Origin of the sequence: Sinorhizobium alkalisoli (assembly GCF_008932245.1) — a bacterium.
GTDB lineage: Bacteria > Pseudomonadota > Alphaproteobacteria > Rhizobiales > Rhizobiaceae > Sinorhizobium > Sinorhizobium alkalisoli.
This window is the reverse complement of the sequence record NZ_CP034910.1, coordinates 1,821,135-1,878,077: the sequence shown is the minus strand read 5'-3', so window position 1 is coordinate 1,878,077 and position 56,943 is coordinate 1,821,135. Positions and strand designations below refer to the sequence as shown.

The 56,943-nt window shown below is 62.5% G+C and carries 52 protein-coding genes (2 of these 52 running past the window's edge); 19 read left to right on the top strand and 33 right to left on the bottom strand.

The window, feature by feature from the left end:
* The 5 genes from EKH55_RS26520 to EKH55_RS26500 form a co-directional block, all read right to left on the bottom strand.
* Window positions 1-1,602 carry the 5' portion of a glycoside hydrolase family 32 protein gene (locus EKH55_RS26520; RefSeq protein WP_151613792.1) on the bottom strand. 117 nt of this gene lie to the left of the window's left edge, so the window shows 1,602 of its 1,719 coding nt (coding positions 1-1,602); its start codon is at window positions 1,600-1,602; the stop codon falls past the left edge of the window.
* Between the two features lie 3 nt (window positions 1,603-1,605).
* Window positions 1,606-2,499, bottom strand: a complete 894-nt coding sequence (locus EKH55_RS26515; protein WP_151613791.1) for a carbohydrate ABC transporter permease — start codon at window positions 2,497-2,499, stop codon at window positions 1,606-1,608.
* The gene (locus EKH55_RS26510; protein ID WP_151613790.1) at window positions 2,492-3,433 is read right to left on the bottom strand and encodes a carbohydrate ABC transporter permease; all 942 of its coding nucleotides are present in this window, start codon (window positions 3,431-3,433) and stop codon (window positions 2,492-2,494) included. The genes EKH55_RS26515 and EKH55_RS26510 overlap by 8 nt, the downstream gene beginning before the upstream one ends.
* 152 nt (window positions 3,434-3,585) lie before the next feature.
* Window positions 3,586-4,869, bottom strand: coding sequence for an ABC transporter substrate-binding protein (locus tag EKH55_RS26505; protein ID WP_151613973.1), 1,284 nt, complete (start codon window positions 4,867-4,869; stop codon window positions 3,586-3,588).
* Between the two features lie 40 nt (window positions 4,870-4,909).
* Window positions 4,910-5,914 carry a LacI family DNA-binding transcriptional regulator gene (locus tag EKH55_RS26500; protein ID WP_151613789.1) on the bottom strand — a complete coding sequence of 335 codons (1,005 nt, stop codon included), beginning with the start codon at window positions 5,912-5,914 and terminating at the stop codon, window positions 4,910-4,912.
* Between the two features lie 288 nt (window positions 5,915-6,202).
* On the opposite strand from EKH55_RS26500, the gene EKH55_RS26495 reads away from it, so the two are divergent.
* The 3 genes from EKH55_RS26495 to EKH55_RS26485 all read left to right on the top strand — a co-directional run bounded on the left by EKH55_RS26495 (window position 6,203) and on the right by EKH55_RS26485 (window position 9,884).
* Entirely contained in the window at window positions 6,203-7,579 is a 1,377-nt protein-coding gene (locus EKH55_RS26495) for an NfeD family protein (protein ID WP_151613788.1), read from the top strand.
* A 109-nt stretch (window positions 7,580-7,688) separates the two neighbouring features.
* Window positions 7,689-8,459, top strand: a complete 771-nt coding sequence (locus tag EKH55_RS26490; RefSeq protein ID WP_151613787.1) for a slipin family protein — start codon at window positions 7,689-7,691, stop codon at window positions 8,457-8,459.
* A 174-nt stretch (window positions 8,460-8,633) separates the two neighbouring features.
* Complete coding sequence (locus tag EKH55_RS26485) at window positions 8,634-9,884, top strand: MgtC/SapB family protein (RefSeq protein ID WP_151613786.1); 1,251 nt, start codon at window positions 8,634-8,636, stop codon at window positions 9,882-9,884.
* A 110-nt stretch (window positions 9,885-9,994) separates the two neighbouring features.
* On the opposite strand, the gene EKH55_RS26480 is transcribed toward EKH55_RS26485, so the two are convergent.
* Entirely contained in the window at window positions 9,995-10,384 is a 390-nt protein-coding gene (locus EKH55_RS26480; RefSeq protein ID WP_151613785.1) for a hypothetical protein, read from the bottom strand.
* 331 nt (window positions 10,385-10,715) lie between these two features.
* Between EKH55_RS26480 and EKH55_RS26475 the strand changes: the two genes are divergently transcribed.
* Window positions 10,716-11,168 carry a pyridoxamine 5'-phosphate oxidase family protein gene (locus EKH55_RS26475; RefSeq protein WP_151613784.1) on the top strand — a complete coding sequence of 151 codons (453 nt, stop codon included), beginning with the start codon at window positions 10,716-10,718 and terminating at the stop codon, window positions 11,166-11,168.
* 50 nt (window positions 11,169-11,218) lie between these two features.
* On the opposite strand, the gene EKH55_RS26470 is transcribed toward EKH55_RS26475, so the two are convergent.
* Window positions 11,219-12,055, bottom strand: coding sequence for a universal stress protein (locus EKH55_RS26470; RefSeq protein ID WP_151613783.1), 837 nt, complete (start codon window positions 12,053-12,055; stop codon window positions 11,219-11,221).
* 115 nt (window positions 12,056-12,170) lie between these two features.
* Window positions 12,171-13,154 (bottom strand): zinc-dependent alcohol dehydrogenase family protein, encoded by a 984-nt coding sequence (locus EKH55_RS26465; protein ID WP_151613972.1) that lies wholly within the window; start codon window positions 13,152-13,154, stop codon window positions 12,171-12,173.
* Between the two features lie 167 nt (window positions 13,155-13,321).
* Here EKH55_RS26465 and EKH55_RS26460 point away from each other — a divergent pair, with 167 nt between their 5' ends.
* A complete protein-coding gene (locus EKH55_RS26460; protein WP_151613782.1) occupies window positions 13,322-13,795 on the top strand; it encodes an NUDIX hydrolase in 474 nt (157 codons plus the stop codon).
* A gap of 75 nt (window positions 13,796-13,870) precedes the next feature.
* On the opposite strand, the gene EKH55_RS26455 is transcribed toward EKH55_RS26460, so the two are convergent.
* The 14 genes from EKH55_RS26455 to EKH55_RS26390 form a co-directional block, all read right to left on the bottom strand.
* Entirely contained in the window at window positions 13,871-15,025 is a 1,155-nt protein-coding gene (locus tag EKH55_RS26455; RefSeq protein WP_151613781.1) for a siroheme synthase family protein, read from the bottom strand.
* Window positions 14,997-17,669 carry a nitrate reductase gene (locus tag EKH55_RS26450; RefSeq protein WP_151613780.1) on the bottom strand — a complete coding sequence of 891 codons (2,673 nt, stop codon included), beginning with the start codon at window positions 17,667-17,669 and terminating at the stop codon, window positions 14,997-14,999. Before EKH55_RS26450 ends, EKH55_RS26455 begins: the two co-directional genes overlap by 29 nt.
* Before the next feature lie 321 nt (window positions 17,670-17,990).
* Window positions 17,991-19,724: a bifunctional protein-serine/threonine kinase/phosphatase gene (locus EKH55_RS26445; protein ID WP_151613779.1), complete on the bottom strand. Its 1,734-nt coding sequence runs from the start codon at window positions 19,722-19,724 to the stop codon at window positions 17,991-17,993.
* A gap of 63 nt (window positions 19,725-19,787) precedes the next feature.
* Window positions 19,788-20,633: a formate/nitrite transporter family protein gene (locus EKH55_RS26440; protein ID WP_151613778.1), complete on the bottom strand. Its 846-nt coding sequence runs from the start codon at window positions 20,631-20,633 to the stop codon at window positions 19,788-19,790.
* Window positions 20,634-20,662: 29 nt separating this feature from the next.
* Complete coding sequence (gene nirD, locus EKH55_RS26435; protein WP_151613777.1) at window positions 20,663-21,016, bottom strand: nitrite reductase small subunit NirD; 354 nt, start codon at window positions 21,014-21,016, stop codon at window positions 20,663-20,665.
* Window positions 21,013-23,460, bottom strand: a complete 2,448-nt coding sequence (gene nirB / locus EKH55_RS26430) for a nitrite reductase large subunit NirB (protein ID WP_151613776.1) — start codon at window positions 23,458-23,460, stop codon at window positions 21,013-21,015. Before nirB ends, nirD begins: the two co-directional genes overlap by 4 nt.
* Window positions 23,461-23,464: 4 nt before the next feature.
* Window positions 23,465-25,222, bottom strand: coding sequence for an ABC transporter ATP-binding protein (locus EKH55_RS26425; RefSeq protein WP_151613775.1), 1,758 nt, complete (start codon window positions 25,220-25,222; stop codon window positions 23,465-23,467).
* A 9-nt stretch (window positions 25,223-25,231) separates the two neighbouring features.
* Window positions 25,232-26,305 carry an ABC transporter permease gene (locus EKH55_RS26420; RefSeq protein ID WP_069457163.1) on the bottom strand — a complete coding sequence of 358 codons (1,074 nt, stop codon included), beginning with the start codon at window positions 26,303-26,305 and terminating at the stop codon, window positions 25,232-25,234.
* A gap of 80 nt (window positions 26,306-26,385) precedes the next feature.
* Window positions 26,386-27,735, bottom strand: coding sequence for a CmpA/NrtA family ABC transporter substrate-binding protein (locus EKH55_RS26415; RefSeq protein ID WP_069457199.1), 1,350 nt, complete (start codon window positions 27,733-27,735; stop codon window positions 26,386-26,388).
* Window positions 27,736-28,137: 402 nt separating this feature from the next.
* Window positions 28,138-29,358, bottom strand: coding sequence for a CmpA/NrtA family ABC transporter substrate-binding protein (locus tag EKH55_RS26410; protein WP_151613774.1), 1,221 nt, complete (start codon window positions 29,356-29,358; stop codon window positions 28,138-28,140).
* Window positions 29,359-29,952, bottom strand: a complete 594-nt coding sequence (locus EKH55_RS26405) for an ANTAR domain-containing response regulator (protein ID WP_069457165.1) — start codon at window positions 29,950-29,952, stop codon at window positions 29,359-29,361. It lies immediately after the preceding gene.
* A 201-nt stretch (window positions 29,953-30,153) separates the two neighbouring features.
* Window positions 30,154-31,200: a glutathione synthase gene (locus tag EKH55_RS26400; protein WP_151613773.1), complete on the bottom strand. Its 1,047-nt coding sequence runs from the start codon at window positions 31,198-31,200 to the stop codon at window positions 30,154-30,156.
* Between the two features lie 9 nt (window positions 31,201-31,209).
* A complete protein-coding gene (locus tag EKH55_RS26395; RefSeq protein WP_151613772.1) occupies window positions 31,210-33,096 on the bottom strand; it encodes a flavohemoglobin expression-modulating QEGLA motif protein in 1,887 nt (628 codons plus the stop codon).
* Window positions 33,093-33,929 (bottom strand): N-formylglutamate amidohydrolase, encoded by an 837-nt coding sequence (locus EKH55_RS26390; protein WP_151613771.1) that lies wholly within the window; start codon window positions 33,927-33,929, stop codon window positions 33,093-33,095. Before EKH55_RS26390 ends, EKH55_RS26395 begins: the two co-directional genes overlap by 4 nt.
* Before the next feature lie 209 nt (window positions 33,930-34,138).
* On the opposite strand from EKH55_RS26390, the gene EKH55_RS26385 reads away from it, so the two are divergent.
* On the top strand, window positions 34,139-34,765 hold the full coding sequence (locus EKH55_RS26385; RefSeq protein ID WP_069457169.1) for a hypothetical protein: 627 nt from the start codon (window positions 34,139-34,141) through the stop codon (window positions 34,763-34,765).
* A 77-nt stretch (window positions 34,766-34,842) separates the two neighbouring features.
* Here EKH55_RS26385 and EKH55_RS26380 read toward each other — a convergent pair whose 3' ends face one another.
* The 4 genes from EKH55_RS26380 to EKH55_RS26365 form a co-directional block, all read right to left on the bottom strand.
* A complete protein-coding gene (locus EKH55_RS26380) occupies window positions 34,843-35,547 on the bottom strand; it encodes a TfuA-like protein (protein ID WP_151613770.1) in 705 nt (234 codons plus the stop codon).
* Window positions 35,548-35,705: 158 nt separating this feature from the next.
* Entirely contained in the window at window positions 35,706-36,152 is a 447-nt protein-coding gene (locus EKH55_RS26375) for a helix-turn-helix domain-containing protein (protein WP_071019533.1), read from the bottom strand.
* 238 nt (window positions 36,153-36,390) lie between these two features.
* A complete protein-coding gene (locus EKH55_RS26370; RefSeq protein WP_192803830.1) occupies window positions 36,391-37,020 on the bottom strand; it encodes a LysE family translocator in 630 nt (209 codons plus the stop codon).
* A 2-nt stretch (window positions 37,021-37,022) separates the two neighbouring features.
* A complete protein-coding gene (locus EKH55_RS26365) occupies window positions 37,023-37,490 on the bottom strand; it encodes an Lrp/AsnC family transcriptional regulator (protein ID WP_151613970.1) in 468 nt (155 codons plus the stop codon).
* A 309-nt stretch (window positions 37,491-37,799) separates the two neighbouring features.
* Here EKH55_RS26365 and EKH55_RS26360 point away from each other — a divergent pair, with 309 nt between their 5' ends.
* The 8 genes from EKH55_RS26360 (at window position 37,800) to EKH55_RS26325 (ending at window position 45,622) form a co-directional block, all read left to right on the top strand.
* The gene (locus EKH55_RS26360) at window positions 37,800-38,963 is read left to right on the top strand and encodes an isovaleryl-CoA dehydrogenase (protein WP_151613769.1); all 1,164 of its coding nucleotides are present in this window, start codon (window positions 37,800-37,802) and stop codon (window positions 38,961-38,963) included.
* A 34-nt stretch (window positions 38,964-38,997) separates the two neighbouring features.
* A complete protein-coding gene (locus EKH55_RS26355; protein ID WP_069457175.1) occupies window positions 38,998-40,605 on the top strand; it encodes a carboxyl transferase domain-containing protein in 1,608 nt (535 codons plus the stop codon).
* An 18-nt stretch (window positions 40,606-40,623) separates the two neighbouring features.
* Window positions 40,624-41,007, top strand: coding sequence for a RidA family protein (locus EKH55_RS26350; protein WP_069457176.1), 384 nt, complete (start codon window positions 40,624-40,626; stop codon window positions 41,005-41,007).
* 16 nt (window positions 41,008-41,023) lie between these two features.
* Window positions 41,024-43,012: an acetyl/propionyl/methylcrotonyl-CoA carboxylase subunit alpha gene (locus EKH55_RS26345; RefSeq protein ID WP_151613768.1), complete on the top strand. Its 1,989-nt coding sequence runs from the start codon at window positions 41,024-41,026 to the stop codon at window positions 43,010-43,012.
* Window positions 43,012-43,881, top strand: a complete 870-nt coding sequence (locus tag EKH55_RS26340) for a hydroxymethylglutaryl-CoA lyase (RefSeq protein WP_151613767.1) — start codon at window positions 43,012-43,014, stop codon at window positions 43,879-43,881. The genes EKH55_RS26345 and EKH55_RS26340 overlap by 1 nt, the downstream gene beginning before the upstream one ends.
* The gene (locus EKH55_RS26335; RefSeq protein WP_151613766.1) at window positions 43,878-44,663 is read left to right on the top strand and encodes a crotonase/enoyl-CoA hydratase family protein; all 786 of its coding nucleotides are present in this window, start codon (window positions 43,878-43,880) and stop codon (window positions 44,661-44,663) included. The genes EKH55_RS26340 and EKH55_RS26335 overlap by 4 nt, the downstream gene beginning before the upstream one ends.
* 78 nt (window positions 44,664-44,741) lie before the next feature.
* Window positions 44,742-45,113, top strand: coding sequence for an antitoxin Xre/MbcA/ParS toxin-binding domain-containing protein (locus EKH55_RS26330; protein WP_069457180.1), 372 nt, complete (start codon window positions 44,742-44,744; stop codon window positions 45,111-45,113).
* Window positions 45,113-45,622 (top strand): RES family NAD+ phosphorylase, encoded by a 510-nt coding sequence (locus EKH55_RS26325; RefSeq protein ID WP_151613765.1) that lies wholly within the window; start codon window positions 45,113-45,115, stop codon window positions 45,620-45,622. Before EKH55_RS26330 ends, EKH55_RS26325 begins: the two co-directional genes overlap by 1 nt.
* 150 nt (window positions 45,623-45,772) lie before the next feature.
* Here the strand turns inward: EKH55_RS26325 and EKH55_RS26320 are convergent, their stop codons facing one another.
* From EKH55_RS26320 to EKH55_RS26290, 7 genes are all read right to left on the bottom strand, one after another.
* Window positions 45,773-46,816 (bottom strand): sulfate/molybdate ABC transporter ATP-binding protein, encoded by a 1,044-nt coding sequence (locus tag EKH55_RS26320; protein ID WP_151613764.1) that lies wholly within the window; start codon window positions 46,814-46,816, stop codon window positions 45,773-45,775.
* A 61-nt stretch (window positions 46,817-46,877) separates the two neighbouring features.
* Window positions 46,878-47,903 carry a sulfate ABC transporter substrate-binding protein gene (locus EKH55_RS26315; RefSeq protein WP_151613763.1) on the bottom strand — a complete coding sequence of 342 codons (1,026 nt, stop codon included), beginning with the start codon at window positions 47,901-47,903 and terminating at the stop codon, window positions 46,878-46,880.
* 379 nt (window positions 47,904-48,282) lie between these two features.
* Window positions 48,283-49,392, bottom strand: coding sequence for a sulfate/molybdate ABC transporter ATP-binding protein (locus EKH55_RS26310; RefSeq protein ID WP_151613762.1), 1,110 nt, complete (start codon window positions 49,390-49,392; stop codon window positions 48,283-48,285).
* Window positions 49,393-49,406: 14 nt separating this feature from the next.
* Window positions 49,407-50,294 carry a sulfate ABC transporter permease subunit CysW gene (gene cysW, locus EKH55_RS26305; RefSeq protein ID WP_151613761.1) on the bottom strand — a complete coding sequence of 296 codons (888 nt, stop codon included), beginning with the start codon at window positions 50,292-50,294 and terminating at the stop codon, window positions 49,407-49,409.
* A complete protein-coding gene (cysT, locus tag EKH55_RS26300) occupies window positions 50,284-51,141 on the bottom strand; it encodes a sulfate ABC transporter permease subunit CysT (RefSeq protein ID WP_034855454.1) in 858 nt (285 codons plus the stop codon). Before cysT ends, cysW begins: the two co-directional genes overlap by 11 nt.
* Before the next feature lie 6 nt (window positions 51,142-51,147).
* A complete protein-coding gene (locus tag EKH55_RS26295; protein WP_151613760.1) occupies window positions 51,148-52,173 on the bottom strand; it encodes a sulfate ABC transporter substrate-binding protein in 1,026 nt (341 codons plus the stop codon).
* Between the two features lie 218 nt (window positions 52,174-52,391).
* Entirely contained in the window at window positions 52,392-53,450 is a 1,059-nt protein-coding gene (locus EKH55_RS26290) for a D-TA family PLP-dependent enzyme (protein ID WP_151613759.1), read from the bottom strand.
* A 166-nt stretch (window positions 53,451-53,616) separates the two neighbouring features.
* Here EKH55_RS26290 and EKH55_RS26285 point away from each other — a divergent pair, with 166 nt between their 5' ends.
* From EKH55_RS26285 to EKH55_RS26265, 5 genes are all read left to right on the top strand, one after another.
* On the top strand, window positions 53,617-54,459 hold the full coding sequence (locus EKH55_RS26285) for a transporter substrate-binding protein (RefSeq protein WP_069457187.1): 843 nt from the start codon (window positions 53,617-53,619) through the stop codon (window positions 54,457-54,459).
* Window positions 54,460-54,531: 72 nt separating this feature from the next.
* A complete protein-coding gene (locus EKH55_RS26280) occupies window positions 54,532-55,194 on the top strand; it encodes an amino acid ABC transporter permease (protein WP_069457188.1) in 663 nt (220 codons plus the stop codon).
* A 5-nt stretch (window positions 55,195-55,199) separates the two neighbouring features.
* Window positions 55,200-55,859 carry an amino acid ABC transporter permease gene (locus EKH55_RS26275; protein WP_069457189.1) on the top strand — a complete coding sequence of 220 codons (660 nt, stop codon included), beginning with the start codon at window positions 55,200-55,202 and terminating at the stop codon, window positions 55,857-55,859.
* 7 nt (window positions 55,860-55,866) lie between these two features.
* A complete protein-coding gene (locus tag EKH55_RS26270) occupies window positions 55,867-56,634 on the top strand; it encodes an amino acid ABC transporter ATP-binding protein (protein WP_151613758.1) in 768 nt (255 codons plus the stop codon).
* Between the two features lie 34 nt (window positions 56,635-56,668).
* A protein-coding gene (locus tag EKH55_RS26265; RefSeq protein WP_151613757.1) for a RidA family protein crosses the window boundary here: on the top strand, window positions 56,669-56,943 show its 5' portion. It continues 109 nt past the right edge of the window; 275 of the gene's 384 nt are visible here — the first part of the coding sequence; it begins with the start codon at window positions 56,669-56,671; the stop codon falls past the right edge of the window.

The following is a 56,943-nucleotide window of genomic DNA, read 5'->3' as shown; positions in this document are numbered from 1 at the left end:
GTCCGCAAACACTTCGATCGAGCCCATGTCGAGGAAGATGCGAAGCGTCGAGGGCCGAGCCCCGGCAGCGATGTAGCGGGGCGGAAATTTGCCCTCAGGCGCGTCATAGAGGATGCTCAAACCCTGCTCGTCGAGTCGGAGCCCGAGTTCGACCTCGGGATGGTCGAATTCGAGATCGAATGCAGCGCCCGGTGCCGAAAGATCGATGACGATCTCGACGGCGCCGTTGCCGAGATCCACCGCCTCGCCGGAAAGCAGCCGGTGATCGTCGATGAGTTGCCGACGCAGGCTCTCGGCGCCCGCGACCGGCGGCGTCCGCAACGCGCCGTCTTCGAGCAGGAGACGGCGCGGCAGCGTCATCGCCGTCGGGAAATCGGTCTTCTTCGATACATCCGTCCAGTTGGCGAGCCAAGCGATGCCGACTGGGCCGGCACGATCGACGAAGGCCTGGAATGCATAGGCGTCGGTACCGAAATCCAGCTCCTGCTCGAACTCCCTGAAGAAGGATCGGCCGTCGAAACGGCCGACGGTCGCGACCGTGAGGTTGCGCCTGCCGGTCGCCGGATCGCGGCTGGTGAGCAGCCCGAAAATCAGCGCCCAGCGGGTTTGCGGATCGTCCTCCGCCCCGTCGAGCGGTATGATGCAGGGACATTCGGCAGCCGTCATCCCGAAACGGTCCTCGCGGTGGAGAATGCCGATGTAAGTCCAACCGGCGGCTGCATCCGGATCAGCAGTTTCGTAAATGAGGACGACGCCCCCCGCCTGATCGCGGCTGCCGACAAGCATCTTCCAGCGGCCATCAGGGGCCTTGAACACGTAGGGGTCGCGGAAATCGAGTGTCAGATCCAGGCCCATCGGGCGCTCGGCAAGAACGAGTTCGGCTGGGCCGGCGGTCATAAGGTCGTGGCTTACCGCGGTCAACTGGATCTGTTCCTCGGGCTCACGGTCCTTGACCTGTTCGGTGAAGAAGACGCGGATGCCCGGTTCTTCGCCGGAACGCGGAATGGCCGAACCGGAAAAGGCGCCGCCACGGCCGTCGGCTCGTGCCGAAAGCTCCGCGGAGGGAAAGAGAAAGACCGGCAGATGTCGCCAGTGCAAATAGTCTTCGGAGACCGCGTGGCCCCAATGCATGGTGTTCCAGCGAAGGCTGTGCGGGTAGTGCTGATAGAAGAGATGCACGTGGTCGCTGAAGCGGCCGAATCCGTTCGGGTCGTTCATCCAGCCGAAGGGGGGCCGGAAATGGTAGCTGCCCGGAACGGCGGGCGGCGCATTACCCTCGCCGTACAAGAGCACACGGATGCCCTCCTTGAAAACGCTCGCTTCTGAGAAGGCATAGACAACCGAGACAGCGGTGGTGGTCGGGTCGTAGGTGAGCACGGTCTTGCCGCCACCCTCAACGACCAACGTCCCGTGCTCGAATTCCTCGGCATTTCCCGCGGAGAGCCGGCCAATTTCCTTTCCTTCCCGGCTCGCCGTCATCTCGGCCGGTGCTCCGGCCCCAACTGCCTTCAGCCACGCATGGATGATGGCGCCAGCGGGGAGGTCGGCGTTCAGCGATTCAAGGCTGCCGACAAGGGAAGAGGGGTTTGCATGGCTTGTCATTGATCAACCTTTCACGGCGGAACCAACGAAGGAGCTTACGAACCAGCGCTGGAAGGCAAGATAGAGGACGAGGATCGGGATCATCATCAGGACGGAGGCGGCCATGGCGCGATCCCAATAGATGCTGTCCTGACCGAAGAAGGTGGCGATGGCGACGGCGATCGGCCGGGCATAATCGGTCTGCGTCACGAGAATCGGCCAGAGATATTGGTTCCAGGCCTCGATCCCCATCAGGATCGACACGGTTGCCAGCGCCGGCAGGCTGAGCGGCAGGAAGATCGACCGGTAGATGCGGAAAACCGAAGCGCCATCGATCTGAGCGGCTTCGAACAGTTCCTTCGGCAGTTGCGCGAAGAACTGGTAGAACAAGAAAATGTAGAGCGGGCTTGCGACCCACGGCACGATCTGCACGGCGAAGGTGTCGGTCATGCCGGCGCGAGACACCATGATGACGAGCGGCATGATGATGCTCTCCTGCGGGATGACGTAGAGCGCGATTACCAGCGACAGGATCAGCGCACGGCCGCGCAGCGACCCCCAGGCGAGCACGAAGCCAGCCATGGAATTGACGATGAGCCCGAAGCCGACGGTGCTCGCCAGGATGATCAGCGAGTTCACGAGATAGCGGCCGAAGGCAAGCTGGCCGGAGAAATTGCCGACCTCCTGGAAGTTCGAAAGCGTGGGATCGGACACCCAGAAGGCCCGGAAACTACCCATATCCGCCAGGATCTGGAACCGGTCGTCCTTGAGGCTCGCCACGAACAGCATCAGGAGCGGCGAAACGATCACAAGGGCAACAATGAGAATGCAGGCGGTTTGGACGGTGCGCAGCGAGCCGATTGCGGAGCGCGCGGGCTTTACCTCCACCTGTGCTGTGGAAAGGACGAGATCAGACATCGTAACGCCTCAGGAGTTGGCGCTGCAGGAGCGCGATGACGAGCACGATCAAAAAGAGAATGACCGAGACGGCCGAGGCATGCCCGAGCTTCTGCTCTTCGAAGCCGGAGCGCACCATGTAGTGCACCACGGTTTCGGTGCTGCTCTTCGGACCACCCTGGGTCAGGATCGCGACCTGGGTATAGAGCTTGAAGGCCTGGATGGTGGTGATGACCAGGACGAACACATGTGTCGGCCGGAGCCCCGGCATGGTCACGTGCCAGAAGCGCTGGAAGGCGTTGGCGCCGTCGATCCGCGCGGCATCGTAAAGTTCGTCTGGAATGCCCTGCAGACCGGCGAGATAGATGATCATCTGAAAACCGTAGGCCTGCCAGGCCGAGAGAAGCACGATCGAGAACATCGCCCACTCGGGATCGCCAAGCCAGTCGATGGGCTGAATGCTGCCGCCGGAAAGGAAGCCGATTACCTGGTTGAGCGGTCCTGTCGGATACTGGAAGAGCGTGCCCCAGATGACGCAGACGACCACCATTGAGGTGATAGCGGGCAGGAAGAAGAGCCCGCGGAAGAAATTGCGGAACGGCAGCTTCTGGTGCAAGAGCATTGCCGTGGCAAATGCCAGTCCGCATTGGACCGGCAGTATCCAGAAGGTGAAGCGCGAGACATTCCAGAGCGATGTCCAAAAGAGATCGTCCCTGAGGATGCGCAGGAAGTTGTTGAAGCCGATGAAGCGAACGGGCGTCGGACGCGGCACCAGCGGCTGGTTGGTCATGGCCGTCCAGAACGACAGGAGGAACGGCACGATCAGGAAGATCGTCAGGAGGATCACCGCCGGCGCGAGCATGCCGATCTCCTGGTACAGCCGGCTTCTGTCCCGCCGCGAAGCAGGGTGGGTCGCGGTCACAGTCGTCGGCAGCGCCGATTGCTGCAAGGTCATGATCTCCTCCTTTTGAGTCGCGTTCAGCGCCGACTGGCGTATCGCCCGGCAGTCATTTGGCCGCGTGGTTGCCTGCCCTCTCAGATCAATCACGAGCTGTGATGCCTGACGGGCCGCGCGGCGCCGTGGGGCGCCGCGAAGCTGTGATCACGTCATGGCTGCTCGTCGAAGGGCGGGTAGCCGTCGTTCTCGTCGATATCCTCGTCGATCTTCTCTGCTGCGGCCGTGAGTGCGGCCTTGACGTCACCGCCATTGAAGATCTCGTCGACGGCTCCCATGAAAGCGGAGGTAATAATCGGGTAAGCCGGATGCGGCGGTCGTGCAACCGCGGTCTTGGAGGCCTGCTCGAAGGCCACGGCCATTGGGCCGCCGGCGTCGTAGAGCGGTGAATCGGCGGCAAAGCTCTTCAGGCCGGGATAAGCGGAGTCGTCCCGGGCATAGTCACGAAACTGCTTGTCCTTCAGCATGAAGCTGATGAACTTTCCGGCGATGTCCGGATGCTCGGACGCGGTCGTGATCCCCCAGATCCAGGTTCCGTTCGGGCTTGCTCCCTTCGGTCCGAATTTCGGCAGCGGCATCACCACGACATCGTCCTTCATCGAAGCGGCGGCTTCGGCATAGAACCAGTGACCACCCATCGCCAGGGCCGCCGGGTGTCCCTCGGCAAAGAACTGATTGGTGCCCGACGATTGCGGCACGACCCACCCGTTCTTCACCCATGTCTGCATCATAGCCATGGCATCGACGCAAGCATCGCTGTCGAGCGTTCCGACGGACTTCCATGTCGAGCGGTCGATAAGGTCGCAACCCGCCGATTGCAGGACCGGGCCATACGCATAGGTGATCCACTCGGTTTTGATGCCATAGCCGCGGAAGGTGTCGATCGGCCATTTGACGCCGTCGAGCTTGGAGAGTTTCTCGAGGTACCCCTCGAACTCTTCGCGCGTCCAGGCGTCGTCCACTCCCTTGGGGATGCGAGCGCCGATGGCTTCCAGGTATTTCCGGTTGCCATAGAGGACGACGGACGAGTCGGTAAGGCCGACGGCGTAAAGATCCTTGTCTACCGGATAGGTGCCCTGTGCGATGTTGGATTCGGTCATGTCGTCGAGGACGTCCTGGTCGATCAGCGGCTTGATCGGCTGCAGGTAACCGGACCAGACGTAGTTTGCCAGGAACGGTGCATCGAGTTCCATGATATCCGGCAATTGCCTGGACATGACGGCCGCGCTGAACTTCTCATTATAGGCGTCATGCGGCGCGTAAATGAGCTCGATATCCACATCCGGATTGGCCGCTTCGAACCGCTTGGCGACATCGCCATAGGTCGCAACCCAGCCGGGATCGCCTTGATGCATCACATGGATCACGGTCTTCGCCTCTGCGAAGCCACTCAGGGCGGCGGATGCCATCAGCAGTGAAAGTAATCGTTTACCCATCATAGTCTCTCCTCCTCAAATAACTTCACGCTGCACGAAATCAGACGGATGCTCGCTCCACCAATTGGAACGACAGCTTGCGCACTTCGCCCCGCGCAGCATCGCCGGCGAGCAGGATGTCGGCAGCCTGCCGCCCCATGGCGCGATGTGGCAGGGCCATTGTCGTCAGGGGCGGATCCAGACGCGACGCGATGTCGACCTGGTTGTCGAAACTCGCAACGGCGACATCGTCCGGGATCTGTGCGCCCACCCGACGCAGCGCCGCATAAACCTCCATGGCCACGCGGTCGTTGCCGCAAAGGATGGCATCGGGCGGATTGGGGCCGCGCATCAACTCGGTGACATGGGAAAGGACGAGACTAGGCGCCCTGTCGCTGTAGACGGCGCGACGGACGGCAGGCAAGACGCGGGTGCAAGTGCTGTCGAGGCCAGCATCGGTCATTGCCCGCCGGAAGCCCGCTTCGCGCAATTCGCCGGCAAGCAGACCAGGCAGGTTGATGAAGACGATATTGCGTCGCCCGGCATCGATCAAGTAGCTGGTGATCTCCTGCGCGGCGCCCACCTCGTCAGGCACCAGCGAAGTGACACGGTCATTGGCTTCGCGGCAATTGATCATCACGCCGACGGTATCCGCAAATTCCTCCGGCAGGGACACGGTCTTGTGGTACATGGCCGCGTAAGCGATCGCACGCGGACGGAAACGGCGTACCTCCTCCAGTACAGAGGCTACGTCCCGCCGGCCGCTCAGGGTCATTGCGAAGACTGCCATGTCGGATGCACGCGCTGCGCCGTCGAGGCCGCGTATGATTTCGGTGGCGAAGGGCGAGGTGATCAAGTCATCGGCGACGACGCCGATCAGCGGCATCCAGCCCTGGCGCATGCTGCGGGCGGCAAGATTGGTGACATAGCCGAGTTCCTCGGCGATCTCCTTGACGCGTTGCCGCGTCTCAACGGACATGCGCGCCGATCCGCCATGCAATGCGCCGGAGACGGTCTTGACGGAAACGCCCGCGCGCTTGGCTATGTCGGTCAGCGAGGCTGTCACGGATGCGGTCCTGTGGGTTAACGTTTACTCAGCATAAATACCATCGGTGGCGCATCAGTGTCAATCCCGTTGCGTGTCAGTGGCGTTGTCGATCTGGAGAGGCAGCTAGCTGCCCTTGCTGAACGTGCAGCGTCAATGCAACTTCTGCGGCAGGCTCCGAGGCCATCTCTTACACTTTCTGCCGTTCTGGCCTATATTAGGGAAGTCGAATTTCGACGAAGGGTAGTGGCATTGGAAAGCGCGATGCCGCGCGCTTCACGCGCCGAGACCAAGAGGCTTTGACGGCGGATGTCTAGAATCCTCGCCCTGGTGCTGTTGTTCCTGGCGGCGCTTGCGCTGCCGGCGCCCCGTGTGTCCGCACAGGAGCGTGTCGCGCTCGTCCTGCATGTGGACGGTGCCATCGGCCCGGCTACGGCGGAATATGTGACGAAAGGTCTTCAACGTGCCCGTGAACGGGGCGTCGCACTGGTCGTTCTGCAGATGGACACGCCGGGCGGTCTCGACACCTCCATGCGCGAGATCATTCGTGCCATCCTTGATTCCTCAGTGCCCGTGGCGAGTTTCGTCGCGCCCAGCGGGGCGAGGGCGGCAAGTGCCGGGACCTACATCCTCTATGCAAGCCATGTGGCTGCGATGGCGCCGGGGACCAATCTTGGCGCTGCCACGCCGATCGCCATCGGCGGAGGGCTGTTCGGCGGGGACGAGGGGGACAAGGAAACACCCGGTGACGCAGACGAGCAGAGTGCGGACAAGCGTCCGGCCAGTGCCGCCGAAGCGAAGCTCCTCAACGATGCGATAGCCTATATTCGCGGGCTCGCCGAACTGCGCGGCCGCAACGCTGATTGGGCGGAACGCGCCGTCCGGGAGGCGGCAAGCCTGTCTTCGGCTGCGGCGGCACGCGAGAATGTCATCGATTTTGTCGCTCCCACCATGGAGGATCTTTTAAGGCAGGCCGACGGTCGTACGGTCCGCGTCGCCCAGACGGATGTCCGGCTCGACATGGCGAACCTGGTCGTCGAGGATCTGGCGCCCGACTGGCGGACACGCTTGCTCTCCGTCATTACCAATCCGAACGTTGCTCTCCTGCTGATGATCGTCGGCATATATGGGCTGATTTTCGAGTTCCTGTCGCCCGGAACGATGGTGCCGGGCACGATCGGCGGCATCAGCCTATTGGTCGGCCTCTATGCGCTTGCCGTGCTGCCGGTGAGCTATGCCGGCATCGGGCTCATCCTGCTCGGGAGCGGGCTGCTGGTCGGCGAGGCGCATTCGCCGTCCTTCGGCGTGCTCGGAATCGGAGGCGGCATCGCCCTCGTGCTCGGCGCTGCCATCCTGTTCGATACCGACGTGCCGGGGCTGCAGGTGTCCTGGCGAGTTCTCGGCGGCATTGCGATCGCAAGCCTCGCCTTCAGTTTGATCGTCGCGCGCCTCGCCTTCCTCTCGCACCGGCATCGGGTCGTCACCGGTTCGGAACAGATGATCGGCTTATCGGGCAAGGTCGACAGCTGGGCGGGCGCCGCCGGTTACGTAATCGCACATGGCGAACGCTGGAAGGCGGTGAGCACGGAGCCGCTCGATCCGGGTGAGGAGATCAAGGTCGTCGGCCGCGACGGCCTGACGCTCAAGGTCGTGCGCCATGCGCAAGGCAGTTGGAGCGGCGGGTAAGGCAGAGCGTCCATAGTCGCCCTCCCATCCCGCACGATGTCGTGCAGCCGATCACGCGGTCTGTGGATCGGTGTGCCAAGACTCGCCAGGCGGGAAGAGGAGGATCTCGATGCCCTTATTTGGAAGTCTCGCCCCTTTGGTGGCGGCGCTGTTTCTCCTGCTGATCGTTATCGCCTATGCGATCCGGATACTCAGGGAGTATGAACGCGGCGTCATCTTCACGCTCGGCCGATTTACCGGCGTCAAGGGCCCGGGCCTCATCCTCCTCCTTCCTTATGTCCAGCAGATGGTGAGGGTCGACTTGAGAACCCGCGTTCTCGACGTCCCGAGCCAGGACGTCATTTCCCATGACAATGTTTCCGTCCGCGTCAGCGCCGTCATCTACTTTCGGGTGATTGATGCGGAGAAATCGACGATCCAGGTCGAGGATTTCATGGCGGCCACCAGCCAACTCGCCCAGACGACCTTGCGCTCTGTACTCGGCAAGCACGATCTCGACGAGATGCTTGCCGAGCGCGACCGTCTCAATGACGATATCCAGAAGATCCTCGACGTGCAGACCGATGCCTGGGGCGTCAAGGTGGCGACCGTCGAGATCAAGCATGTCGACATCAACGAATCCATGATCCGCGCGATCGCCCGCCAGGCGGAAGCCGAACGGGAGCGGCGCGCCAAGGTCATCAATGCCGAAGGCGAACAGCAGGCGGCAGCGAAACTGCTCGAAGCGGCAGAAATTCTCGCCCGGGAGCCCCAGGCGATGCAATTGCGCTATCTGAGCACGCTGAACGTCATCGCCGGCGAGAAGAATTCGACGGTGATCTTCCCCTTCCCGATGGAGCTTGCCAGCATACTCCCCAAGGCAAGGGGCTCGTCCGAATAATGCAGCCGCTATTGCGCATCAGGTACTGATCTCAACCTTGTTCCCCGTCCGTCGGCGGCTTTGACTTCGGTCACTGCGGGCCGTCCGCAAACAAGAGAGAATGTCGTCGCCTGTAATGGCGACTGTTCTCGTCATTGCAGCCTGCTGAACAAAACCAGGGGTCTGGACATCCTGATGGAATCGCTCATTCCGAGATTCGGCCTTGCTCTTGCGATCGGCCTTCTTGTCGGCCTCGAACGCGGATGGCGCGAGCGGGATGCACCGGAGGGTAGCCGCACGGCGGGCATCAGGACCTACGGGATCTCCGGCCTGCTTGGCGGCGTATTCGGCGCTCTGGCGCGAGAGCAAGGCGGCGGCTTCATTTTCGCCGCCGGGTTCTTAGGCTTCGCCCTCGCTTTTGCATGGTTCAAACTGCGTGAGGCCCGCCATGACGCCGACTTCAGCGTCACCGGCGTCGTCGCCGCGCTTTGTGTGTTTGCGCTCGGCGGATTAGCGGTTGCCGGCGACTTCCGCGCGGCGGCGGCCGGCGGGGCTGCCGTTGCCGCTGTGCTTGCTAGCCGCGAGGTCCTTCACAAGCTTCTGAAACGCCTGTCATGGATCGAGTTGCGCTCCGCACTCGCGCTTTCGGTCATGACGGCGATCGGTTTGCCTTTGATGCCCGACCGCGCCATTGATCCGTGGGGCGGCTTCAACCCCTGGGAGATATGGTTCTTTACCGTCCTCAGCGCCGCGATTTCCTTCCTGGGCTATATCGCCGTGCGTCTGTTCGGTTCGACGCGCGGGCTGCTCGTCAGCGGACTTGCCGGCGCTTTGGTCTCCTCGACCGCCGTCACCGCGAGCTTCGGGCAGAAGGTCCGGAGCGGCGAGAGCGCAAAGGCTTTGGCCGGCGCGGCGAACCTGGCTGCCGTTGTATCGCTTCTGCGGACGCAGGTGATCATCGCCGTCATTTCCCCGGCGGTCCTTCCGCAGGTCGCGCCCGCAGTCTTTGCCGGCGCCGCAGTCTTCGCGCTCGTTGGTGCCGTGTTGATGGGGCGTGGATTAACGCCGAATGGCCGGGCGGTGAGCGCACGAAATCCCTTCGACCTCATGCCGCTGCTCATTTTCGCAACGCTTTTCGCGTTGACCGCGACCCTGGGGGCGGCTCTGGTGGTGCATATCGGGCACGAGAGTCTCATTGCCGTCTCGGCGCTGTCTGCAGCCTTCGACGTGGACGTCGCCGTCCTCAGCGCATTGCGGACAAGCAGCCAATCCCTGCCGTTGACGATCATCGGCGATGCGGTGCTCGCAGCCATCGCCGCCAATGCCGCCGGCCGGGTTTTCGTCGCCGCAGTTTCGTCCGGCACCACGGCCTATTGGCTTCCGCTGGCGATGACCTCGGCATTGGCCGTCGGCGTCGGCTGGGCGGTCCATCTGACGATCGGATGAGAGCAACCGCGAAAACGGCCGTTGCGCAGATTCTATGAGGTAAAGCAAGCGCCGCGCGTCTGAAAAGTCGCGCGGCGCTGTAATATTCCCGTGCCGGAGCGCTCCGGCTGCTACATGACCATCCTCGTCGCGACTTCCTCCGTCAGCTCTTCCTGATCGTCGCGAACCTGCCTGGCCGTCTGCGCTGCCATTTGCGAGCCGAGCCGCGTCAGGCGCTCGGCCTCGTCGGAATAGTCCTGAAGTGCCTCCCGCCAGAAGCTGCAATAGAGATCGAAGCCGTCGCGCGCGTAATCCGACGCGAGCAGTTCCTCCAGGAATTGTCTGTCGTGTTCGCTGCGGTTTTTGATGAAGGTCAGCACTTCGATCTGGTAACGCAGCATTGCCTGCATCGCCGTCGCCTGGAAATGTCCCATCGACAGCAGAAACATGCGGCCGTCAACCGCTGCCGGAACCTGGGGCCAAAATGTGGATGCGAACTTGTCCGTGGTCTTCTTGGGCATGAAGGCAACTCCTCTATTCGCTGCTTCTTGTCGCCCTGTTCGACAATCGGATTTGCGAACGACGCTCAATACGTCTCGCCTAGGGCTCAATTCCGACGCCGTGTCACTCTCATCAAAAACATTATCAGGCAGCGATGCTTACACTCTTTGATCCGCGTCAATCACCGGCCCACTGCATGTCTCCTTTGATCGAGCTCGATTTGGGGACAAAGACGCGCGGCGCTGTAGGTGACCACCGAGGTGGATGAAGCTCAGCCCTTGAGCTATCTCAATGCAGCTCGAGCGGTCTAAGATATAAATCATTCTGGCCGCAGGATGAAGGGATAGAACCATGTTCGTCAGGGAAATGTCCGAGCACGAATGCCTCGCCCTCGTTTCGTCGCATCGCTTGGGGAGGCTGGGCTGCGTCAAGGGCGACAGGCCGTATGTCGTTCCCATCTACTATGCTCATGCCGGCCAGTGTCTCTACAGCTTTTCGATGCCTGGGCAAAAGATCGAGTGGATGCGCAGTAATCCGCATGTCTGCGTGCAGGTCGACGAATTTCTGGACCGGCACCAGTGGAAAAGCGTGGTCGTGCACGGACGATATCAGGAGCTTCCGGAGAGGGGGCAATGGCATCAGGAGCACCTGCATGCCTGGTCGGCGCTCGAGGCATATCCGAATTGGTGGGAGCCGGGAGGGCTGAAACCGGCACCACAGGAGATCCTCGCCACGTCGCCGCATCTCTTCTATTGCCTCGTCATAGATGAAGTGACCGGACGGGCTGCGGTGGTGGAAGGCTAGCGCATCGGGCTTTCCGCAAATCGTACGATTTTCGGGCCGATGCGCTACCTTTAATGGACCATGAACACCGGCGCCGCTGCCGTGTCGATCATTGATTTCGTGACACCCCCGAAAATCCGCTCGCGCATGCGCGAGTGGCCATAGGCGCCCATGACGATAAGGTCGGCGCCGATCGCAAGCGCATGCCGGTTGATGACGTCCTCGACACGATGGCCGGAGCTCGGCAGACGGTCAACCGTGACCTTGACGCCGTGGCGGGCGAGGTAGGCGGCGATGTCGGCGCCCGGCTCGCCACCGCTCTTTACGGGCGAATCCTCCGGATCGACCATGGTTACATGCACGAGATCGGCGGCGCCCATCAACTCCAAGGCCTCGCCTACGGCGCGCGCTGCCTCGATGTGGGAATTCCAGGCGAGCAGCACCGTTTTCGGGGCCATGGTCGCGCGTCGGCCCTTCGGCACCAGCAGCACGGGCCGGGCCGAGTTGAAAAGGGCGCCGTTGACAGTGCGAGCCCGCAATTCGGGATCGGCGGCGAGCCCGGTGCCGATCAGTGTCAGATCGGCATAGCGGGCGCGGTCGCCTATTTCGTTGTCGGCCCAGGCAAATTCAGAATAGATGCTGTCGACTTCAAAGGAGACCCCCGTTCTGGACAGCACGGCCTTGGCCCCCTGCACACCCTTGCGCAGATCGGAGAGATCCCGTTCCCGTTCATCGAGCCACGCGACCGACATCGTGGCGGCATAGTCGCCAAGCGGGGGCGGTGCGGCCAATTTGACCATCAACGCGGTCAGATGGGCTTCGCTCGCCGCGCAGATATCAGCCGCCGCCTGCAGATCATCTTCAAAACCGTTGACGCCGATCACGCTGAGAATGGTCTTGTACGTCATCAGGAATCTCCTTCGCGGGTTGATCCAGGTCATGTGGCATGATCGTAGATTGTCGGCGGTTGCGATCATTGATCCGTGTCAACAAGCTGAGCGGGGGCGGCAGCAAAGGCGGCCATCAAGGCACCAACACGGCGGCGCCGCTCAGTCTGCCGTTGCGAAGGTCATCGAGGGCGGCATTCGCCTCATCCAGGGGATAGACGCTTGTGCGGGTGTGCACTCCGGCGCGCGCGGCGATCTCGAAAAATTCGCGCGCGTCCTGACGCGTCAGATTGGCAATGGACAGAAGCTCGCGCTCCCCCCAAATGAGCGCATAGGGCATGGCAGGAATGTCGCTCATATGGATGCCGCCGCAGACGACGCGGCCTCCCTTGCGCACCGCCTGGAGCGCTCTCGGTACAAGAGGTCCGACCGGTGCGAAAATGATTGCTGCGTCCAGCAACTCGGGCGGGGCTTCGTCCGATGTCCCGGCCCAGACCGCACTGAGCTCGCGCGCAAAGCGCTGCGCCGCCACGTCGCCGGGACGCGTGAAGGCATAGACCTCCCTTTCCTGCCAGGTACAGATCTGGGCGATGATGTGCGCGGCGGCGCCGAAGCCGTACAGACCGATACGCCGGCCTTCTCCTGCCCGCTTCAGCGAGCGCCAGCCGATGAGCCCGGCGCAGAGCAGGGGCGCGAGCGCCACCGGGTCGCCCGCAGGATCGAGATCGAATGCGTAGTCGGCGTCAGCGACGACATTCGTTGCGAAGCCGCCATCCCGGGTATAACCGGTAAATAGCGGCGCATCGCAGAGATTTTCCGCTTCGGAGCGGCAATAGAAGCAGGTGCCGCAGGTGTGGCCGAGCCATGGCACGCCGACGCGGCGGCCGATCCGTGCCTGATCCACGCCGGCGCCGACCGCCTCGACCACACCGACGATCTCGTGGCCGGGGACAAGCGGCAGCCTGGGCTGCGGCAAGTCGCCGTCTACCACATGCAGATCGGTCCGGCACACGGCACAGGCTTCGACCCTTAGGCTTATCTGTCCGGCAAGCGGATCGGAAAGCGGGCGTTCAACCATTACCAACGGTTTGCCGATTTCCTCTAGCACCATCGCTCGCATAGCCGAGCCTTTCGCGGAGAGCAGGTTGGCCACATGCTGAGCTTCCGACTATAGCGTATGGTTTTGACAAGAGTGCGGTTTTTCGAAAGCCGCGCGCAGAGCGTCCCTTCACAGCTGTGTCGATCACTGCGACACTGGCGTTTTTCGGCAGCAACCGAGGATAGCAAATGTCGAAGAAGAGCGCGGGCATTCTGCTTTACAAACATGAAGCCGGCAAGATTCTCGTCCTGCTCGTACATCCTGGCGGACCCTTCTGGAACAACCGTGATCTTGGAGCCTGGTCGATCCCAAAGGGAGAATACGGTCCCGATGAGCAGCCGGAGGCCGCGGCACGGCGCGAGGTCCACGAGGAGACGGGTATCGCGGTGACCGGCCGACTGACGTCTCTTGGCGAGGAGCGCCAGAAAGGCGGCAAGCTGGTCGCAGCCTTTGCGAGCGAGAGCGATTTCGACATCGACCGCCTCCGGAGCAACAGTTTCGACATGGAATGGCCGCCGTGCAGCGGCCGCACGCAATCGTTTCCGGAGGTCGATCGCGCCGGCTGGTTCACGCTTGCAGACGCGCGTGCGAAGATAAACCCGGCGCAGCGGCCGTTTCTCGATCGACTTGAGGCGTTGTGCCCCAAGGACTCCGAGCCCTGAGTCTCGTACTGCACGTCTCCGTAAGTCGACCTAGGTTAAAGGGCAAAGACATTTGCTGCCGCGATCTTTGCGCGTCTAACAAGACGCGCGGCGTGGTAGGGTGGAATGGACTGCCCGAATTGCCATTGCCGCGGCATTGTCGTCGCCGTTCTCCGCATGCACGCCTGCGACAAGCTCTACGGCGATGCCGAGCCGTTCAAGCCTTTCCGCTTCCTCGATGCCCGCGCTCGTCGCCCTCGGATTTCCGGGATGAAGCCGAACGACGCGCTTGCCCGCTTTGGCGAGCGCCGCCACTTGCGCTCCATCCTCAGCCCTCGGTTTGCCGCTTGCCGTAGCGTTCAACCGGCTGACGAGGATGCGCTTGGCCTCACGGCGGGCGAGTTCCAGGACGTCGCCGGAAATCTGCTCGTCATAGACAATGACATCGGCGGCTTGCAGGGCGCGCACCGCCTTGAGCGTCAGCAATTCCGCATCGCCCGGACCGGCCCCGACGATGGTGACGCGGCCGATGGCGGGGCGTGGCGTCGCCAGACGCCCCAACTCTGCCATCAGCCGCGTCTCCACACCCTCCTCCGGTGTGTCCTGGAAGGACCGATCGACGAAACGCTCCCAAAAGATGCGGCGCGCGGCACCCGGCTGCAGCCGCGCATTGACCCGTTCGCGGATCCTCTGGGCGATCGTTGCCCAGTGCTTGATCGCCGGCGGCAGCAGCGTTTCGATGCGCCGACGGATCGCCTGGGCAAGGATCGGTGCCGCTCCGTCGGTCGAGATCGCCACCACGACCGGGGAGCGGTTGACGATTGATCCGAACTGAAACTGGCAGAAGGCGGGCTTGTCGATGACATTCACCGGAACGCCGGCCGTTCGTGCCGCCTTGAAGAAGGCTTCCGCTTCGGTACCGTCCTCGCAATCGCCGATCGCCAGAGCTGCGCCTTCGAAGACGCCGTCGTGCCAGCTGTCGTCGTGATGGACGAGACGGCCACATTCATGGGCAGCCCGACGGGTGATGAGGTCGAGAAGGCCTTCGCTCGCTTCGGAACGCCGCGCGTAGAGATGGACCTCGGCACCGCAAGCCGAAAGCAGTTCCGCTTTCCAGGCGGCCGCATCGCTGCCGCCGGCGACGACCACCCTTTTGCGCGTCAGCGACCAGAAAAGCGGCAGCGTCGCCAATGTTGCGACGCGATGCGGCTTTGGACTCACGTCATTCGGCAGCGGCTGCAAGACAGGCATGGATTATCCCTCTGATCTCGGCGCGGCAGGAGCCGCAATTGGTGCCGGCACTGAGTTTCTCGCCGATCGTCTCGACATTGTGGCAGCCGTCGCGTATCGCGGCGGTGATCTGGTTCACGCCGACACTGAAGCAGGAACAGACGGTTGCGCCCGGATCGGGCTTGTCGGCGCCGGGCCGCCCCGCCGTCACGGCGAAGCGCCTGCTGAGGTTTGCGTGCGACGCGCCAAGCTGCGACACCGCCCAATTGCGCGCGACGGCAACCGGCCGGGGTGAAAGGAAGAGCGCCGCAAGCAGCCGGTCTTCGTCGAAGAAAGCGAGGCGCAATTCGCCGGAGGTCCGGTCGGTGTAACCAATCGGCTCAATATCGGCAGCGATGGAGAATACCTGCCGACACCAGTCGATCCAATCGGGGCCATTGCCCCTGAAGGCGAGTTCCATGCGCCATCCGCCTTCGGCCTTGGCGACCGCCCAATAGGGCGCATCGAACACCTCGGGTTTTTGTGCGGAAACGGCGAAGCCGTAGGTCTTGGCCGCGAAGCGCGTGGCGCGGACCGCCACGTTCTTCGAGGCGGGCTGTCCGGAGAAAGGGTCCGTGACGGGTGGCACAAGTGCGTCGACGCGGCCCTTCGCGGCGAACTGATCGTTCCAGTGCATCGGCACGAAGAGATTGCCTTCCGCCTGCCGCTCGGTGATCAGGGCGCGCACGACCACGACTCCGTAGGGGCTTTCGATCGTCACGAGATCGGCATCCGCTATGCCGAGCTTCTGTGCATCGCGCGGATGGATCTCGACGAAGGGCTCGGCGAGATGGCTGGAGAGCCGGGCGCTCTTGCCGGTGCGCGTCATGGTGTGCCAATGGTCGCGTACCCGGCCGGTGTTGAGCGTGAAGGGGAAGGCGTCATTGGCGGGTCTTGCCTTCGCCGCTTCGACCGCGATGAAATTGGCGCGGCGGTCCGGATGGTAGAACCCGCCCTCGGCGAAAAAACGCCTCTCCTCAGGCGCAGTGCCTTTCGGCTGCGGCCACTGGAAGGGCGGGAGATCGTCGTAGCCCGCCTCGTCGATCGCGGCATGAGCGCTGATGTCGAAATCACGGCGGCCGTCGTTCTCGAAGCCGGAAAGGGCGGCGTGTTCGGCGAAAACCTCGGCCGGAGAGGTGTGGCCGAAGGCTTCCGCAAATCCCATTCGCCGCCCGACTTCGGCCAGTTGCCACCAATCGGCGCGTGCTTCTCCGGGCGCAACGAGGAAGGCGCGCTGGCGCGAGATTCGTCGCTCGGAATTCGTCACCGTGCCGCTCTTCTCGCCCCAGCCGAGCGAGGGCAGAGTCACATGGGCGTGACGGGCCGTATCTGTCTCCCGCAAGACGTCTGAGATCACGACGAAGGGACAGGCCTTGATCGCCGCCTCGACCGCGTCGGCGTCGGGCATCGACACGACCGGGTTCGTCGCCATGATCCACAACGCCTTGATGCGCCCGTCGGCGACGGCGCGAAACATATCGACCGCCTTGAGGCCAGGTTTGGTTGCTAGACCAGGGGCGTTCCAGAAACGCTGCACAAGATTGCGGTGGTGCTCCTTTTCGAGGTCCAGGTGGGCCGCGAGCATGTTGGCGAGCCCGCCGACTTCGCGCCCGCCCATGGCGTTGGGTTGACCCGTCAGCGAGAAGGGGCCCATGCCGGGCCGGCCGATGCGGCCGGTGGCGAGATGGCAATTGAGGATGGCATTGACCTTGTCGGTGCCGGCGGCCGACTGGTTTACGCCCTGGCTGTAGCAGGTCACGACCTTCTCGGTTTCTTCGAACAGCCGGTAGAAATCACCAAGCTCCGTCTGCGTCAGGCCGGTCGCCCTGGTGAGTGCGGGAAGGTCCAGCGCCGAGGCGGCGGCAAAGGCTTCCGGGAAGCCACGCGTATGCGCGGAGATGTAGTTCTGGTCGATCGCACCACTTGTCGCAAGATGGGTGAAGAGGCCGTTAAAGAGTGCCGTGTCACCGTCGGGCGCGATCGCCAGATGCATGTCGGCGATGTCCGAGGTCATCGTCCGCCGCGGGTCGATGACCACAACCTTCATTTCCGGCTGGCTCGCCTTTGCCGATGCGAGGCGCTGATAAAGCACCGGATGGCACCAGGCGAGATTTGAGCCCGTCAGCACGACGAGGTCGGCAAGCTCCAGGTCCTCATAGGTTCCCGGCACCGTGTCGGACCCGAAAGCGCGGCGATGCCCCGCCACCGATGAGGACATGCAGAGCCGCGAGTTCGTGTCGATATTGCCCGAGCCGATGAAACCCTTCATCAGCTTGTTGGCGATGTAATAGTCTTCCGTCAGCAATTGCCCCGACACGTAGAAGGCGACCGAATCCGGACCATGTTCCGCGATGCTTTGCGAAAAGCGCTCGGCGACGAGGGCAAGGGCTTCGTCCCAGCCGGCCCGCCGTCCACCGATTTCCGGATAAAGGAGGCGGCCTTCCAGGTCGAGGGTTTCGGCGAGCGCCGATCCCTTGGAACAGAGCCGTCCGAAATTGGCCGGATGCTCGGGGTCGCCCTTGACGCTGACCGTGCCGTCATCACTGACGCGAGCGATCACGCCGCAGCCGACGCCGCAATAGGGACAAGTGGTCTTCGTGCACTTCTCTTGGACCGGTTCTGGCATTCGATCGTACCAATTCCTCGTTTGACCACCGGATCAGGTGGAATGCGCCGCTTGAGAACGCTCCCCATCGCGAGCCTGCCCAAACGAAAAACGCCATGCAATTCAGCCAGTCTCCCTGAGGGAGTTGGATGAGTTACACAGCGTCGATGCTGGCGCCTGGATGTAAGGCTGGCGGTGGGGCCGCTCCGTTGCGGATGCACCGTTTCTAAGAAGGGCCAAGGCGATGGAGCCGCCTGACTGCCTGCCTATACTGGCAAAAAAAACGCGAGTGCACAAGATTTAATAGTTTGCATTTTATGCCTACAAAATAGGCAATATGCCTTAACCGAAGTCTTTCAGGAGCAGTCCTATGGTCACCAGGCTCAAGAGGACGGTCAGGCACTTCCAGAACAACAGAGGGTTGCGATCCATCAGGGACTGCGGATTAGTCGCGACCATGTTTGGGTTCGGATGCGAGAGGTCGTACACGAACTCCGATAACACCTGATACCGCTTGGCGGGATCGGGATGGACCGCCTTGCGGATCGCCCCCTCCACCCAATCCGGCACATCCGGGCGGATTTGCCGCAAGCTGCTGAAGCGCAGCTTCTGTTGCTGTCGCCGATTGCGAGTCCGCGCGACTGCCGCGCCATAAGGCAGACGACCGGTCAGCATCTGGTAGGCGATCACGCCGACCGAATAGAGGTCGGATTGCTCGCTCCCATGGTCCCCCACGAAATATTCCGGGGCCGCATATTGGACTGTGCCGAGTATGTCGCCGCGGTCGATCCCTGGCGCTGCCTCGTTGAGGCCAGCCACCAAGGCCGAACCGAAGTCGATGATTTTCACGGTCCCGCTCCGATCGATCATGAGGTTCTCGGGGCGCAAGTCCTGATGGATGATTTCCTTGCGGTGGAGCGCGCGAAGACCGTCAGCAATCTGGCCGATGATATCGCGCACAGCGCGGAGATCGGCTTGCGGCCGGTCTGCCATCCATTGAGCCAGGGTCTCGCCTTCGACGAATTCGGTAACCAGGTAGAGGAATCTGCGTGGCTTTAGCGGCTGCCGACTCTTCAAGACGTGCACGCTCGAGAGGCGGCGCGCGATCCATTCCTCCATCGCGAAGCGCCGAAGGTAGTTTTCGTCTTCGCGCATGTCAGCCGATGTAAACTTCAGAGCCACGCGCTCACCCGTTTCCGGTTCGGTGGCCAGAAAGATATGGCTGCGGTGGCTCGCGTGGATCTGCCGGTGAAGCTGGTAGCCCTCGAACTCACAGGGCACGCGAGGCAATGGCGCCGGGGGCAACGAATCTGCCTTGTCAAAGACCGGCTCCAGGTCGTCTTCAGGCAGGCCCTCGATCCGGACGATCTGAATCGTCAGATTGTCGCTGCTTCCCGCTTCATGGGCCGACGTTGCAATAGCGGCCGCTGCGGCGGAAAGGTCCGCGTTCGAAGTGATGCATGCGGCAATAGTCCGGAGAGAAACGCTGTCGTGAACGCCGTCGGTAGTCAGCACGAAGACGTCCCCGGGCTGGAGATCCAGCCGGCGATAGTCGATCTCGACGGAGGGGAGCAATCCAAGCGCTCTGCCCAGATAGCTCTCGCCATGTGAAGGCGCCAGGCGATGATCGGTCGTCAGCGGCTCAAGGCTGCGGCCGGAAAGCCGCCAGATGCGGCTGTCGCCGACATGGAAGAGATGAGCCCTCCGGCCCTTCAGAACGAGCGCCGAAAACGTTGTCACATGGGCGTGATCGCGATCTTCGAGGCCCCGGTTCTGGGCACTGAGCCATGAATTGGTCGCGTCGATCACGCGGCTTGCGGCGGTTTTGACCGTCCAGGCATCGGAGGTGCAGTAATAGTCGGTCAGGAAGCTCTTGACCGCTGTCTCCGCGGCGATATGGCTGACCGGGCTCGAGGAAATGCCATCGGCAATGGCAAGAGCGATGCCCTTCACCGTGAGGGCGGCACCGTCCGGAACGATGGCGCCATGGAAATCCTGATTGATCGTCTTGCGACCCGCCGACGAGTACTGGCCGAGATCAACCGTGAGTTTGCCCGGGGTGAGCGACTTCAGCATCAAACCTTCCCAAAAAGGAAACGGTCCCGCCGCGAGGCGGGACCAGATAACTGCTGTGTCAGTTTATTCGGCGGCAACAAGGCGCGTGGCGGGCTTTTCGGTCGAATTGCGGCTCGGCGAGGTCTTGTAATGGGTCGCGTAGATCATCCCACCGACGAAGGTAATGCCGCCGACGAGATTGCCTGCCACCGTCGGGATTTCATTCCAGAGGAAATAGTCCATCCAGGTGAACTGGCCGCCGAGCATGATGCCCGATGGGAAGAGATACATGTTGACGATCGAGTGCTCGAAACCGAGATAGAAGAAGACCAGGATCGGCATCCACATGGCGATGACCTTGCCGGAAACCGAGTTCGACATCATGGCCGCGACGACGCCGGTCGAAACCATCCAGTTGCACATGACTGCCCGGATGAAGAGCGTCAGCATACCAGCGGCCCCGGCAGCGGCGTAGCCCAGCGTACGCGATTCACCAATCGAACCGATCTTCTGCCCGACCGCATTGGGTTCCTGCGAAAAGCCCATGGTGAAGATAATCGCCATGAACACGGCGGTCGTCAGCGCGCCGGCAAAATTACCGACGAAAACCAGACCCCAGTTCCGTAAAATACCGCCGATCGTCACGCCCGGACGCTTGGCGATGAGCGCCAAGGGCGCCAGCGTGAAGACGCCGGTCAGTAGGTCGAAGCCCATGAGGTAAAGCAGACAGAAGCCGACCGGAAAGAGCAAGGCGCCGATCAGCGGCTCTCCCGTGTTGACGGTGATCGTGACCGCGAATGCTGCGGCAAGCGCGAGGATGGCACCGGCCATGTAGGCGCGGATCAGTGTGTCCTTTGTGGACATGAAGACTTTGGACTCGCCCGCATCTATCATCTTGGTGGCGAATTCCTGGGGAGCTACGTAGGACATCGCGGTTCCTTTTCGCGTTCGGCAGCGACTCAGCGAGCTGCAAAATTGGTTGTCAGGTCGAGGTAGATTTCCCGACCCTCGATCCGGACCGGGAAGGTTGATGTCCTTCCGTCGTCCGCGCCTTGGGCCTCCCCGGTTTCGAGCGAAATCACCCAGTTGTGGAGCGGACATGTGACGCAACCGTCATGTACGATCCCCTCGCTGAGTGGCCCGTTCTTGTGCGGGCACTTGTCTTCCAATGCGAAAATCCGGTCATCGATTGTCCTGAAGACCGCGATCTTTGTTTCGCCATTGCGGACGCGGCGCGAACCCTGGCGTGGGATGTCGTCGACGGTGCCGACCAGAATCCACGCGGCTTCGGTTGCAAGATTATAAGCGTTCATTCCGCTGCTTCCTTCTGGATGACGGCCATCGGCTTGAATTCGTGCTTGTCCTTGCCGGAGACGCGCTCCGACCAGGGGTCGACCTGGGCGAACTTCTGGCTGAAGACGAAGCGGTCGAAATAGGCTTTCCGCTTTTCCGCATCTTCCATGATCTGCCGGCGGATCTCGTCGAGGCCGATGCGCTTGGCCCATTTGTAGATGCGCTCGAGGTAGCGGGCCTGCTCGCGATACATCTGCGTGAGCGCCACGATATGTTCGAGCGCCTCATCCTCGGTCTTGACCAATCCCAGGACCTCGGTGCCTTTGATGTCGAGCCCCGCCGCCCCGGCGAAGTGGATTTCGTAGCCGGAGTCGACGCAGATCACACCGACGTCCTTGCAGGTCGCTTCCGCACAATTGCGCGGGCAGCCGGAGACGGCCATCTTGACCTTGGCCGGTGTCCAGGAGCCCCACATGAACTTCTCGATGCGGATGCCGAGGCCGGTCGAATCCTGGGTGCCGAAGCGGCACCAGTCGGAGCCGACGCAGGTCTTCACCGTTCTCAGACCCTTGGCATAGGCCTGACCGGAGACGAAGCCCGCTTTGCCGAGATCCGCCCAGACGGCCGGCAGGTTTTCCTTCTCGATGCCGAGCAGGTCGATGCGCTGCCCGCCGGTCACCTTGACCATCGGCACATTGAACTTGTCGACGACGTCCGCGATAGCGCGCAGTTCCTTGGAGTTCGTAACCCCGCCCCACATGCGCGGCACCACCGAATAGGTGCCGTCCTTCTGGATATTGGCGTGGACGCGCTCGTTGATGAAGCGCGACTGGTAGTCGTCGGCATATTCGTCCGGCCAATCGCAGACGAGGTAATAGTTGAGCGCCGGGCGACATTTGGCGCAGCCGCAGGAGGTCTTCCACTCGAGCTCCTGCATCACGGCGGGAATGGTCTTCAGCTTCTTCGCCTTGATGAGGCGGCGCACGTCGTCGTGTCCGAGATCGGTGCAGCCGCACATCGGCTGCACCGCGGCCGGGTTGTAAGCAGCGCCGAGCGTGGCGGACATCAGCTGTTCGACCAGCCCCGTACAGGAGCCGCACGACGCAGACGCCTTGGTGTGGGCACGCACCTCGTCGAGCGAGGTTAAACCCTTGCCCGTGATGGTCGAGACGATCTTGCCCTTGCAGACGCCGTTGCAGCCGCAGATTTCCGCATCATCCGGCAAGGCTGCAACGGCCGCCGTAGGGTCCAGCGGGGATCCTCCCTGATAGGCCTGGCCGAAGATCAGGGTATCGCGCATTTCGGAGATATCGGTGCCACGCTTCAACAGGTCGTTGAACCAGGCGCCATCGGCGGTCTCTCCATAGAGCACCGTGCCGATGATGCGGTTGTCCTTCAGCACGAGCCGCTTGTAGATGCCGGCGGTGGCATCGCGCAGCACGATCTCTTCGCGTCCGTCGCCATCGGCGAAGTCGCCGACCGAATAGAGATTGATACCCGTCACCTTCAGCTTGGTCGGTGTATCGGAATGCACGAAGGCGGCACTGCGGTCCCCGGCGAGATGGGATGCGGCTACCCGCGCCATTTCGTAGAGCGGCGCCACCAAGCCATAGACCATGCCGCCGACCTCGGCGCATTCGCCAAGTGCCATGATGCTTCCGTCGGAGGTCTGCATGCCGGCGTCGACGACGATGCCGCGATTGATGGCGAGGCCCGCTTCCTTGGCAAGCCCGACATTCGGCCGAATGCCGACCGCCATCACCACCAGCGTCGCCGGAATGATCCGGCCATCTTCGAGTTCGATGCCCTCGACCCTGGTCTCGCCATGGATGCGCTTGGTGTTCGCCCTCGTGAGGACCTTGATGCCGCGCTCCTCGACGGCCTTCTGCAGCAGATAGCCGGCGGCCGGGTCGAGTTGGCGTTCCATCAGCGTCGGCATCACATGCAGCACGGTCACGTCCATACCACGCGACTTGAGACCGGCCGCCGCCTCGAGGCCAAGCAAACCGCCGCCGATGACGACTGCCTTTTCGCGCGATTGGGCCGCAAGCAGCATCGCCTGAACGTCGTCGAGATCGCGGTAGGTGATCACGCCCTGTAGGTCTTTCCCGGGCACCGGAATGATGAAGGGCACCGAGCCGGTGGCGATCACCAGTTTGTCGTAGCTTTCCGTGACGCCGTGGTCGGACGTCACCGTCTTGGCAGCGCGGTCGATCGCGATGATCTTGTGGCCCTTGTAGAGCGTAATGCCATGCTTGATGTACCACCCGTCGCCATGAATGATGATCTCTTCATATTCCTTTTCGCCGGAGAGCACCGGCGAGAGCATGATGCGGTCGTAATTGACGCGCGGCTCGGCGTTGAAGATCGTCACGTCGTAGCGCCCAGACGCCTTTTCGAAGAGCTCTTCCAGCATGCGCCCCGGCGCCATGCCATTGCCAACGATCACCAGTTTCTCGGTCATTCCATCACTCCGCGGCTTGTGTCTTGAGGGTTTGGGCGGACAGCATCGTTCGGGCGGCGCGCTTTGCCCGGATCGCTTCGAGATGCTCGGGAGCGGGGTTTGCGCCGCCTTCATAGGCCTCGAGGAAGTCCAGGAGTTCCTCGCGATAGGCGTAGTAATCGGGATGTGACAGGAGCTCCTTGCGCGAGCGGGGTCGCGGCAGGTTGACCTCCATGATATTGCCGATCCGGGCGTTCGGCCCATTCGACATCATCACCACTCGGTCGGCGAGCAGGATGGCCTCGTCGACGTCGTGGGTAACGCAGATCGCCGTCACCTGCGTGCGCTTCCACACATCCATCAGCACTTCCTGGAGTTCCCAGCGGGTCAGGCTGTCCAGCATGCCGAAGGGCTCATCGAGCAACAGCAGCTTCGGTGACAGCGCGAAGGCGCGGGCGATGCCGACCCGCTGTTTCATGCCGTTCGACAGATCGGCCGCCAGACGGTGCATCGCATCGCCCAATCCGACGCGCTGCAGGTAATATTCGACGACGTCGCGGCGCTCGGCAGGGGTCGCGTCCGGATAAACACGGTCGACGCCCAGCGCCACGTTCTCCCGGGCGGTCAGCCAGGGAAGCAGCGACGGTGCCTGGAACACCACCGCCCGGTCCGGTCCGGCGCCCGAGATCTCCCGACCGTCGAGAATGATGCCGCCGGAGGAGATCGGGTTGAGGCCGGCCATCATCGACAGTACGGTCGACTTTCCGCAGCCGGAATGGCCGATGATCGAGATGAATTCGCCCCTGTTCATCTTAAGGTCGAAGCCGTCGACGACGGTCAGCGGGCCCTTCGGCGTCGGATAGACCTTGCGAACCTCGAAGAACTCGACATAGCTCTTCTCGATCGCCGAATGCGCCTTGCGGGCATAGGCATCGGGCAGCTTGGGCGTCTTCTGCGTGATCGGGACCACGTTCGGCAGGGAAACGGCGCTGCCGTCCTCGGATTTGCGCTCGGTGCCGAGATCCATCAGATATTCGGTTACGGCAGCGCGCAGTCGGATGAACTCGGCATTGGAGTTCATTTCCGCGCGGTCGCGCGGCCGCGGCAGGTTCACCGCGAAGCTGGGGCCGAGCGTCGCCTTTGGGCCGGGCGTCAGCGGAATGATCCGGTCGGCGAGCAGGATCGCCTCATCGACGTCATTGGTGATGAGGATGATGGTCTTCTTCTCTTTCGACGAGATATCGGCGAACTCGTCTTGCAGCTTGGAACGGGTCAGTGCGTCGAGCGCCGACAGCGGCTCATCGAGCAACAGGACTTCCGGCTGCATCGCGAGGGCCCGGGCCACCGCGACGCGTTGGCGCATGCCGCCGGAAAGTTCCGCCGGTCGGCGTTCCGTCGCGTGAGAGAGACCGACCATGTCGATGTAATTCTGGATGATCACCTTCCGCTCGGCCTTGGATTTTCCGCCATGCACCGCATCGACCGCCAGGGCGACATTGGCGCGAACCGAGAGCCAGGGCATCAGCGAATAGGACTGGAAGACGACCCCGCGCTCCGGACCGGGACCGGTCACCTCCTTGTTGCGGAAGAGCACGGCGCCGCTGTCAGGTGCTGACAGGCCGGCAAGGAGGGAGATCAGCGTCGATTTCCCCGAGCCGGAAAAGCCGACGATCGCAATGAATTCGCCTTCCTCGACTTTGAGGTTCGCGCACGCAAGCACGTCGTTGCGAGACTTGCCCTCGCCAAAGGATTTCGAGACGTCGCTCAGTTCAAGAATGGTCACGCGTGCCTCCTACCGGTTCGACGAGAAGGTGAAGGCGGACTGCAGCGCGTACATCACGCGGTCCAGGATGAAGCCGATGATGCCGATCGTCAGCACCGCGACGATGATCCGAGCGAGCGAGTCGGAGGAGCCGTTCTGGAACTCGTCCCAGACGAACTTTCCGAGACCTGGATTCTGGGCGAGCATCTCGGCGGCGATCAGTACCATCCAGCCCACGCCGAGTGACAGCCTCAGGCCGGTGAAGATCAGGGGCAGGGCGGACGGCAGCACCAGCTTGCGGATGGTGGTCGCGGTCGAGAGCTGCAGCACCTTGCCGACATTGACCAGATCCTTGTCGATCGAGGCGACGCCGAGCGCCGTGTTGATCAGCGTCGGCCACAGCGAACAGAGGGTCACGGTCACCGCCGAGATCACCAGCGACTTCGGCAGGAGGTCCGAGGGATTTACGTAAAGGGCGGAGACGACCATGGTGACGATCGGCAGCCATGCAAGCGGCGAGACAGGTTTGAAAATCTGGATCAGCGGATTGATGGCGCCATTGATCGTTTTCGACAGGCCGGAGGCGATGCCGAGCGGCACGGCTACCAGCGTCGCGATCGCGAATCCGAGGCCGACGGTCAAAAGCGAGGTGGCAATCTGATCGAGATAGGTCGGCTTGCCGGTGAAGATGCGATGTTTCACCTGACCGGACTTGCCTTCGGCCACGAGCTTGGCGTTGCGCTCGTCCTGTCGGGCATAGAAGGCGTCGGCCTTGCGCCGTTCCGCGATATGGTCCTTGAGAAGCACGTTTGCCTGCGCCAACACCGCAGTCGGCCCCGGAATGGCGCCGAGCGATGTTTGCACTTTCGGCGCGAGGACGGCCCAGAGAGCGAGGAAGAACAGGATGCCGGCAAGCGGCACCAGAAGCGCCTTGCGGATCTCCGACATCTGTTCGGCGACGTTGTCGCCGGCCGCGATGCGCAGGATCGGGGTCACCCAGCCGAGGCCGAGCACGTTCAGCCAGCCGGCGGCTCTGTTGATCCGCTGGAACAGACGCTCTCGTCGCGCAAGTCGCGGGTCAGCTACGGTGATCGCTTGAGTCATGAATTCGTCTCATCTGTTGAAATTTGTGGGTCCAAGGGATGGCGGGCGCACCCCAGAAGGTCGCGCTCGCCCGCCGCATGTCAGCCGCCGACGACCTCCGAACCGGAGACGGTCTGGCCGCTCTTCAGCCCGATCTTGAGGGAGTCGATGTAGGCGTTCGGGGCCTTGGCATCGAAAGTGATGCCGTCGATGAAGTCGGAGGTCGGTGCCTTGTAGCCGTCGGTGCCGAAGGGGAAATCGGCCTTATCGGCGTTGCCCTCTTCGACCAGCATCTCCGCCGCCTTCATATAGACGTCCGGCAGGTAGACGGATTTGGCGGTCTCGGCGTACCACGCGTCGTCCTTGTGCTCGGCGATCTGGCCCCAGCGGCGCATCTGCGTCAGGTACCAGATGGCGTCCGAGTAGTAGGGATAGGTCGCGTAGTGGCGGAAGAAGACGTTGAAGTCCGGAACGTCGCGCTTGTCGCCCTTTTCATATTCGAAAGTGCCGGTCATCGAATTCGCGATGACCTCCGCGTCGGCGCCGACATATTCGCTGCGCGACAGGATTTCGACCGCTTCGGCCCTGTTGGCATTGTTGTTCTCGTCCAGCCACTCGGCGGCGCGAATGAGCGCCTTGGTCAGGGCGAGCGTCGTGTTCGGGTACTTCTCGGTGAACTCCTTCGTCAGCCCGAAGACCTTCTCCGGATTGTTCTTCCAGATCTCGTAATCGGTGATGACCGGAACACCGATGCCCTTGAAGACGGCTGCCTGGTTCCACGGTTCGCCCACGCAATAGCCGACAATGGTGCCGGCTTCGAGGGTTGCCGGCATCTGCGGCGGCGGGGTCACCGAGAGCAGCGCATCGGCCTTGATCTGTCCCGAAACGTTTTCCGGCGAATAAAAGCCCGGATGGATATCGCCGGAAGCAAGCCAGTAGCGAAGTTCGTAATTATGAGTGGAGACCGGGAAGACCATGCCGAGATTGAACGGCTTGCCCTCGGCCTTGAACTGATCCACCACAGGCTTCAGCGCATCGGCCTTGATCGGGTGGACCGGCTTGCCGTCGTCGCCGAGCGGAATGTGCTCCTTCATCATCGCCCAGACGTCGTTGGAGACGGTGATGCCGTTGCCATTCAGATCCATCGAGAAGGGCGTGACGATGTGGGCCTTGGTGCCGAAGCCGATCGTCGCGGCGAGCGGTTGGCCGGCCAGCATGTGCGCGCCGTCGAGTTCGCCGGTGATCACCCGGTCGAGCAGCACCTTCCAGTTTGCCTGCGGCTCCAGCGTGACGAAAAGGCCCTCGTCTTCGAAGAAGCCCTTTTCATAGGCGATCGCCAGCGGCGCCATGTCGGTGAGCTTGATAAAGCCGAGCTTCAGTTCGTCCTTTTCAAGTTCCAGCATTTCCGCTGCTGCGACAGAAGCCGTGCCGCTGTAGAGGCCAGCCACCATCGCGGCAACGATCGAACACTTCGCGAATCTGTCGATGGAACGTCTGCTCATGCTATTCTCCTGTCTGGCGGCGATGGGAGGTTCGCCTGTGGTTGCGATGTTTCAGGGAGCAAAAGAAAAGGCTGCCAAACCGAATCCAACGCTCCCCCTCGTTCAGAGCGTGATCCCGGTTTGGCAGCCTTGCCTTTAGCGCCCCTCATTGGACGCAAACTTTTTCGAGCCCCGCGGGGCACTATGCTTTTATCGATGCACGAACCGTGCCAGTTTCGCCAGCCAGCGGATTATCGCGGATTTTCAAGGGATTATAGGGCAGAGCCAAACAGAGCTCGGATGTTCTATAAGTCAGCGCTTGAATAAATTTTGCGCAGTGCACAAAAATGGGGCAGGGAACGTTGGGCGGACTCAGCTTTGGCTCGCAAGATAGGCGTCGAGCCGGTCGGGGTCGAATATCCGCCCGTCGAAAAAGCCATCGGGGCCGAGTACCAGTCCTTTTTCGGAGGCGCCGACGGGTGCCGCCGCGGTCAGCGCCCCTTCGACCTTCATGTTGGCGCCCGGCATTGGCGCGGAAATCGGCTTCAGTGCCTGTCGATAGATATCGGGCCGATAAGTGTCGCGTGCGCGCTCGGCCTTAGTGGGCGAGTGCTTTGCGTGGCCCCAGCGAACCATCTGGCTGTAGAACCACAGTGCATGGCTCTGCCAGGGAAAGGTTGCCCCCTTGGCATGCGGCACGAAGAACTCCGGGATCGCGTCGGTGGTGCCGTCGCCAAGCGCCAGATGACCGGTCAGGATCGGCATCAGCCTTTCGCGTGGAAGGCCCAGGTGCTCGGATCCGCTCATCAGGGCGGCGAGTTCTTCGTGATTGGCGCTGTCGCCGCACCAGATCGAACTGCGGTAAAGCGCCCGCAGCAAGGCGTCCAGCGCCGGGCGGTTTTCCGCGGCGAATCGCGCCGAGACGCCCAGTACCTTTTCGGGACTGAGGCGCCAGATCGACGCCTTGGTTGTGACAATGCGCCCCGCGCCGTCTGCAATGGCAACGCTGTTCCAGGGTTCGCCGGCGCAAAAGCCATCGATGGCTCCGGTTGCTAGCGCGTCGGCCATCAGGGGCGGTGGAACCATAACAATTTCGACATCCGTTTCCGGATCGACGCCGCAGGCCGCAAGCCAGTAACGCAGCTCGTAATTGTGGCCAGAGAAGGGGTGGACGACGGCAAAGCGCAGCGGCGGCTCGCCAGCGGCCCGGCGATTCTCAACGACATGGCCAAGAGCTGTACCGTTGGCGCTCGGATCGGTACCGGGCCCGGCACCCTCGGCAAACATGCGCCCCCAGAGCGCACGCGAAACCGTGACCGCATTGCCCCCGAGACCGAGCGCGAAGGGTGCGACAAGCTCCAGCGACAGCGGCGTCAGGCCCAGGTTGGATGCAATCGGCATGGGTGCCAGCATATGCGCTGCCTGAAAGTGACCGACGGCGATCCGGTCGCGGATGTTCGCCCAGGACGTTTCCCGAACGAGTTGCACTGACAGGCCCTCGTCGCCGGCAAAGCCCTTCTCTACGGCGGCGATCAGGACCGCGCTGTCGAACAGCGGCATGTAACCAAGAGTGATGTCGGCGGTGGCAGCCATTCAAGGGTCCTCCAGCAATCCCGCCGCAAGCACAAGACTCTGTGCGATCTCGGCAATTTTGCGATTCTGGTTCATGGCGGTCGTGCGCAGGAGCTTGTAGGCCTCTTCTTCGCCGATGCCGCGCGATTTCATCAGGATACCCTTGGCGCGGTCGATCACCTTGCGGTCCGCGAGCTCGCTGCGCGCTTCCGCGAGTTCACGCTCCATGCGAGAGAAGGCGTTGAATCGGCCGATCGCCATGTCGAGGATCGGCTTCACCCGCTCCTGCCGCAGCCCGTCGACCACATAGGCGGAGACGCCGGCATCGATCGCCGCCTCGATCATGCTGCTGTCGGAGCGGTCGACGAACATGGCGATGGGGCGCTTGACCGAGCGGGAGAGCTGAAACATGCTCTCCAGCAAATCGCGATTGGGGTTTTCCAGATCGATGACGATCACGTCCGGCTGCAGCCGTTCGATGACGCGCCCGACGCCATGGACGTCGTGAACGACGCTGACCCGGCTGTGGCCGGCATCGCGCAATCCGGCCTCAATGATCGAGGCACGGATGGCATTCTCGTCAATCACCAGAATGGTCAGGTCGCGATGAGTCATGCCGCATCATTATGCGGTGCAGCAATTTTCGCAATATGGCTGCCTAAATTTTTTGCGTTTCTGCATATTGCATCAATTTGAGGCGAAATAGATCGGCGGCGACACGCAGGAGATGCGCGGTTCGCGGCCGATCTGCGGCGGGAAGCGGCCAGCCTTATCGGTTCGTCGGTCTCACGCTGGCGTCCTTGTCCCGGGTTCATATCAAAGGGTCGCCAGAGTACGGTTTGGCACCCGGCCGCCATAGAGTTCCTGGATGTGAAGCTTGTGCTCCAGCGCCGCGATCACGGCGTCGCTGAAATCCACACCGACGATCGCCGCAATCTCGGGGAATCCGCCGGGTGTGAAGACGTTAACCTCCAGCACCTTGTCGCCGACAATGTCGAGACCGACCAGGAACATGCCGTCCTCTACGAGCTTGGGACGCAGCTTTTCGGCGATTGCCAGAACCTCCGGTGTGATGGCGGCGGCTTCAGGCGTTCCACTGGCATGAATGTTCGAGCGAACATCGCCCTTGGCCGGGACACGCCGAAAGCCGGCATACACGCCATCGCGCTCAAGGGGCCGCCCGTTCATGAGGAAGAGACGGATGTCACCGGCGACGGCATCCGGCAGAAAGCTCTGCGCTATCAGATATCCCCCATCGCTGGCGACCTCGAAGATCTGGTTCAGGTTGACCTCGTCCTTGGAGCCGATCTTGAAGACATTCTTGCCGCCGGAGCCTTGCAGGGGCTTCAGAACGACGCCGCGCGAATGGCTGTCGAGAAACGCCCGGATTTCCTCGATACTCCTGGAGATCAGCGTCGTCGGCCGTACGGCCTCAGGAAAGCCCTGGAAATAAAGCTTGTTCTGGGCAAGCGCCAGGCCTTCGGGGTCATTGAGGACGATGACGCCGCGCGCCGCCGCCAACCGTCCAAAGTTCGTGCCGACATAAACCGCCCAGGGGCGGCTGTCCGCATCTTCGGAGGGGTCGTTTCGCAGAAAAAGCACATCGATTTCGCGCAGGTCGATCGTGTCGATTTTCGCTTGTTTGCTCTGCAAGGCGCCAAGCAGTGTCTCCGGCTTCTTCGGTTTCGAGCCTTCCAGGGTCGTCGCGCGGATCAGCATGCTGTCATCCGGGCGCAGCACGAAATCTCCCGGCGTGACGTAGCAGACCTCGTGGCCGCGCGCGAGCGCGGCAAGCGCCAGCCACGTCGTCGTATAGTAAGGCGCCTCACCTTCAATGGAATTGACAAAAAAGGCGATGCGCATTAGCGGCTCCTATTGTTGCAACATGTCGAGCGGAGCCATTCCCGCATGCGCTCTGGCAAGCCGGGACGATGCTTCCGGATAATCGAGGAATATGGGATCGACCGACGGCGCCCCGAGCAGACCGCGTGCGTGCAGTTCCTGCATGACGCCGAAATGTGAAGCCGCGATTTTTCCCATCCAGAAAGGCTCCAGCGTTCCGCCGTCCGCCAGGTGGTCGAGAAGCTGCAGCAGTCCGCGCAGGTAGATCGCGTCCTTGACGAAACCCCCACCCCGATAGACGCGTAGGACGATGTTGAAGGCCTCCGTTTTCCGGAATCCATAATCCGCGACGAGGGCGCGATAGACTTCCGGCAGGGAGGCGCCGTCGAGCATGGCGGCGCTGGCAACCACGCGGGCAGCGATGAGACGAAGCCGTTCACCCGTCATGCCGCCCGACAGATATTCCGCAAAGACTGCAAGCCCCTCTTGCATGCCCTCGTACCCGGCGAGGCCCGAGCGAAACAGACGCAGGCCCTGAGCTGATCCGTTGACATAGGTCAGGAGGTGAACGCCGATCTCATGGCTGAGGAGAGGCTCGACACGGCCTGCAGCCATGACGGTGCTTCGGGCGATCAACAGCCTCTTGCCCGAAACCAGCAGTCCGGAGGGAAGGTCGTCCCGTACCTCGACGCAGGCTTCGAAGCCGTCGTAACGCCGCGCGTATTCGGCGATCATCTCGCGCGCACGCTTTTCGACGACATAGCAGTCCGCGCGCTGTTCGGCCCTTCGTGCGACATCCGAGACGACGCCCTGGCTTCGGGCGAGAATATCTCGCGCGGTCAGCAAAAGGCCAGGCTCCACCGGGCCATAAAGGGCACGGCCGAACTCAACGAACTTCGCGGTGTCCCGCGCCGACAGCATCGATAGTTGCAGATCGAGCTCCTGCTGCTTCTCGCGATAGAGCTGATAGAGCACGGGATCCTCGAGGTGCTCGAACGGGATCGAAAAGAGCTTCATTTTCGCGGCATCGACTTGCAGGACCAAGGGTCGGTAGAGGAAGCGCGGCGCGCGCTCGCAGTCGCTGGCCGCAAATTCGCTCCAGGCCGCTTCCGCGTTGATCGGTGTCACTGCCAGGAGGAAATCGAAAGTGGAAGCGACTTCATCGATACTCCGGTCAGTCCGGATCACTGCATCGACGAAGGCCTTCCTCCCAAGGGCGCGATGTGTCGAAAAAGTGAGGCTGCTCGTCGCTTCGGCGAAGGCCGCAAAGGCATGCAGGATAGCATCGTACACGTTGGCGATCAGGCGCTCGCGCACCTCCGGATAAATATTGCCGGATTCGCGTTGGCGGTAGATCGGTGCAAAGCACACGCGCATCATCGGGAAGGGGACCTCAAGCGTGTCATTTGCGTCGCTCCCGTATTCCGGCCAGTCGCGGAACTCGACCTGCGGCGTGCGGAATTTACCCTGGATGACCTCCACGGCATCGATAAATGCTCTCGCGGCTGTCTGGATGCTCCCTTTACTGCCTGCGACGACTTCGATCTTGAAAGGGGGGAGCAGCGGCGCCTTCTCGGTCAAGAGTTGATCGCGGGCGAACTCACCGACTTCGAGCACCATGAAATCACCAAAGCGGCGCTCGAGCAGCTTTCCAATGGCCATTACGACGGGCGTGGCGGCGGCGACATCGGGCGCGAGCAGATAGGACGCGTTCGCCTGGACTATTTCACGGGCGACGGGCTCTTCGTCTCCCGAGATATGGACGCAGAGAAAGGGCAGTGCCCGGTCGATATGGAGGCGGCCTCCGTCGGCAAGTTCCTTGCGCACGGCTTTGCCCGCTTGGATGGCGCTCAAGGCTTCATCAAGCCATTCCGGAGCGTCCGCACCCCTCGCGGCATTTGCATTCGCCAGCTTCATCGACGCGCCTCCAATTCGTCGAGCAGTATCGGCACGGCCGATCGAACGAGTCGCCTGAGCGCCGTGAGGACATCGCCCCGCGGCTCGCCGGTCCACTCATCCATGAAGACTTTCTTGAATTCGACCGCAATCGCACAGCCCGTGTTTGGAAAGTGCTCGTGGATGAAGCGTGTCTGCTCGCCCCGGCCCTGAAATGCGATGTTCTCGCGGACGTCCAATCGGCCGCCGGGAAAGTCGGAGGCGCGCAGCGCCTCCACCAGGCGATCCACCACAAATGACCATCTTCGCCGGTCCATGGAGAACGTGCCTATATTGATGTCAGGCGCCTCCGCCGGGAGCATAGGTTCCGATCCCGGGCCCGCCCGTCGATGATTGTAACTGTGCACATCGAGAACGACGAACCGTCCGTGGCAGCGCTCGACCCCGGCAAGGAACGAATGCAGCATCGCATAGTACTCGTCGTGCATGGCGAGGCATGCTTCGACGAGATCCCGCGGCGGTTCCGTCTTCCAGACCCTGAGGCCCCAAGCCTGTTCCGGACGCAGATAGACGGCGCCGCTTCGCGCCCGGTTGATGTCGACTTCAAACCGCGAGCGGTGAACGACGATCCGGTTCGGGATGTCGCGGATCAGGAACTCGGTGAACGGATCTTCCTCACGCCGACGTTCTGCTTCGGAAAGCGCAAACAGGCTTCGCACTGCGTCGCGAGCCATGTGCCCATTGTGAATGGCGGTTGCGACGACCGGCCAGTCGCCGCGGTGCTGCGTCCACCATTCGCTGGTGGCGGGCAACGCGAAAGCTGTTTTCGAATCTGCGGATGTCCTCGTCGCCATCGCAACCCCGTATCCGTTGCTGCACGGTTGGTCATGCAGCTACAATTCAAAACGGAGTTCTTCGGTTCCGAACGTCAACGGAGAGCGGTGCCGCTCTTCGCCAATACTGGAAGGCCCGGGCGGCACGCCGTTCTCCTCACGAGATTTCGATTTTACGGCCGCCGACTCCGACAATACACTGAAGGCTCGAATATCGCGGGAGGGTTGTCATGAAACGTCGGCTAGTATTCGTCGCAGCCGCATTAGCCTGTTCGGTCCTCGCAGCCCGCGCCCAGGACACGTCGATGAGCTTCTTCGTCACCAGCGTCAACCCAGGCGAGGGCGGGGACCTCGGAGGCCTTCCGGGCGCAGACGCCCATTGTAGCGCGCTGGCGGCGGCCAGTGGTTCGACAGGCAAGACCTGGAGAGCCTATCTCTCCACCGACCGTGAGAATGCCAAGGATCGCATTGGCACAGGACCCTGGTACAACGCCAAGGGTGAAAGGATTGCCGATGATGTTGCCTCGCTACATGGCGGTGGCAACAACATATCCAAGCAGACGGCACTCAACGAAAAAGGAGAAGTCATCCCCGGCCGCGGTGACAACCCGAACCGCCACGACATTCTGACGGGCTCACTGCCCGATGGAACGGCGGCGCCGGAAACGTGCGGCAACTGGACGATGGGCGGCGCGGAAGGCGCAGCGATCGTGGGCCACAGCGACCGCACCGGCTTGGACGACTCGGCTGCCGCCAAGTCGTGGAACTCGTCCCATTCGACGCGTGGCGGCTGTACGCTGGAAGCGTTCAGGAGCACCGGCGGAGACGGTCTATTCTACTGCTTCGCTGCCAATTAAGATCTTAAACCACCGTGGGAACCACCCGAGCGGTAAAACCGCCGCCGCGACGCTCTAAGTCCAATGCGCAGCGTCAACTACATTTCCTGAAGTCGCGTCCAGAGACTTGTCGCATTGAACCTCCATCCCTGCCTCGAGGCGTCCGCTCCCGACAGAAGAGACAGCTCCTTCAACAGCTCCAGAGCGTCCGCGTGCTTCTGGTCGACATATCCGGCGCGCAGCAACGCTGCCAGAGCTTCGCGATCCGCATGCGGGAGGCTTGCGCCTGCGATGATGGTGGGCCAGGTTCGCTCCTTGTAGAAGAGCTTGGCAGCGGCGTCTTCGATCGCCGATGCGTGCGTTGCCGAAATGGTCTGCCGCTCTGCGAGGCGCCGCAGTGTCGCCCGGACGTTGACGAGGGGAAGGGTGAGCGGCGCGTAGCCGAGCTCTTGCGGAGCATGCAGCAACGCCACGTCGGAATCGTCCACAGTCCCGCCCGCTGCGTATTCGCGGTAAATCGCGCCGATCCCAATCATGCCGAAGGCGGCGCATTCGGCAGCGCGCAGGGCTCCCATGCTCGCTGCGCCAAGGACGGCAATGCCTTGCGACAGAGCGAAAAGGATCTCCTTGTGCCAGACCGGCGCGACACGCTCGAAAATGCCGTCGATAATGCCGATCGCGGTGGTACCGTCGCGCACGGCGCGCAATATGTCGCCCTGCCGGGCAGGCGGACGAATGACGAGCGCCTCACCGGCCATTTCCGAGGCATCGGGAACCGTAGGACCGACGAAGACGACTTTCATGCGGGCAACGGCGTCATGCCGGTTCGGGCATATGCTGCAACGTATCGTTGATGCGGCAGTCGCGTGATGTCGAACGGCAAGGCACGAGGTGGCCCGACTTGTCCGCGCCTTGCGTCGGCGGTACTCGGTCCTTTCCAGGCCGCCACAACCGACGACCGTCAGCTGTGCAGGGATTCGCTGTGGTGCGCCCCGGATGGAAGTTGCTCCGCCTCCGGCGTGTTCGCCATAGCGGCAACGAGCGAGATGATCTTTTTCCGCAGGACCGGATCGGCGATCTTCAGGAAAGCTCTGTTGAGGGCGATGCCCTCGCGCGATGCGACGAAAGAGGAAATCTCCTGCGATTCCTGGATATCGGCAGGGGCTTCGCGCGCCTGGGTCTTGTCGTCCTCCTGGAAAAAGAAGCTCGGATGCACGCCAAGGATGTCGGCAATCGCCTGCAGCCGGCTTGCGCCGACGCGGTTTGTGCCCTTCTCGTATTTCTGCACCTGCTGGAAAGTGATGCCCAGGCCGTCGGCAAGTTTTTCCTGGCTCAGTCCGACCATCAATCGGCGCATTCGCACGCGCGAACCGACGAAGACATCGATCGGATTGGGATCCTTCTTCATCTGCTATTCTCCTTGCAAGCTCGATTACCTACTCGATTACCTATAGGTGTAGTCTTGAATCCAAATGTGCTTGAATCGCGGCGACCATGCAATCTTTGCGCGCCAATTTCTGCAGCTGAAATGCCTTTTTCTTCCGTATTGCCCAGCATTTTTCGCGCGACCACCATCGGTTGCTCGCGCCATAACCGGTTTCGCTGCCGTCGCGCGGTTCGCCGAGACAAAGGGCGGAGGTCGTCTGTCAGCGGCGGATGAGGTCGGCACCTGCCGAAGCAAGCGCGGCGACGCCGAACCCGATCAGGATGAGCCCTGAAAACCGAGACGTCCACGCGGCGAAACGCTCGGGCAGCTTCGCTCGAGCAAACGCAACGCCGCCGCTCAAGGCGAACCACCAGGCAAGCGAGCCGAGAAAGACGCCGGCCACAACGATCGCCGTATTCATTCTGTCGCCGATCGCGGCAAGGCCGAGACCCGCGAAGATCGCAGCGAAGGACAGGATGGTGGTCGGGTTTCCCATCGTCAGCAGAAAGGTTGCCGCCACCATGCGGGCGAGACCGCGGCTGCCCACCTCGACAGCCGTGGCCGTTGGCGTCGGCCTCAGACCGCGCCAGCCGAGCCAGAGCATGAAGAGGCCGCCGATGAGTCCGAGCGGAACCGAAAGCGTCGCAAGCGTCGCTGCGAAGGCGGCAAATCCTGCCGCCGCGAGCATGGCATAGGTGGCGTCGGCGAGTGCGGTACCAAGTCCGCCTGCTACGCCGGCCCAGAAGCCGCGCTCCAGCGTACGATTGATGCAGAGCAAGCCGATCGGGCCAAGCGGCGCGGCGATCGCAACTCCAAGCACCAGCCCTTTTACGAAAAGCATGAGGGTCATGTTCACCCTCGCTTCGGGTCTTCGCCGCCCGGTAAGGTGAGGGTGTTTTCCGCGACGGTTGAGAGGGCGATCACCGTTTCGCTGCGGCCGATGAAACGGCGCGCCTTCAATTCCCCGAGAAAGGGTTCGATGTCGCCAAGCGTCGGCATGCGGACCTTGACGCAATAGGACCATCCGCCGGTGACATGATGGCACTCCGCGACCGCCGGATGGCCAGCTATGAATCTGCGAAATTCAGTCTCGTCGGCGTCGGCGGAAAGAGCGATCCAGACGAAGGCAAGCGCGTCGAACCCCAGCGACCGGTGATCGACTTCGAGCGTGAAACCGCGGATGACGCCGCCAGCCACGAGGCGGCGGATGCGCTCGTTGACCGCCGAGGGGGAAAGGGCGACCGTCGCGCCGATTTCCGTTAACGAGGTCCGCGCATCTGCGCTGAGTATGCCAACGATTTTTCTGTCAGTTGCATCCATTGCCAAAAAATAGTTGGTTTCTCCCCTATTGTACAGAAGATCTGACGGGCGACGATCGGTGGCCCGGGCGCTGGCGGGCACTGAAGCAGGCGACGGCGGAGCAGCGTCTTGCTGTTGGCGCCGGGTTCTTCTTTGCAGATCGTGCTTGGCGGGCCAGCTCTTTGGAAGGAAATTAGCCGTCAGCGATGTTATCGTTCGCGACAAAGCCGCGCGGCGTTATCATGGACCGCTGCAGCATGTTGAATTGCAGCACGGTTCGGCCACCCGGGTGAGGAGATTATCGCCGGGTTGCCAAAGGAGGAGGACGGGATGTTTCAAGGTGGATTGAACTTCGCACTCGGCGAGGAGATCGACGCATTGCGCGACAGCGTTCGCCGCTTCGCTGCCGAGCGCATCGCACCGCTGGCGGACGAGGCCGACCGCAACAATGCCTTCCCTGCCCCGCTCTGGCGCCAGATGGGCGAGATGGGGCTGCTCGGTATTACGGCGGACGAGTCGTATGGCGGTGCCGGCCTTGGCTACCTTGCCCATTGCGTGGCGATGGAAGAGATCAGCCGCGCTTCCGCCTCGGTGGGCCTGAGCTATGGCGCCCATTCCAATCTCTGCATCAACCAGATCAACCGCAACGGCACCCCGCCGCAGAAAGCGAAATATCTGCCGAAATTGATTTCGGGTGAGCATGTCGGGGCGCTGGCCATGTCCGAACCGGGCGCCGGTTCGGATGTCGTATCCATGAAGCTTAGGGCCGAAAAGCGCGGCGACCGCTTCATTCTGAATGGCAGCAAGATGTGGATCACCAACGGCCCCGACGCCGATGTGCTGGTGGTCTATGCCAAGACCGATCCGGCGGCCGGACCGCGCGGCATCAGCGCCTTCCTGGTCGAAAAGACCTTTCCCGGTTTCTCGACCGGCCAGAAGCTCGACAAGCTCGGCATGCGCGGTTCGAACACTTCGGAGCTCATCTTCAGGGACTGCGAGGTTCCGGAAGAAAACGTGCTCGGCAAGATCGGTGAGGGTGTCAAGGTGTTGATGTCGGGCCTCGACTACGAGCGGGTTGTTCTCTCAGCAGGTCCGCTCGGCATCATGGCCGCTTGCCTCGATGTCGTCGTCCCCTATCTCCATGAACGCACGCAGTTCGGTCAACCGATCGGCGAGTTTCAGTTGATGCAGGGAAAGCTTGCCGACATGTATGTGACACTGAACGCCGCACGCGCCTATGTCTATGCGGTAGCGGCCGCCTGCGACCGCGGCGAGACGGCGCGCAAGGATGCCGCGGGGTGCATTCTCTACGCGGCGGAGAGGGCGACTTTTATGGCGCTTGAGGCGATCCAGGCGCTTGGCGGTAACGGCTACACCAACGACTTTCCGGCCGGCCGGCTGCTGCGCGACGCGAAGCTTTACGAGATCGGCGCCGGCACCAGCGAAATCCGCCGCATGCTGATCGGCCGGGAGCTCTTTGCCGAAACGAAATAGCGGGGCGGAGCGAAAGGATAGGTCTGGGGGGACCATGACAATATTGCGATCGCAAATCTCGCCATCCTCGGATGTGTTCAGGGCAAATCGCGCCGCCATGGCGGAGGCGATCTCGACCGTCGAGGAGGCGGTGCGGCTCGCCGCTGCCGGGGGCGGGGAGGCGGCGCGCGAACGCCATGTCAGCCGAGGCAAGATCCTGCCGCGGGACCGGATTGCATCGCTGATCGACCCTGCGACGCCCTTTCTCGAGATCGGCGCGACCGCCGCGCACGGCATGTATAACGGCGACGCACCCGGTGCCGGGCTGATCTCCGGCATCGGCCGTATCTCCGGCCGCGAATGCATGGTCGTCTGCAACGATCCGACCGTCAAAGGCGGCACCTATTATCCGATGACGGTGAAAAAGCATTTGAGGGCGCAGGAGATCGCGGCCGAGAACCGTCTCCCTTGCGTGTATCTCGTCGATTCCGGCGGTGCCAACCTGCCGAACCAGGACGAGGTCTTTCCCGATCGCGATCACTTCGGCCGGATATTCTACAACCAGGCGAACATGTCTGCGGCCGGCATTCCCCAGGTCGCAGTGGTGATGGGCTCCTGCACGGCCGGGGGCGCTTACGTGCCGGCCATGTCGGACGAGACGATCATCGTCGAGGGGCAGGGCACGATCTTTCTCGCTGGTCCGCCGCTTGTGCGCGCAGCAACGGGAGAGATTGTCTCAGCCGAGGATCTTGGCGGTGCCGATGTGCATACGCGTCTCTCCGGCGTTGCCGATCACCTCGCCCGCGACGACGCGCATGCGCTGGCGCTTGCGCGCCGCGTCATTTCCGCATTGAACCGCGAAAAGCCCTGGACGGTGGAACTGCGCGCGCCTGAGCCGCCGCTCTACGATCCGGGCGAAATCGCCGGTATCGTCCCCGCCGATGTGAGGACGCCCTATGAGATTCGCGAGGTTATCGCCCGTATCGTGGACGGTTCGCGCTTCGACGAGTTCAAGGGGCGTTTCGGAACCACGCTCGTCTGCGGTTTCGCCCATGTCCACGGCATGCCGGTCGGCATCATCGCCAATAACGGCGTCCTGTTCTCCGAATCGGCACTGAAAGGCGCGCATTTCGTGGAACTCTGCGGGCAGCGCCGCATTCCGCTCGTCTTCCTGCAGAACATCACCGGCTTCATGGTCGGGCGCAAGTACGAGACCGAGGGCATCGCCAAGCACGGGGCCAAGCTGGTGACGGCCGTCGCGACCGTCAAGGTGCCGAAGATCACCATGCTCGTCGGCGGCTCGTTCGGGGCCGGCAATTACGGCATGTGCGGCCGGGCCTTTTCGCCGCGCTTCCTCTGGACCTGGCCGAACAGCCGCATCTCCGTCATGGGCGGCGAACAGGCGGCGGGAGTACTCTCGACCGTGCGCGGCGAAGCGTTGCGTCGGGCCGGCACCCCTTGGAGCGACGAGGAGGAAGCACGTTTCCGCAAACCCGTTCTCGATCTTTTTGAACGCCAAAGCCATCCGCTTTATGCCTCGGCGCGTCTTTGGGACGATGGCGTCATCGATCCGCGCAAGAGCCGCGAGGTTCTGGCCCTGTCGCTCTCGGCGGCGCTGAATGCGCCGATCGAGGAGACGCGTTTCGGCTTGTTCAGAATGTAGGTTATGGAAGGGTCGGGGATGAAACGGGACAATATCAATGCCATGAATGCGCCGCAGCCTCGCGGCGGCTATTCGCAGGCGGTCAGCATCGAGAACTTCCGCCGGCTGCTCTTTGTCAGCGGCCAGATCCCGATGACATCGGACGATGCCGTGCCGGAGGGGTTTGACGCCCAGGCGCGCCAGGTGTGGCTCAACGTTGATGCGCAGTTGAAGGCCGCTGGCATGTCCAAGACCGATGTCGTGAAGGTGACGACCTATCTCGCCGACAGGCAGCACACCGTCGAGAACCGGGAGATCCGCAACGAGTATCTCGGCACCCTGGCGCCGGCGATGACGGTCGTGGTCACCGGTATTTTCGATTCGGCCTGGCTGCTCGAGGTCGAAGTGGTGGCGGCGCAGTGAAGCGGAAGAGAGACGCATGGTTTCGAAGCTCCTGATTGCCAATCGCGGTGAGATTGCCTGCCGCATCATCAGAACTGCTCATCGCCTCGGCATGCGCACCGTTGCCGTCTATTCCGATGCCGACGACGGGGCGATGCATGCGGCACTGGCGGATGAAGCGATACGGATCGGGCCGGCACCCGCCGCCGACAGCTATCTCTCGATCCAGCGGATCATTGCGGCGGCGAAAAGCGTTGACGCGGACGCCATTCATCCAGGCTACGGCTTCCTTTCGGAAAATGCCGACTTTGCCGAAGCCGTCGAGGCTGCCGGCATGATCTTCATCGGCCCGCCCGCGCCTGCGATCCGCGCCATGGGTCTCAAGGACGCGGCCAAGGCCCTGATGGAGCGCGCCGGCGTTCCGGTCGTGCCGGGCTATCATGGCGATGCACAAGAGGCGGACTTCCTCGCAGGGCAGGCGGCGGAAATCGGCTACCCGGTGCTGATCAAGGCACGAGCCGGCGGTGGCGGCAAGGGCATGCGGCGCGTCGAGCGGATGGAGGATTTCATCGAGGCGCTCGAATCGGCGCGGCGCGAAGCGAAGGCCGCCTTCGGCGACGATGGGGTCTTGATCGAGAAATACCTGACGCGGCCGCGCCACATCGAGGTGCAGGTGTTCGGCGACCGCCAAGGAAATATCGTTCACCTCTTCGAGCGCGACTGCTCGCTGCAACGCCGTCACCAGAAAGTGATTGAGGAGGCTCCGGCGCCGGGCATGACGGCGGAGGTGCGCCGCGCCATGGGCGACGCCGCAGTCAGAGCGGCGCAGGCGATCGGCTATGTCGGGGCTGGCACGGTCGAATTCATTGCCGATGTGACGAACGGGCTATGGCCGGACCGGTTCTATTTCATGGAGATGAACACACGCTTGCAGGTGGAGCACCCGGTGACGGAGGCAGTTACCGGGCTCGACCTCGTCGAATGGCAATTGCGCGTCGCTGCCGGCGAACCGCTACCGCGAAGACAGGCGGATATCGGCGTCGATGGCTGGGCCTTCGAGGCACGAATCTATGCGGAAGATCCCGCCAGGGGCTTCCTGCCGGCAACGGGTGAACTGAAGCACCTGAGCTTTCCGGACGAAGGCGTGCGGATCGACTCCGGCGTACGGCAGGGCGATGCGATCACTCCCTATTACGATCCTTTGGTCGCCAAGCTGATCGTCCATGGCGGCAATCGAGCGGCGGCCCTCGCGCGTCTGCAGACCGCACTCAAGGAAAGCCGCATCGGCGGGACGGCGACCAATCTCGACTTTCTCATCCGGCTGACGGAGGAGCATGAATTCCGCTCTGGGAGGCCGGACACGGGACTGATCGACCGCGAAATCGAACGACTCACGGCACCGGTCGCCCCGGACGACGAGGAACTGGCATTGGCGGCGATCGTTTCGACCGATGTGCTCCGGCCGATCACCTCCAACGATCCGTGGCTATCGCTCGGCCATTGGCAGATCTGGGGCGACGCGGACCGGACCGTCATGATCGACCATGCGGGCGGGCACTCGGTCGTGACGCTGAAGGCGCGCGGGCGTGATCAGTTCGCGGTTCATGCGGGTACGAGCACCTTTCCCGTGCTAGTGCTGGAGCGTTTCGAGGATGGCGCCAGTGTCGAGGTATCGGGCCGGCGGCGGGCGCTGCGCTTCGTTCGCCAAGGCGAGACATTGACCCTGTTTGTCGACGGCCGCAACCTGACGTTCCAGTTGCCGGACCATTTCGCTGGCGGACACGGCGGAGAAATCGCCGACGACGAACTCATCGCGCCGATGCCGGGACTGATCAAGCTGGTCCGGGTCGGGGCGGGGGAGGCTGTGGCCAAGGGCCAAGCGCTCGTCGTCATGGAGGCGATGAAAATGGAATTGACCCTTTCGGCGGCGCGCGAGGGAACTGTCGCGAGCGTGCTCGTGGCCGAGGGAGCGCAGGTCAGCGAAGGTACGGTGCTCGTGACGCTACAAGAGGAGGCGGCTGAGTAATGACCTCGCAGCGGGCAGGACATGTCACGATCGTCGAGGTGGCGCCCCGCGACGGGCTTCAGAACGAGCCGCGTCTGGTCGACACGGCCGACAAGATCAGGCTCGTCGATCTCCTTTCCGATTGCGGCTACGAACGAATAGAAGTCACGAGCTTCGTCAGCCCGCGCTGGGTGCCGCAGATGGCCGACGCGCCGGCCGTCCTGTCGGGCATAAGGCGGCGCCTGGGCACGCGCTACGCCGCATTGACGCCCAACATGCAGGGGTTCGAGGCGGCAATTGCCGCTGGTGCCGACGAGGTGGCGATCTTCGCCTCCGCCTCGGAAACCTTTTCGCAGAAGAACATAAATTGCTCGATCGCCGAGAGCGTCGAGCGATTTCGTCCGGTCGCGGAGGCGGCCCATCACCGTCGCATTCCGCTCCGCGGCTATGTGAGTTGCGTCATCGAGTGTCCCTATGAGGGCGCCATCGCGCCGACGGCGGTTTTGCGCGTCGCGCGGCTAATGGCTGACCTCGGCTGCTATGAGATCAGCCTCGGCGACACGATCGGACGCGGCACGCCGAAAGCCGTCGATGCGATGCTCGCGGCAGTGCTCGGCGAGATTGCCGCGAGCAAGCTCGCGGGCCATTTTCATGATACGTCCGGTCGGGCGCTCGACAATATCGCCGCTGCCCTCGATCACGGGCTGAGGGTGTTCGACGCCTCCGTGGGCGGCCTCGGCGGCTGCCCCTATGCTCCAGGGGCGGCGGGCAATGTCGACTCGCTCGCGGTGAACGCCTTCCTGCTGACAAAAGGATATTCGACGGGTCTTGATGGGGAGAAGCTCGATCACGCCGCAGCCTTCGCCCGGTCCTTGTTAGGTGCCGCATGACCTATGACACGATTCGACTTGTCGTCGAGGATCGCGGTATCGCCCGGCTGACGCTTGCCCGCCCCGAAAAGCACAATGCCCTTTCCGCGGTGATGATCGGCGAACTCACCGACGCAGCCGTCAGGCTCTCTGCCGATGCGGCAGTGCGCGCGGTCGTGCTCGATGCCGAAGGGAAGAGTTTCTGCGCCGGGGGCGATCTCGAATGGATGCGCGAGCAGTTTGCCGCTGATCGGCAGACGCGGATCGCCGAAGCGACGCGGCTGGCGATGATGCTCAAGGCGCTGAATGAACTGCCGAAACCGCTGGTCGCGCGCGTGCACGGCAATAGCTTCGGCGGCGGCGTCGGGCTGATGAGCGTCTGCGACGCCGTCATTGCGGCGAAGGGGGTGAAGTTCGGCCTGACGGAAACGCGGCTCGGTTTGATCCCAGCCACAATCAGTCCTTATGTCGTTGCCCGGATCGGCGAGGGAAGAGCCCGGCCACTGTTCATGTCCGGGCGGCTTTTCGAAGCGCAAGAGGCGACGACCGCAGGGCTGGTGACGGCGGTTGTCGATGCCGCCCAGTTGGACGCCACGATCGAAGCCGAAACCCTAACCTATCTTGCCGCCGCTCCCGCAGCAGCCGGGCGGGCGAAGCGGTTGGCGCGATCGCTAGGTGCTCCCATCACCGATGCTATCATTGCCGCGACGATCGAGCGACTCGCCGATACCTGGGAGACGGACGAAGCGCGGGAAGGGGTATCGGCCTTTTTCGAGCGCCGTGAGCCGTCCTGGCGCGCTTGAGCTCTGCTTGCGCTTGAACTAATCAGAATTTGATCCTATTTTAACATCAAGCTGATCAAAACAGGATCGAGATTGGTCATGATCGCTGTCGATTTCGACATTACCGCTGCGCGCTTCGGAGAGGACCACTCGCCGTATCTGTCGGCCCGCCTGGTTGCCGACCGGCTGGGCGTGACGCTCGCGGAACTCGCCAAGCTGATCGGCGTCGCCCGCAACACCTTGACCGCCAAGTCCGGGGTGCGGAAGGTCGACAGCGCGCTGAGCCAGGTCGTGCGCATCCTTGCAATGGCATCGGAAATGGCGGGGGACGAGACCCGTGCCGTCATCTGGTTCAAGCATCAGCCGATCCCGGGCTGGGCCGGGAAGACGGCCCATGACCTGGTGGGCGAAGGCAAGGCCGACAAGGTGCTTGCCTATCTCGAGTCCGTGCGCGCCGGCGTCTATTCCTGATGACGCCAGCCGAGCCGACGGAGCTCTGGCGCGCCTTCGTGCCGCGCTGGGCGCATATGCCGCTTTCCGGTGAGGGTGCCGCCCGATTCGGCGGCCGATGGAATCCGATCGGCACGCCGACCATCTATGCGGCGCGCGAGCTTTCCACCGCCTGGGCGGAATACAATCAGGGTTTCGTCCAGCATCCGGCACTTATCGTGAAGCTGGAACTGCGTGACGCGAAGCTTGCAGACCTTACCGACGCCGGCGTGCTCGCCGAGCTTGACCTTGAGGAGGCCATTCACCGCTGCGAATGGCGCGAGGAACTCGACCGCGGAGTGGCGCCGCAGACGCACACCGTGCACGCGAACCTCCTCGCCCGCGGGTTTCACGGCGTGATCTACCCGTCCTTCATGTCGCCCGGCGGCACCTGTGCCGCGCTCTGGCGCTGGAATGGCAAGAATGGACCGAGGCTCGACGTCGTCGATCCCGAGGGCCGGCTGCCAAAGTCGCCGGCGTCGTGGATTTAGTGCCTGCGTGACGACCAAGGCAGCGCCGCACGAAGGTGGTCGTTGCCGCCCGGGCGCCGGTGTCGAGATACTCTTCCAAGAACATCCGGGAAATTCTTGCCGGCCCTGGAGCTCAGCCTCCGATCGCTCACGCTCAATGATAGAGTTCGGCTACTCACTGCGAAACAGCCTCCACTTAGTGGGGCGGAACGCGATACGGCTGCGGTCGGCCGAGGACGCGCGCTCGGGCGGCAACTCAATCTCGATCGAAGGCTGCGTCTTGCCGAGATCGAGTTCCAAGTGGCGCGTGCCCGCGACGCGCCGGCTCGCTGTGACGCGGCCGGCGAGGCAGCCGCTGGAGCCCTCGATGAGCTCGGCGTCGTGGGGGCGGAAATAGAGGGTTGCCGGCCCGCTCGGTTCGTTTGCGGCGCGCAGACCGATCGGGCGGTCCTCGAACCAGATCTCACCGCTCGCAAGCGTCACCTCCAGGCAGTTCGACTGGCCGATGAAGCCGTAGACGAAGGGAGAAATTGGGTGGTCGTAGATCTCGTCGGGCGTGCCGACCTGCTCGATCGCGCCCTTATTCATCACGGCCAAGCGGTCGGCAAGCTCGAGCGCTTCCTCCTGGTCATGGGTGACGAAGACGGTCGTATAACCGGTGCGGTCATGGATTTCCCGGAGCCACTTGCGCAGTTCCTTACGCACCTGCGCGTCGAGCGCGCCGAAGGGCTCGTCGAGCAGCAGCACGCTCGGTTCCACCGCCATGGCGCGAGCAAGCGCGACCCGCTGGCGCTGGCCACCGGAAAGCTGGGCCGGATAGCGCTTTTCTAGTCCGGAGAGTTGCACCAGTTCCAAAAGGTCGAGCGCCCGGCGGCGGATCTCGGCGGGCGGCGGGCGGCGGGCGGCGGACTGCACCTTCAAGCCGAAGCAGACGTTGTCGAGCACCGTCATGTGCCGGAAAAGCGCATAGTGCTGGAAGACGAAACCGATGTTGCGTTCCTGCACGGTTTTCTTCGATGCGTCCTCGGCGCCGAAGAAGATCGTGCCCTCGGTCGGGCTTTCGAGACCGGCAATGAGCCTGAGCAACGTCGTCTTCCCGGAGCCGGAGGGGCCAAGCAGCGCGATCAACTCACCGGAGCGGATATCCAGGGAAACGTCGACAAGCGCCGGGAAGCGGTCGAATTCCTTGCGTAAGCTCTGGACGCGGACTTCCATGGATCTCTGGACCTTTCAATGCCTGCGGCTCAAACGCTCGGCTGCCAAGGGCCATGCAATCTTACCGCCCCGGCTTGTAGATCTGGTCGAAAACCCCGCCGTCGGCGAAGAACTTCCGCTGAGCTTCCGTCCAACCGCCGAATTCGTCAATGGTGACCAGTTTGAGATCGGCGAAGCGCGCGGTGTCCTTGGGGTCGGCGAATTCCGGCTTGAACGGCCGGTAATAATGCTTGGCCGCAAGCTTCTGTCCGACATCGCTGTAGAGGTAGTTGAGATAGGCTTCCGCCACCTTGCGCGTGCCCTTGCGGTCGACATTGCCGTCGACCAGCGCCACCGGCGGCTCCGCCTTGATCGAAATCGATGGCGTGACGATCTCAAACTTGTCCGGGCCGAGTTCCTCGAGGGAGAGGTAGGCCTCGTTCTCCCAGGCAAGCAGCACATCCCCAAATCCGCGTTGGACGAATGTGGTCATCGCCCCCCAGGCGCCGGTGTTGAGAACGAGTACGTGCTCGAACAATTGCGCCACATATTCCTGCGCTTTGGCATCGTCGCCGTTATTTTCCGCGCGCGCCCAGGCCCAGGCGGCGAGGAAGTTCCAGCGGGCGCCGCCCGATGTCTTCGGATTGGGCGTGATCACCTGGATATCGTCACGGACGAGGTCGCCCCAGTCCTTGATACCTTTCGGATTATCCTTGCGGACGAGGAAGACGATCGTCGAGGTGTACGGGGCGCTGTTGTTTTCGAGGCGGGTTCTCCAATCGGCTGGGATCTTGCCGGTCGCCGCGGCGATCGCATCGATATCGGCCTCGAGCGCCAGCGTCACCACGTCCGCCGGCAGCCCGTCGATGACGGAGCGCGCCTGCTTGCCCGAGCCCCCATGGGAGGTCCGGATCGTCACCGCCTTGGCTGTATCCGCCTCCCATTTTTCAGCGAAGGCGGCATTGAATTCTTTGTAGAGTTTCCGCGTCGAGTCATAGGACACGTTCAGGATCGTCGTATCGGCGTGAGCGAGGCCGATAGAGCCGAACTGCAGGATTCCAATCACAAGAGCTCGGCTCACCACCGGGGCAAGTCTATCCGCTTCCATATCGACCTCCAACCTCGGCCAGAAGAAACTACACTCTTCGAATACCAGCCGGATAGCCTTAAGATATCGGCGAGGAAATGAGCGCTTCTTTGCCAAGTTCACGATCGGCTGCCTACAAAAGTATGCGATTGGTCATGCTCAGGTGCTTCCGCTGCAGGCGACCACGTCAAGAAATCATGATTTCTTTCCGGGCCAGTCGACTGGCGGACGGCTTCATGCGAAATTCACTTGCACTGATCATGTGAAAGCCCGCAAAACGGGCTTTCATTCTCGCCGGGTCTCTCTGGCGACGAAACCATCAGGCTCAGGCTATGCTCGCCCACTACAGAAAGCGAGGTCATTTACAACTGTAGTACTAAGCGAACCGTTGAATATCCTGTTACGTCCCGGTTTGTGCGCGTTCTACCTGTGCTGGTTCCGCCGGCATCGGCGCGACAGCCAAATCGCACTCAGTGCGGTAGAGCTGCCATTTCGTCGGCCGGAAGGCGATGCGGGTGTGGTCGGTCGAAGAGGCGCGCTCCGGCGGCAACTCGATCTCGACCGGAGGCTGGGTCCGGCCGAGGTCCAGTTCCAGGTGCCGTGTGCCCGCCACGCGCCGGCTGGCGGTAACGAGTCCGGCGAGGCAGCCACCGCAACCGTCGATCAGTTCGACGTCGTGCGGGCGGAAATAGAGGGTTGCCGGTCCGTCCGGTTCGTTCGCCGCACGCAGGCCGATCGACCGGTCCTCGAACCAGATCTCGCCGCTTTGAAGCGTGACATCGAGGCAATTCGACTGACCGATGAAGCCATAGACGAAGGGCGAGATCGGGTGATCGTAGATCTCGTCGGGTGTCCCCACCTGCTCGATCGCACCCTTGCTCATCACCACGACGCGGTCGGCAAGCTCCAGTGCCTCCTCCTGGTCATGGGTGACAAAGACGGTCGTGTGGCCGGTACGGTCGTGGATGTCGCGCAGCCACTTGCGGAGTTCCTTGCGGACCTGCGCGTCGAGCGCGCCGAAAGGCTCGTCGAGCAAAAGCACATTGGGCTCCACCGCCATGGCGCGGGCGAGCGCCACGCGCTGGCGCTGGCCGCCGGAAAGCTGGGCCGGATAGCGTTTTTCAAGGCTCGATAGCTGCACGAGGTCCAAAAGCTCGAGCGCGCGGCGGCGAATCTCGGCGGCCGGCGGCCGCCTGCTGGCGGGTCGGACCTTTAGCCCGAAGGAGACGTTTTCGAGCACCGTCATGTGCCGGAACAGCGCGTAGTGCTGGAAGACGAAACCGATATTGCGCTCCTGCACGCTTTTCTTCGACGCGTCCTCGTTTCCGAATAAGATCACGCCGTCGGTGGGGCTCTCGAGCCCGGCAATCAGCCGCAGCAGCGTCGTCTTGCCGGAGCCGGAGGGGCCAAGCAGCGCGATCAATTCGCCGGTACGGATGTCGAGCGAGACGTCTTCGAGCGCGGGATAGCGGCCGAATTCCTTGCGTATGTTCTGGACGCGGACTTCCATGCCTTATGGACCTTTCAATGCCTGCGGCTGGCAGCGATCTCGTCGCTGTAGCGAAGTTCAAGCGCCGTCTTCAGGACGAGCGTCACCAGCGCCAGAAGCGCAAGGAGTGCTGCGACCGCAAACGCGGCGACGAAGTTGTATTCGTTGTAGAGGATCTCGACCTGCAACGGCATCGTGTTCGTCTGGCCGCGAATGTGGCCGGAAACGACGGAGACGGCGCCGAACTCGCCCATGGCCCGGGCGTTGCAGAGCAGCACGCCGTAAAGCAGGCCCCATTTGATGTTGGGCAGCGTTACATGCCAGAAGGTCTGCCAGCCGCTGGCGCCGAGTGACAGCGCCGCCTCCTCGTCGCTCGTGCCCTGTTCCTGCATCAGCGGGATCAACTCGCGCGCGACGAAGGGGAAGGTGACGAAGACAGTGGCGAGCACCAGTCCCGGAACGGCGAAGAGGATCTGAAGGCCGAAGCTCTGGAGAAAGGGCCCGAGCACGCTGTTGGCGCCGAAAAGCAGCACGAAAACCAGACCGGAAATGACCGGCGACACGGAGAATGGCAGGTCGATCAGCGTCGTCAGGAAGGCCTTGCCCTTGAACTCGAACTTGGCGATTGCCCAGGCGGCCGCCACGCCGAACGCGAGATTGAGCGGAACGGCGATGCCGGCGACAGTCAGCGTCAGGAAGACGGCGGAGATGGTCTCCGGATCGGCAAGTGCTGCGAAGAACTCCGCCGGCCCCTTGCGGAACGCCTCGATGAAGACGGTGGCGAGCGGCAGCAGCAGGAAGAGGGCGACGAAGCCGAGTGCGAGCGTGATCAGCACCGAGCGGGCGAGCCGGCTCTCCGACGTTGCCGCGCCGACGAGCAGGGAGGGTGCCGTGGCCGGTGCCGGGCTGAAATCATGAACCATGGCCATATCTCCGTCTGCTCCAGGCCTGGATCATGTTGATGACCAGCAGCATGATGAAAGAGAGGAGCAGCATCACCGCGGCGATCGCGGTCGCCGCCGGATAGTTGAATTCCTCGAGCCGGATCACGATCAGCAGCGGGGCGATCTCCGATACATAGGGCAGGTTGCCGGCAATAAAGATGACCGAACCATATTCGCCGACGCCGCGGGCGAAGGCGAGCGCGAAGCCTGTCAAGCCGGCCGGCAACAGGCCCGGCAGCAGCACGCGGCTGATCGTCTGGAAGCGGTTGGCGCCGAGGGTCGCGGCCGCTTCCTCGACCTCCTTGTCGATTTCCTCCATGATTGGCTGCACCGTGCGGACGACGAAGGGCAGGCCGACGAAGACGAGGGCGACGATGATGCCGGCCGGGGTGAAGGCGATCTTGATGCCGAGTGGTTCGAGGACCGCGCCGATCCAGCCGTTCGGCGCATAAAGGGTCGTGAGCGCAATGCCGGCGACGGCGGTCGGCAGCGCGAAGGGTAGATCGACCATGGCGTCGATCACGCGCTTGCCGGGGAAGCGGTAGCGCACCAGAACCCAGGCGAGGACGACGCCGAAGACGAGGTTGACGATCGCCGCGATGAACGCGGTGCCGAAGCTGATCGTCAGCGCGTTGACAGTACGTTCGTCAAGTGTCAGCGCGATGAACTTCGACCAACCGAGGCCGCTCGAGCGCCAAAGAAGACCGGCAATCGGAATAAGAACGATGAGGGTGAGCCATGTCAGTGTGACGCCGAGCGCCAATCCGAACCCCGGAATGACGCTCGGCTGCCGAAACCGCCATCGCATGCGTGTGCGAGAGGCCATCGGATCTTATCGTCCCGGCTTGTAGATTTGGTCGAAAATCCCGCCATCGGCGAAGAATTTCGGTTGCGCTTCCTTCCATCCGCCGAAATCGGCGATGGTGACGAGCTTCACCTCGGGGAAGCGCGCAGCGTCCTCGGGATCGGCGGCTTCCGGCTTGAAGGGGCGATAGTAGTGCTTGGCCACGATCTTTTGCCCGGCGTCGCTGTAGAGATAATCGAGATAGGCTTCGGCGACCTTACGCGTGCCCTTGCTGTCGACATTGCCGTCGACGAGCGCCACCGGCGGCTCGGCCTTGATCGAAATCGATGGCGTGACGATGTCGAAATTGTCGGGGCCGAGTTCGTCAAGCGAAAGATAGGCCTCATTTTCCCAGGCGAGCAATACGTCGCCGAGGCCACGCTGGACGAAGGTGGTCGTTGCCCCGCGCGCGCCGGTATCGAGAACCGGAACATGCTTGAAGAGTTCGCTTACATATGCCTGCGCCTTTGCCTCATCGCCATTGTTCGCAGCGCGTGCCCAGGCCCAGGCGGCGAGGAAGTTCCAACGGGCACCGCCCGAGGTCTTGGGATTGGGCGTGATCACCTGGATATCGTCGCGGATGAGATCGCCCCAATCCTTGATGCCCTTAGGATTGCCCTTGCGGACAAGGAAGACGATCGTCGAGGTGTAGGGTGCGCTGTTGTTCGCGAGGCGGCTTTTCCAATCGGCGGGGATCTTGCCGGTTGCCGCGGCGATCGCGTCGATATCGGCTTCCAGCGCAAGCGTCACGACATCCGCCGCCAAGCCGTCGATGACTGAGCGGGCCTGCTTTCCCGAACCGCCATGGGAGGTCTGGATCATCACCGTCTCCCCAGTATCGGCCGCCCATTTCTCGGCGAAGGCGGCGTTGATGTCCTTGTAGAGTTCCCGCGTGGGATCATAGGAGACGTTGAGGATCGTCGTGTCCGCCTGAGCGAGGCCGATCGAGCCAAGTTGCAGGCTTCCAACCACGAGCGCTAATTTCAGCATTCCGGCAAGTTTATTCGAGCTCATCCCGACCTCCATCCTTTGCCGAATAAAACTATCAATTTAGTCGACTACTGCAACGCAAACCTATGATGCTGGAACTATCATTCGCGAAATGTCCTGTCGTCTTTGCAGGATTTTGGGGAATTTCGTGCCCGCCTGATCCTCTGCTGTTGGGTCACACCGCAATATGCCACAGCACAGGCAAATAGAGGAGTGCCGACGCGGGCGGGCGGGTCAGCGCTTCAGAGCACGTGCCCTCGCGCGACGACTGTCCATTTCGTTTTCGGTGCGCCGCCTTTAAGGACATGAATGGTATCCACCATATTGGTCACGACACAGGCGTGGTTCGGGACGATCCGGACCTGCTCGCCGACCTCAAGGCCAATCGCACCATCCGAGACCAGCCGGCCGTGCTCCTCGGAAAGCTGATCGATGCAAATGTCGTCTCGGCCGAGCACATGGCCGTAGCCGGTGAGGCCTAGCAGGTCGGAGGTCAGCACTTTGCTGCCGGCGTCGATAATCGCCCTGTCCTGCGCCGGCACGGAGACGACGGTCGCAAGCACGGTAAGGGCGCAATCCTCCCACGTTGCCACGCCGCGGGCAACAAGCGAGCGGTCGTTGTAAATGTAGGTGCCTGGCCGGTATTCCGTGGCGACGGGCGCCTCCGCCGCCCGCATCATGCCTGGAGTGCCGCCCGATGTAATGCTCGCAACCACCAGCCCGTCGGCCTCGATCAACCGCTTTGCCTCGCTCATGAAAGACTGCACCTGTGCCGCGGCGCCGGCCGGCGGATAGGTCATCAGGCCGCCGAAGCGCAATCCGGGAGCGTCGGCGATACGGCGGGCAAGGTGAGCGGCCTCGGCAGGCGTCGCCACGCCGCAGCGATCCGCACCGGTGTTGCATTCCACAAGCACTGTGAGCGGCTTTTCCGTGCGGGCGAAATGGGCCGACAGGGCATCGAGGACGGTCTGATTGTCGCCGACCACGCTGAGGGTCACGCGCGCGTTCAGGCTTTCGAGCCGCGCCAGCTTTTCTGCCCCGAGAATATTGTAGGTGATCAGCACATCTTGGATGCGGGGGCTGCCGTCGACCATCGCCTCCGCCTCGCTCACCTTCTGGCAGGTAATTCCAACCGCTCCCGCGTCCAGCTGCAACTCGGCCATCTGCGGCAGCTTGTGCGTCTTTATGTGCGGTCGCACGCGGATCCCGTGCCTGTCGGCATAGGCCTGGAAAGCCCGGATATTGCGCCGGGCAACGTCGAGATCGACGAGCACGGCGGGCGTCTCGATCGGCAGGGTCATGCGGCCTCCGTTCCTCCGATGATCGAAAGCGAAAACGGCGAATCTCGCCGAGCCCGCTTGACAAGTTATGAACCGAGGCCTTTGATAGGTCAATCCGATATTCGGGACTAGTGTCCGGTATATTGGAATACACAGATACCGGGAACAAAAAAAGGGGAGATCACCGATGATCAAGACGTTGACTATGGCGGCGAGCTTTGCCGTCACGGCATTGGCAGCCATGCCGGCCGCTGCACAGCAACCCTCCAGCAAGCTCGACGAGGTGCTGTCGCGGGGCCATCTAATACTCGGCACCGGCAGCACGAACGCGCCGTGGCACTTCAAGAGCGCAGAAGACAAACTGCAGGGATTCGACGTCGACATGGGGCGCATCATCGCCAAGGCGCTCTTCGGCGACCCGGAAAAGATCGAATTCGTCAATCAGTCATCGGACGCGCGTATCCCCAACATCACCACCGGCAAGGTGGACATCACCTGTCAGTTCATGACGGTGACCGGCGAGCGCGCCCAGCAGATCGCCTTCACCATTCCCTATTATCGCGAGGGTGTCGGCCTGATGTTGAAGGGCGACGGCAAATATGCCGATTATGAGGCGCTGAAGGCCGGGGGCTCCTCGGTCACCGTTTCGGTGCTGCAGAACGTCTATGCGGAGGATATGGTTCACGCCGCACTCCCCGAGGCGACCGTCGACCAATACGAGTCCGTGGACCTGATCTATCAGGCGCTCGAATCCGGCCGTGCCGATGCCGCGGCCACGGACCAATCGTCGCTTGCCTGGTACATGACCCAAAATCCGGACCGCTACAAGGATGCCGGCTATGGCTGGAACCCGCAGACCTATGCCTGCGGGGTGAAACGCGGCGACCAGGACTGGCTGAACTTCGTCAACACGGCGCTGCACGAGGCGATGACGGGGGTCGAGTTCGATTTCTATGCCAAGTCCTTCAAAACCTGGTTCGGCAAGGACCTGACGCCGCCGCAGATCGGCTTCCCGGTCGAATTCAAGTAAGGCCCGAAACCACTGGCAGTTCCCGTCAAGCGACGAAACTGCCAGTGGCTCGGTCCCATCGGGCTATCGCTCATGACCTATACTTTGAACTTTTCGGCCGTCTGGCGCTCCTTCGACCTTCTCCTGCAAGGGCTTGCACTCAGTCTCGGTCTGGCGGCACTGGCGATCCTCGCCGGGTGTGCGATCGGCTTGATTACGGCCTTCGGCCTGGTCTCGAAGAGGGTTCTCTTGCGAAAGCCGGCCGGCCTCTACGTGACGATGATCCGTAACACGCCGATCCTGGTCCTCGTCCTCTTCAGCTATTTCGCCCTTCCCGAACTCGGAATCCGTCTCGGCAAGATCGAGAGCTTCGTATTGACGCTTGCGATCTATTCCGGCGCCTATCTCGCCGAGGTCTTTCGCGGCGGTCTCATCGCCGTGCCGCCGGGGCAGCGCGAAGCTGGGCTGGCGATCGGACTGACTGAGTTGCAGATCCGCATCTCGATCATTATCCCCCTGATGCTGCGCAACGTGCTGCCATCGCTCGGCAGCACCTTGATCTCGCTCTTCAAGGACACCTCGCTCGCCGCTGCGATCGCGGTTCCGGAACTCACCTTCGAGGCGCGCAAGATCAACGTCGAAACGTTCCGGGTCATCGAGACCTGGATCGTCGCGAGCTGCCTCTATGTCGCAACCTGTTCGCTGCTGGCCGCGCTGATGCGGGCCGTCGAGCGGCGGCTCGCCGTGCCGAGGTGACGCCAATGGACTTCTCCTTTCTCGATCAGCTCTGGGTGGCGCGGTTTCCACTTCTCAAGGGCCTTGGCGTGTCGATCTCGATCTCGCTATCGTCGATCGTCGTCGGTACGGTGCTGGGCGTTTTTGTCGGGCTGGCGCTCACCTATGGCGTGAGACCGCTCAAATGGCTGGTCCGCGGTTACACGGATTTCATCCGCGGCACGCCGGTGCTCGTCCTCGTACTTGCGAGCTACTACGTCCTGGGCACTGTGGGCATCAATCTCGGCCCGTTCCAGGCGGGCGTTCTGGCGCTTGCGGTCTTTTGCAGCTCGCATGTCGGCGAACTGGTGCGCGGGGCGCTGCAATCTATCCCGAAGGGCCAGACCGAGGCCGCGAAGGCGATCGGGCTCACCTTCCCGCAGACCTTCGCCTATGTGCTGGGACCGCAGGCGCTGCGCCAGGCGCTGCCGGCCTGGGTCAACACCGCGGCCGAAATGGTCAAGGCTTCGACGCTGCTTTCGATCATCGGCGTGGCCGAGCTCTTGCTGCGCACGCAGGAAGTGATCTCCCGCACCTTCATGAGCCTCGAATTCTATTTCTTCGCGGGCTTCCTCTATTTCGTCATCAACTACGGCATCGAGCGCTTCGGCCGCTACGTCGAGCGCAAGACCGCCGTTCCATCGTGAGGCCCCGATGAACAATCTTCTCGAAATCCGTGATCTTCACAAGCGCTACGGCACGGTCGAGGTCCTGAAGGGCGTGGATTGTACGATGCGCCAGGGCGAGGTGATCAGCATCATCGGCTCGAGCGGTTCCGGCAAGACGACAATGCTCCGCTGCATCAACATGCTCGAGGAGTTCCAGGGTGGCACCATCACCCTCGATGGCGCGGAAATCGGCTACGAGACGGTTGGCGGCGTGCGCCGTCGCAAGCCGGAGCGCGAGATCGCTCGCCAGCGCGCCCTGACTGGCATGGCCTTCCAGCAGTTCAATCTGTTTCCGCACATGAGCGCCGCGGCAAATGTGATGCTGGGGCTGATCAAGGTGAAGAAGATGGGTCGCGACGAAGCAAGGGCGCTTGCCGAGAAATGGCTCGACCGGGTGGGGCTCCTCTCCCGTATCGACCATTACCCCGGTCAGCTTTCCGGCGGTCAGCAGCAGCGCGTCGCAATCGCCCGCGCCATCGCCATGAATCCGAGGCTGATGCTCTTCGACGAGGTGACATCCGCGCTCGACCCGGAACTCGTCAACGAGGTGCTGCAGGTGATCAAGGGGCTCGCGGAAGACGGCATGAGCATGCTCATCGTCACGCACGAGATGCGCTTTGCCTACGAGGTGTCGTCTCGGGTCATCTTCATGAACCAGGGGCGGATCGGCGAGGAGGGCGACCCCCGCGAGATGTTTGTGAAGCCGAAGACGGAGCGGCTGGCGGAATTCCTGAAATCCTCGGCGTTCAATTGACATTCAGCTGAAAAATCAAGAAGTGGAGTGACGTGTGACGATCAAGCGTTATGGGACGGGCGAAACCGGTGCGGGCAAGCAGGCCTTGCCCTTTGCGCGCGCCGTCGAGGCGAATGGCTGGCTCTATGTCTCGGGCCAGGTTGCCATGGAGGGCGGCGAGATCATCGGCGGCGGCATCATTGCCGAAAGCCGTAAGGCGATCGAGAATATGATCGCCATCCTTCACGAGGCGGGCTACGGGATCGAAGACGTGGTCCGGGTTGGCGTCTGGCTCGATGACCCGCGCGACTTCTGGACCTTCAACGGTGT

Coding starts and splice junctions, on each gene's coding strand:
- EKH55_RS26385 (WP_069457169.1), top strand. CDS start 34,139: ATGAAACGTCGGCTAGTATTCGTCGCAGCCGCATTAGCCTGTTCGGTC.
- EKH55_RS26290 (WP_151613759.1), bottom strand. CDS start 53,450: ATGACCCTGCCGATCGAGACGCCCGCCGTGCTCGTCGATCTCGACGTT.
- cysT (WP_034855454.1), bottom strand. CDS start 51,141: ATGGCCTCTCGCACACGCATGCGATGGCGGTTTCGGCAGCCGAGCGTC.
- EKH55_RS26480 (WP_151613785.1), bottom strand. CDS start 10,384: ATGCCCAAGAAGACCACGGACAAGTTCGCATCCACATTTTGGCCCCAG.
- EKH55_RS26325 (WP_151613765.1), top strand. CDS start 45,113: ATGACGCCAGCCGAGCCGACGGAGCTCTGGCGCGCCTTCGTGCCGCGC.
- EKH55_RS26475 (WP_151613784.1), top strand. CDS start 10,716: ATGTTCGTCAGGGAAATGTCCGAGCACGAATGCCTCGCCCTCGTTTCG.
- EKH55_RS26510 (WP_151613790.1), bottom strand. CDS start 3,433: ATGACCTTGCAGCAATCGGCGCTGCCGACGACTGTGACCGCGACCCAC.
- EKH55_RS26370 (WP_192803830.1), bottom strand. CDS start 37,020: ATGACCCTCATGCTTTTCGTAAAAGGGCTGGTGCTTGGAGTTGCGATC.
- EKH55_RS26340 (WP_151613767.1), top strand. CDS start 43,012: ATGACCTCGCAGCGGGCAGGACATGTCACGATCGTCGAGGTGGCGCCC.
- nirB (WP_151613776.1), bottom strand. CDS start 23,460: ATGACCGAGAAACTGGTGATCGTTGGCAATGGCATGGCGCCGGGGCGC.
- EKH55_RS26400 (WP_151613773.1), bottom strand. CDS start 31,200: ATGCGCATCGCCTTTTTTGTCAATTCCATTGAAGGTGAGGCGCCTTAC.
- EKH55_RS26410 (WP_151613774.1), bottom strand. CDS start 29,358: ATGGCTGCCACCGCCGACATCACTCTTGGTTACATGCCGCTGTTCGAC.
- EKH55_RS26405 (WP_069457165.1), bottom strand. CDS start 29,952: ATGACTCATCGCGACCTGACCATTCTGGTGATTGACGAGAATGCCATC.
- EKH55_RS26345 (WP_151613768.1), top strand. CDS start 41,024: ATGGTTTCGAAGCTCCTGATTGCCAATCGCGGTGAGATTGCCTGCCGC.
- EKH55_RS26390 (WP_151613771.1), bottom strand. CDS start 33,929: ATGGCGACGAGGACATCCGCAGATTCGAAAACAGCTTTCGCGTTGCCC.
- EKH55_RS26270 (WP_151613758.1), top strand. CDS start 55,867: ATGAACAATCTTCTCGAAATCCGTGATCTTCACAAGCGCTACGGCACG.
- EKH55_RS26365 (WP_151613970.1), bottom strand. CDS start 37,490: ATGGATGCAACTGACAGAAAAATCGTTGGCATACTCAGCGCAGATGCG.
- EKH55_RS26470 (WP_151613783.1), bottom strand. CDS start 12,055: ATGACGTACAAGACCATTCTCAGCGTGATCGGCGTCAACGGTTTTGAA.
- EKH55_RS26295 (WP_151613760.1), bottom strand. CDS start 52,173: ATGAGCTCGAATAAACTTGCCGGAATGCTGAAATTAGCGCTCGTGGTT.
- EKH55_RS26380 (WP_151613770.1), bottom strand. CDS start 35,547: ATGAAAGTCGTCTTCGTCGGTCCTACGGTTCCCGATGCCTCGGAAATG.
- EKH55_RS26375 (WP_071019533.1), bottom strand. CDS start 36,152: ATGAAGAAGGATCCCAATCCGATCGATGTCTTCGTCGGTTCGCGCGTG.
- EKH55_RS26440 (WP_151613778.1), bottom strand. CDS start 20,633: ATGTCCTACGTAGCTCCCCAGGAATTCGCCACCAAGATGATAGATGCG.
- EKH55_RS26455 (WP_151613781.1), bottom strand. CDS start 15,025: ATGCCTGTCTTGCAGCCGCTGCCGAATGACGTGAGTCCAAAGCCGCAT.
- EKH55_RS26465 (WP_151613972.1), bottom strand. CDS start 13,154: ATGCGAGCGATGGTGCTAGAGGAAATCGGCAAACCGTTGGTAATGGTT.
- EKH55_RS26280 (WP_069457188.1), top strand. CDS start 54,532: ATGACCTATACTTTGAACTTTTCGGCCGTCTGGCGCTCCTTCGACCTT.
- EKH55_RS26415 (WP_069457199.1), bottom strand. CDS start 27,735: ATGGTGGCTGGCCTCTACAGCGGCACGGCTTCTGTCGCAGCAGCGGAA.
- EKH55_RS26420 (WP_069457163.1), bottom strand. CDS start 26,305: ATGACTCAAGCGATCACCGTAGCTGACCCGCGACTTGCGCGACGAGAG.
- EKH55_RS26315 (WP_151613763.1), bottom strand. CDS start 47,903: ATGGAAGCGGATAGACTTGCCCCGGTGGTGAGCCGAGCTCTTGTGATT.
- EKH55_RS26330 (WP_069457180.1), top strand. CDS start 44,742: ATGATCGCTGTCGATTTCGACATTACCGCTGCGCGCTTCGGAGAGGAC.
- EKH55_RS26355 (WP_069457175.1), top strand. CDS start 38,998: ATGACAATATTGCGATCGCAAATCTCGCCATCCTCGGATGTGTTCAGG.
- EKH55_RS26505 (WP_151613973.1), bottom strand. CDS start 4,869: ATGGGTAAACGATTACTTTCACTGCTGATGGCATCCGCCGCCCTGAGT.
- EKH55_RS26395 (WP_151613772.1), bottom strand. CDS start 33,096: ATGAAGCTGGCGAATGCAAATGCCGCGAGGGGTGCGGACGCTCCGGAA.
- EKH55_RS26275 (WP_069457189.1), top strand. CDS start 55,200: ATGGACTTCTCCTTTCTCGATCAGCTCTGGGTGGCGCGGTTTCCACTT.
- EKH55_RS26335 (WP_151613766.1), top strand. CDS start 43,878: ATGACCTATGACACGATTCGACTTGTCGTCGAGGATCGCGGTATCGCC.
- EKH55_RS26450 (WP_151613780.1), bottom strand. CDS start 17,669: ATGCCAGAACCGGTCCAAGAGAAGTGCACGAAGACCACTTGTCCCTAT.
- cysW (WP_151613761.1), bottom strand. CDS start 50,294: ATGGTTCATGATTTCAGCCCGGCACCGGCCACGGCACCCTCCCTGCTC.
- EKH55_RS26350 (WP_069457176.1), top strand. CDS start 40,624: ATGAAACGGGACAATATCAATGCCATGAATGCGCCGCAGCCTCGCGGC.
- EKH55_RS26360 (WP_151613769.1), top strand. CDS start 37,800: ATGTTTCAAGGTGGATTGAACTTCGCACTCGGCGAGGAGATCGACGCA.
- nirD (WP_151613777.1), bottom strand. CDS start 21,016: ATGAACGCTTATAATCTTGCAACCGAAGCCGCGTGGATTCTGGTCGGC.
- EKH55_RS26445 (WP_151613779.1), bottom strand. CDS start 19,724: ATGCTGAAGTCGCTCACCCCGGGCAAACTCACGGTTGATCTCGGCCAG.
- EKH55_RS26490 (WP_151613787.1), top strand. CDS start 7,689: ATGCCCTTATTTGGAAGTCTCGCCCCTTTGGTGGCGGCGCTGTTTCTC.
- EKH55_RS26485 (WP_151613786.1), top strand. CDS start 8,634: ATGGAATCGCTCATTCCGAGATTCGGCCTTGCTCTTGCGATCGGCCTT.
- EKH55_RS26515 (WP_151613791.1), bottom strand. CDS start 2,499: ATGTCTGATCTCGTCCTTTCCACAGCACAGGTGGAGGTAAAGCCCGCG.
- EKH55_RS26460 (WP_151613782.1), top strand. CDS start 13,322: ATGTCGAAGAAGAGCGCGGGCATTCTGCTTTACAAACATGAAGCCGGC.
- EKH55_RS26320 (WP_151613764.1), bottom strand. CDS start 46,816: ATGGAAGTCCGCGTCCAGAGCTTACGCAAGGAATTCGACCGCTTCCCG.
- EKH55_RS26495 (WP_151613788.1), top strand. CDS start 6,203: ATGTCTAGAATCCTCGCCCTGGTGCTGTTGTTCCTGGCGGCGCTTGCG.
- EKH55_RS26285 (WP_069457187.1), top strand. CDS start 53,617: ATGATCAAGACGTTGACTATGGCGGCGAGCTTTGCCGTCACGGCATTG.
- EKH55_RS26310 (WP_151613762.1), bottom strand. CDS start 49,392: ATGGAAGTCCGCGTCCAGAACATACGCAAGGAATTCGGCCGCTATCCC.